Source organism: Cellulomonas sp. T2.31MG-18, from assembly GCF_964266755.1.
Lineage (GTDB): Bacteria > Actinomycetota > Actinomycetes > Actinomycetales > Cellulomonadaceae > Cellulomonas.
In genome coordinates this window covers 560,737-615,327 of record NZ_CAXWGW010000002.1, presented here as the reverse complement: position 1 = coordinate 615,327, position 54,591 = coordinate 560,737, and the positions used below count along the sequence as shown (strand labels likewise).

Here is a 54,591-nt window from a genome sequence, read left to right as displayed (position 1 = left end):
ACCTGGCTCGCGCGGTGGACGCCGCCGCGATCGTCGTCGGCACGCGCGCCCCCGGTCGCGGTGCGCGGGTGCGGGAGTTCCTCGAGGGCTCGGTCGCCGTGCAGCTGTCCCACCACCAGCACCGGCCCGTGCTCGTCGTCCCGCTGGGCGTCGTCGACTGGAAGACGCCGCTGTGGCGGTGACGCCGCCCGCGCACGTGGGGCCGGCGTACCGCCGGCCCGGTCTGCTGGGACTGGTGGTGCTGGGCGGGGCGGTCGGCACCGCCGCACGGTGGGAGCTGGGCCGTCTGCACCCCGTCGCCACCGGGACGTTCCCCTGGACGACCTTCTGGATCAACGTCACCGGCTCCCTGCTGCTGGGCCTGCTGCTCGAGTCGCTGGCCCGAAGCGGTCCGGACCACGGCTGGCGTCGGGCCCTGCGGCTCGGCATCGGCACCGGGGTGATGGGCGGGTACACCACCTACAGCACCTTCATGGTGGAGTCGGACCTGCTGATCCGGGCCGGCCGCGTCGGGCTGGCGACGGCGTACGTCGCAGGCAGCGTCGCCGCCGGGGTGCTCGCGGCTCTGGTCGGCATCCTCGCCGCGCGGGCGCTGGTGCGGAGGCCGGCATGATCCCCGTGCTGCTGGCGCTGGCGGGCGGCCTGGGTGCCGCGACGCGCTTCGTCGTGGACGGTGTGGTGGCCCGCCACAACCGCCTGCCCTTCCCGCTCGGCACCGTCGTGATCAACGTGTCCGGTGCGCTGCTGCTCGGCGCCCTGACGGGCCTCGCGATGCGGTACCCGGGCCTGTCGGACGAGAAGGTGGTGCTCGGCACCGGCTTCCTGGGCGGCTACACCACGTTCAGCACGGCCAGCGTCGAGGCGGTCCGGCTGGCCACCGGGTCACGCCCGGCGGTCGAGGCGGTGCTGCACGCCGTCGGCATGGCTCTGCTCGGGCTCGCCGCCGCCGGCCTCGGCCTCTGGATCACCCTCCCCTGACCCGGGGCTCAGGACATGGCAGTGAGGCACTCGAACCCGGTGGCACCCTCGAGGTAGCCGGGCGAGGGCTTCGAGCAGAGCTCGGGCCGCGCGACGACCGAGGACACGCGGTACATCGCCCGGCTGGAGGAGCAGTCGACGGAGGTCAGCCTGCCGCCGCTCCCCTCGGTCCAGCACGACCCGACCCCGTCCGTCGGTGAGGACGGACCGTGGAGCAACGCCACCAGGACGAGGAGCACCACCACCGCACCACCCACCGCGGGGCCCCACCACCCGCGCTTCAGGGCGGGCACCAGCCCGCGCGGCTGCCGTCGGGCGACCCAGAACTGCCACCCGGCGGGGGCCGCCGGCCAGGTGGGGTCCGGCAGGTGGCCCCGTCGCGGGTCGAAGCCTGCGGGCGTCAGCCACCCCGGCGGAGCGTTGAAGACGGTGTCCGCACCGCCGCCCGGAGCCGCCGTGATCACGCCAGCCCCCCGGTCCGCATCCCGGCCTCGACCTGCTCGCGGATCCCCGCCACGTGGGCGGGGCTCAGCTGCAGCTCCGCGGCGATGGCGGACACCGGCTCGCGCAACCGGTCGGTGGGCGACAGGCGGGCGCCGAGCAGCACCAGCCGCCGGACGAAGTCCTCGCGCCCGTCGATCGACATGGTGGTGGCCAGCGGTGCCACGTAGGTCAGCGCCGTCCGCCGGTCGGCGAAGGCGTTGACGTCGGCCCGCAGCCGGTGCTCGTCGTACGGCTGCGCCACGCCCGGACGGTCCCGCAGGGCGGCGCAGGCCAGCGCGACGACCTCACCGGTGGGGCTCAACCGGGACACCAGGTGCGCCACCGCCGCCCGCACCGCCAGACCCAGCGTGTGCTCGAACACGGCGACGGTCGGCGCCTCCAGGGCCACCTCCGTGAACGTGCCGTGGCACGCGTCGCACTGGACGAAGGTTCCCAACCGCTCCAGCGGGATGACGGGGATGAAGAACAGCGTGAACCACCGACGAGCGGCGAGGTGCCGGTACGTCCGGTCCCCCAGGCACCGTGGGCAGTAGAAGACGCCGGTCGCGATCAGCGCCTTGAACGCGCGCCAGCCCCAGATGATCATGCGGTCCCCCTGCGAGCACTGCCGACCTGGTGAGGGCCTCGACCCTCACTGTTGACAGCGCACAGCGTGGCACCGGCACGGTCACCGCGAGGGGCGATCGCACCACCGGCGGAGCGGATTCACTCGAACGCCCGCCGGACCGCCTGGCCGGGCTAGCGGGCCACGCGGTACTGCGCGGTGATCGGGCACTCGAACGGGTCCCGAGCGCCCAGCCCGACCCGGTTCAGGTACTGCACCACCGTGCGGTAGGACCGTGCGGCGCTGACCTCGGTGTAGTGGATGCCGTGGGCCCGGCAGAAGTCGCGCACCAGCGGCTGCACCTGGCGCAGGTTCGGCCGCGGCATGCTGGGGAACAGGTGGTGCTCGATCTGGTAGTTCAGGCCGCCCATCGCCACGTCCGTCAGCCGCCCGCCGCGGATGTTGCGGCTCATCAGCACCTGACGGCGCAGGAAGTCGATCTTGCTGTCCCGCGGCACGATCGGCATGCCCTTGTGGTTCGGCGCGAACACCATGCCCATGTACAGGCCGAACAGCGCGAGCTGCACGGCGAGGAACGCCACCGCCATCCCGAACGGCAGCAGCCAGAAGACGAGGCCGAGGTACCCGCCCAGCCGGAGCGTGATGAAGGCGATCTCGACCGGCCGCCGCTTCACGGGCCCACGGCCGAAGATCGTCTTGACGCCGGAGAGGTGCAGGTTCAGGCCTTCGAGCAGCAGCAGCGGGAAGAAGAACCACCCCTGGTGCTCACGGAACCAGCGGCGCAGCCCCGTGCGGACCGGGCGCGGCCCGTCCTCGTTGTGGAAGCGCAGCACGTCCATGTCGATGTCCGGGTCGGCGCCCACCTGGTTCGGCTTCGCGTGGTGGCGCGAGTGCTTGTGCTGCCACCAGCCGTAGCTCATGCCGGCGTACAGGTTGGCGATCACCAGGCTGCCCCAGTCGTTCCACCGGCCGGAGGCGAAGATCTGGCGGTGCGCGGCGTCGTGGCCGAGGAACATCGCCTGGCCCAGCAGCAGGGCGAGCAGGGCCGCGACCACCAGCTGCCACCACGAGTGCCCGACGAGGACGAACGCGGCGAACGTGGCGAGCAGGCCGACGGTCACCACCGCGAACTGCGTCCAGTACCAGCCGAGCCGGCGGCGCATCAGGCCCGACTCCTGCACGGTGCGGGCGAGCTCGGTGAACTCGCTGAGCTGACGCTCGCGCGGGCGCAGGACGGGCGGATCGGCGGTCGTGACGGTACGGGTGTCCATAGGTTCCCCTCCGGATAGGCGGGAGGGTGTCCCCCACGAGTGTGGGACTGAAGTCCCGTGTTCTTCGACTGTACGCCCCGGGGCACCGGGGCCGCTCGACGCGCCGGGCGCAGCGAGCGACACGCCGGTCAGCGCGTCTCGAGGGCGTCGAGGGCAGCGCGCAGGGCGGACCCGACCTCGGCGGCCACCTCCGTGAGCGCAGAGGTGCCCGTCAGCTCCACCATCAGCGCGGGGTCCATCGCATCGACCAGGGTCCGTCCACCGGCCCCGGCGCGGACGGTCAGCGAGCAGGGCAGCAGCAGACCGACGCGCTCCTCCGCCTGCAGCGCCCGGTAGGCGTAGGCGGGGTTGCACGCGCCGAGCAGCAACTGCCTCGGCACGTCGACGTCGAGCTTCGTCTTGAGCGTGCCCGACAGGTCCACCTCGGTGAGGATGCCGAACCCCTGGGCGGCCAGCGCCTCGCGCAGCGCGGCGACGGTGCGGTCGAAGTCGAGGTCGACGGTGGTGGAGAGGGCGAAGCTCATGGCGGTCCTCCTGGGGCGACGCGGACGAATGCTCATCATACCCCTAGGGGTATTTTCTCGTCGATCGCCCTACGCCGACGAGCCAGGCCCCCGAGCGGTGCCGCTCCTCAGGCAGACCGATGTCGTCGCTCGGTGGTCTGCTGGTGCATGACCCGAACCCCCTAGCGAGGAGTCCCGATGCCGGCACCGAACCTGTTCCTCGTCTACGTGCGCGACGCGGCGGCCGCCACGGCCTTCTACCGCGACCTGTTCGACGTCGAGCCGGTGTTCACGAGCCCGCGGTACGTGGCCTTCCCTGTGGCCCCCGGCGTCCTCTTCGCGGTGTGGACGGGACGCAGCGAGAACGCGACGCCCGCCACCCCGCGGACGTCGGAGCTCGGCCTGATGGTGCCCGGCTCGGCGGCCGCGGTCGACGAGCTCTTCGCCCGGTGGACCGCGAAGGGCGCCGCCGTGGTGGAGGAGCCGCACGACGACGTGTTCGGCCGCACCTTCGTCGTCGCCGACCCCGACGGGAACCTCATCCGCGTCTCACCCGTCGACTGAGCCGGCGCTCGCCCGGCGCGGCGCCGACGGCCCCGCGCTCACCCACGGGCACCGGACGGTGAAAGCGCACGGCGGTGCGCACCGGGAGCCGCTGTTCCCCCGGTGCGCACCGCCGCCGCGTTGCGCTCGGCTACAGAGTGCCTGCGCGCCGCTTGTTGACCAGGTCGAAGGCGACGGCGGCGAGGAGCACGAGGCCCTTGATCGCCATCTGCCAGGCGGGGTTCACCGCCATGATCGACAGGCCCATGTTGAGCACGCCCATGATCAGGGCGCCGACGATCGCGCCGGAGATCCGGCCGATGCCACCGGTGACCGCCGCGCCACCGATGAAGCAGGCGGCGATCGCGTCGAGCTCGTAGTTGCTGCCTGCGGCGGCCACGGCCGCACCGGCCCGCGAGGAGGTGACGATGGCCGCGACACCCGTGAGCGCGCCGATGTTGACGAAGATCGAGAAGTCGATCGCCTTGGTGTTGACACCGGACAGGATCGCCGCCGGACGGTTGCCGCCGATGGCGTAGATGCGCCGGCCGAACACCGTGTTCCCCATCACGAACGAGTACGCGATCACCAGCACGCCGACGATCACCAGCACGATCGGCGTCCCGCCCGAGCTGAGGGACAGCACGAACGTCAGGGCGCCGATGGCCACGGCGACCAGCGCGTTCTTGCTGACGAACGCGAGCAGCGACTCCACGTGCAGACCGTGCTTGCGCTTGGCCAGCCGGGACCGCAGCTGCGTGACCACCACCGCGGCGATGCCGACCACGCCGAGCAGCAACGTCAGGGCGTCGAGGTTCCCGGCGAAGCCGAGCACGTTGGGCAGCGACCCGTTGGAGATGCGGACGTAGCCGTTGGGCAGGCCCGCGATGGTCTCGCCGACCAGGACGATCGCGAGGCCGCGGAACAGCAGCATGCCGGCGAGGGTGACGATGAAGGCCGGGATCCCGACGTAGGCGATCCAGAACCCTTGCCACGCCCCCGCGAGGGCGCCGACCAGGATGCCCACCAGCACGGCGAGCAGCCACGGCAGGTGCATGTCCCGCATCGAGATGGCCACCACGCCGCCGATGAACGCCACCATCGAGCCGACCGACAGGTCGATGTGCCCGGCGACGATCACCATCAGCATGCCGATGGCCAGGATCATCACGTAGGCGTTCTGCTGGAACAGGCTCGCGACGTTGTTCGCCAGCAGCAGCTTGCCGTGCGTGAGGACCTGGAACAGCAGCAGCAGGACGACGAGCGCACCGAAGATCCCGTACTGCCGGACGCTGCTGCCCAGTGCCGAGCCCCGGGTCGCCTCACCCTCGACCGCGCCCGTCAGGGGCGTCGTTTCCGTGCTCATCGCGTAGTCCCGTTCTTGTCCATGGTCATGAGGTGCATGAGGTGCTCCTGGGTGGCGTCCGCCCTGACGACCTCGCCCGTGACGCTGCCCTGGCTGAGCGTGTAGATGCGGTCGCAGACCCCGATGAGCTCCGGCAGCTCGGAGGAGATGAGGATGACGGCCTTGCCCTCGTCCGCCAGCCGGTTCACGATCGTGTAGATCTCGTACTTGGCGCCGATGTCGATGCCGCGGGTGGGCTCGTCCAGGATCAGCACGTCCGGGTCGGCGAAGATCCACTTGGACAGGACGACCTTCTGCTGGTTGCCGCCCGAGAGCTTGCCGACCAGGGCCGCCACCGTGGGCGACTTGACCGCCAGCTCCTTGCGGAACCGCTCCGCCGTGGCGAGCTCCACGTTCTTGTCGACGACGCCCCAGCGAGCGACCTTGCCCAGCGCCGACGCGCTGACGTTGTGCTGGATGGTGTCGATGAGGTTGAGGCCGTACCGCTTGCGGTCCTCGGTGGCGTACGCGATGCCGGCCCGGATGGCGGCCTGCACCGTGGAGGTGTCGACCTCCTCGCCGTTCTTGTAGACCCGACCCGAGATGCCGGTGCCGTACCGGCGGCCGAACACGCTCATCGCGAGCTCGGTGCGGCCGGCACCCATCAGCCCGGCGAGCCCGACGATCTCGCCGCGCCGCACGTTCACCGACGCGTTGCGCACCACGACGCGCTGCCGGTCGATCGGGTGGTGGACCGTCCAGTCCTCGATGCGGAGCACCTCCTCGCCGATCGTCGGCGTGTGCTCCGGGAACCGGTGGTCGAGCGCGCGGCCGACCATGCCCCGGATCAGGCGGTCCTGGGTCACCGGCTCCGCACCGTGCATGTCGAGCGTCTCGATGGTGCGCCCGTCCCGGATCACCGTCGTGGAGTCCGCGATCGCCTCGAGCTCGTTGAGCTTGTGGCTGATGATGATCGAGGTGATGCCGTCGTCCCGCAGGCCGCGGATCAGGTCGAGCAGGTGGTCGCTGTCCTCGTCGTTCAGCGCGGCCGTCGGCTCGTCGAGGATGAGGAGCTTGACCTCCTTGGACAGCGCCTTGGCGATCTCCACCAGCTGCTGCTTGCCCACGCCGATGTCGGTGACGCGGGTGTCCGGGGGCTCGGTGAGCCCGACGCGCCGCAGGAGCCGGGCCGCCTCGGAGTTCGTCCTGTTCCAGTCGACGACGCCGCGCCGGCTGCGCTCGTTGCCGAGGAAGATGTTCTCGGCGAGCGACAGGTACGGGCTGAGCGCGAGCTCCTGGTGGATGATGACGATGCCCTTGCGCTCGGAGTCGCGGATGCCGCGGAACTCCACCGGCTCGCCGTCGAAGACGATCTCGCCCTCGTAGCTGCCGTGCGGGTAGACCCCTGACAGGACCTTCATCAGGGTCGACTTGCCCGCACCGTTCTCACCGCAGATCGCGTGCACCTCGCCGCGGGTGACCGCGAGGTTGACGTCGTTCAGCGCGATGACACCCGGGAAGCGCTTGGTGATGCCGCGCATCTCGAGGATGGTGCTCTGCTCCATGAGTTCCTCACTCCGGTAGGGCTGCCGGGACGGACGGGCGCCGCCGGCCCGCGTGATGCGGACCGGCGGCGCGCGACGTCACAGACCGAGGTCGGAGGCGGAGTAGAACCCGGAGTCCACCAGCGACTTCTTCACGGTGTCCTTGGTGACCACCTGCGGCGCGAGCAGGTAGGTCGGGACGACCTTCTTGCCGTTGTCGTACGTCTTGGTGTCGTTGACGTCAACGGTCTGGCCCTTGACCACCTGGTCGACCATCTTGGCGACCTCGTCACCGAGCGCCCGGGTGTCCTTCCAGACCGTCATGGACTGCTTGCCCTGGAGCATGTTCAGGACGTTCGCCTTGTCGGCGTCCTGGCCGGTCAGCACGGGCCAGTCGGCACCCGGCTTGTAGCCGGCCGCGTCGAGGGCCTGGGCGATGCCCAGCGCGAGGGAGTCGTTCGGGGACAGGACGACCTGGATCTTCTTGCCGCCCGCGTAGAACGAGTTGATGCGGTTCTGCATCTCGGACTGAGCCGTCTCGGACTTCCACTCCTGGATGCCGATCGAGGTCCAGTCGGCGTCCGTCTTCGGGGCCTTGCCGGAGGGCACGACGAGCTTGCCGGACTGGACGTAGGGGTTCAGCACGTCCCAGGCGCCGGAGAAGAAGAACTTGGCGTTGTTGTCGTCGGGCGAACCAGCGAAGGGCTCGAGGTTGAACGGACCCTTGCCGTCCTTCAGACCGAGGGCCGTCTCGATGAACTGGCCCTGCAGCTGGCCGACCTTGTAGTTGTCGAACGTGGCGTAGTAGTCGACGTTCGGGGACTCGTTGATCAGGCGGTCGTACGCGATCACCTTCGCGCCCTTGTCCGCAGCCTGCTGCAGCACCGGGCCGAGCGCCTTGCCGTCGATGGAGGCGATGACCAGGACCTTGGCGCCCTGGTTGATCATGTTCTGCAGCTGCGTGACCTGCTGGTCCACCTTGTTGTCGGCGTACTGCAGGCTGGTCTGGTAGCCCGCCTTCTTCAGCAGGTCCTCCAGGTGGGCACCGTCACGGTTCCACCGCTCGAGGCTCTTGGTCGGCATCGCGATGCCGACCAGGGTGCCCGCCGCGTTCGCCGAGGTGGCGCCCCCGGCGGGAGTGTTGTTGGTGCGGGTGCTGCTGCATCCGGCGACCGAGGCGAGCGCGAGAGCCGCGCCCATCACGACCGCGACCAGCTTGGTCCGTGTCAACGTCATCGTCGTCCTGACCTCTCACAACACCGACCGGACCCCCCGGTCGGGTGCACGGCGCCGCTCCGTCGCGGGCCGCCGTCGTGGGGGCTCGGCGGCGCGTGCCGGCCGGAACCCCTTTTTGTTGTCGGGCAGAACTAAACCATCGTCGGACAGGGTCGGACAACGCTTCGACGGCTCGGCAAGGTCACAATGCGGCAACGGTGGTCGCGACGGGGTCAGGCGACCCAGGCCTCGGCGTCGTCCACGACGCCCCGCAGGACGGTCAGCGCGCCGCCCGCCATGGCAGGCAGCTCCCCGGCGCGGGCGCGGGTCACGGCCGGTGTGGACCAGGGGGCGAAGATCACCATCTGCTGCAGGCAGTCCTCGACCTGGCCGTGCAGGTGGTCGAACAGCTGACCGAAGCTGCCGCCCAGCACCACCTCGCCGATGTCGAGGATGTTCGCCGCCGCCGCGAGCGCGGTGCCGAGCATCCGACCGGCGTCCCGGACCGCCGCCAGCGGCTGGGCCTCGCCGCGCTCCGCAGCTGCCGCGAGGTCGGCGATCGTCGCTCCGCCCGGCATGCCGGCCGCCCGCAGCATCAGCGCCTGGCCGGCGAGCGCCTCGAGGCCACCCCGCTCGGCACCGAGGGCGGGTTCGACCACCACGTGCCCGATCTCACCGCTCCACCCGTGCCGGCCCGCGAAGATCTCGCCCTCGAGGACGATCGCACCACCGATGCCGAGCTCGCCGGAGACGTAGAAGAACGACGGCGCCACCCGGCCCCGACGTGCCCACGCCTCGGCCCGGGCAGCCAGGTTCGCCTCGTTCGCCAGGCTGGGCGGGAAGGCGGCCAGCACCGGGTGCCGGGACATCAGCCGCACGACGTCGACGTCGCGCCAGCCCAGGTTGGGCGCGTACCGCAGCGGACCGGTGACCCGGTTGACCAGGCCGGGCAGCGCCAGCGCCGTCCCCGCGACGCGCAGCCCCGCCTCCTGCAGGTCCAGGATCACCCGGCCGGCCAGGTCGGCGAGGCGACCCAGGGCGACCTCCGGGTCGCTGCCCCGCAGGTCCTCGTCGACCACGTGCTCGAACAGCACACGCCCGGCGAGGTCCACCGCGCGCAGGCCGTAGTAGTCGACGTTCACCTCCATGCCGAGGGCGGCCACCGTGCCGAGCGCCCCGGCCAGCGGTACCGCCGGCCGGCCGGCACGACCGACCAGCACCGGGTCGAGCTCGCGGACCAGCCCGGCGGACAGCAGCTGGTCGGCGATGCCGGAGACGGTGCCGCGGGACAGCCCGAGCGAGGCGGCGATCTGGGCGCGGGAGACGGGCTCACGGGCCTGCAGCACGGCGCCGAGCACGGCCGACAGCGGGGAGAGGCGCGCCGGGCGCGCGGCGCCGCGGCTGGCGGGGGCGTCCCCGTCGACGCCGTCGGGCTGCATGGCGCACACCCTAGCGGCGGGCGCGCTCACGCCCGTCGCTGCGCGCTCAGCGGCCGCGCAGCTCGACCCGGCGGATCTTGCCCGAGATCGTCTTGGGCAGGACGTCGACGAACTCGACGACGCGCGGGTACTTGTACGGTGCCGTGCGGGACTTCACGAACTGCTGGATCTCGTGCGCCAGGTCGGTGGACGCCGTGTACGGCTCCGCCAGGACGATGGTCGCCTTGACCACCACGCCGCGGATCTCGTCCGGGACGCCGGTGATCGCGCACTCCCGGACGGCGGGGTGGTCGTGCACGATCGACTCGACCTCGAAGGGTCCGACGCGGTAGCCGGAGGTCTTGATCATGTCGTCGGTGCGGCCGACGTACCAGAGGTAGCCGTCGGCGTCCGCCGTCGCCAGGTCGTGCGTGTGGTAGTACCCGTCGTGCCAGGCGGCATCGGTGATCGCGTCGTCGTCGGCGTAGCCGAGGAACAGGCCCAGCGGGCGGGCGTCGCGGTCGGCCCGGACGCAGATCTCGCCCTCCTCGCCCGGTGCCGCGACGGTGCCGTCCTCGCGGAGCAGCACCACGTCGTAGGCGGGCGACGGGGTGCCCATCGAGCCCGGGCGCGCGGGCTGCCAGTAGGCGGTGAACGCTGCGAGCGTCATCTCCGTCTGGCCGTAGCCCTCCTTGAGCTCCAGGCCGGTCAGGCCGCGGAACTTCTCGGCCACCACGGGGTTCATCGCCTCGCCGGCGGTGGTCGCGTGGCGCAGGTTCGACAGGTCGTAGCCGGACAGGTCCTCCGCGACCAGGAACCGGTAGATGGTGGGCGGGGCGCAGAAGGTCGTCACCTGCGCGTCGTGCAGGTGCTGGAGCATCTTCTTGGGGTCGAACCGGTCGAAGTCGTAGACGTCGACGGCGGCCTCCATCAGCCACTGCCCGTAGAGCTTGCCCCACACCGACTTGGCCCAGCCGGTCTCGGAGACCGTCAGGTGCAGGCCGTCCGGGTCGACGTGCTGCCAGTACTTGGCCGTGGGGATGTGCGCGACCGGGTAGCTGTGGTCGTGCAGCACCATCTTCGGCTCGGCGGTGGTGCCGGACGTGAAGTAGAGCAGCAGCGGGTCCGTGGCGACGGGGCGGTCGGGGCCCGTCGGGGCGACGAACGGCGGCGCGGCGGCGACGCCCGCGTCGAAGTCGTCCCAACCGTCGCGGGCCCCGTGGACCGCCGACCGGATCAGGCCGATGCCCAGGTCGGCGGCGGCCTCGTCGACCGCCGCGGCGACGTCGCCCTCCTGGGTGCAGACGACCGCGCGGATCTCGGCCTTGCGCAGGCGGTAGTGCAGGTCGTGGGTCTTCAGCTGGTTGGTGGCCGGCACCGCCACCGCGCCGATCTTGTGCAGACCGACGATCGCCCACCAGAACTGGGGGTGGCGCTTGAGGATCAGCAGCACCCGGTCGCCCTTGCGGACCCCGGCCTGCTGGAAGTACGACGCGGCCTGGTCCGACAGCCGCGCGATGTCGGCGAACGTGTACTCGGCCACCGCGCCCGAGTCGTCCGTCCAGCGCAGCGCTCGCTTGTCCGGGCTGCGCCGCGCCAGCTCGTCGACGACGTCGTACCCGAAGCTGAAGTCCGGCGGGCAGGTCAGCGAGAAGGCGGTGGGGTGGCCCTCGGCGCCCACGGTCTCGGAGAGGTAGCGCTGGTGCAGGGCAGGCATGTGACGGTCCTTGCGGGTGACGAGGAGGGGGTCACGACGAGCGTCCTGCGGGGGCGGCACGACGGCGACCCCGGCAGCCGTGCCTCGCGACGCTACTCCCCCGTACCGACCAGGACGTGGGCCGTCTCGCCCTCGGCCTGCGTCCTCAGTCCTCCCGCACCGCACGGTGCCGCAGGTGAGCTGTCGTGAGGGCCGCGAGCTGGATCGCGCGTTCCTCGGTGGAGCGTGCCCAGACGTCTGCCACGACCTCGCCATGCCCACCGACGATCGTCACGAGCATCTGGGAAGCCAGACGTCCCGCAACGAAGAGCCTCAGCTGGTCCGGCGTTTCGATGGCCCATCGCACGGGCTGTGCGCCCATCCGGACACCACCGTTGGTCGGAACCCACTCGACGGTCCCGGGTGAGAATCGCAGAGTTCCGGGCAACGTGACGTTCGGATTGCTCGTCTTGATCCGGGACGCCGCCGTCATCGCCGCCCAGGTGGGAAGCAGGGCCGGACAGCTGTCGCCAGTCGGGCGGCCAGCCCGGACCCGGATTGCGAGCACGAGTGCGGCGAACATGATCAGCCCGATCGTCGCCACGAGGAGCGTGGGCACAAGGCCCGCCACAACAGCTTGTCGTACGAGCAGAAGGACCACGAGGGCGCCGCCCACCGCGATCTGCGTCCTCCTGCCCTTCATCCGCTCGCTGGCATAGCCGTCGGGAATCGCACTTCCAGGTCGATCGCCTTGCACGCGCGGGCCCCCTCTCGCAACCGGCTGCTCCAGCCGGCTGTGCGACGGTACCCGGGCAGGACGCCCCCGACGGGGCCTCTCAGGTGCCCCGCTCGGGCGCCAGGCGGTGGGAGGCCACGAGCGCCAGCAGGTGGAAGGCCTGGGCCTCCGCGGAGCGGCCCGCATAGTCGAAGTGCGGGGCACCGCACACCGGCTCGACGAAGCCCTCCGGGGACACGTGCGCGACGGCGGTGGCGAGCAGCGAGCGGGCGGTGGCGGTGTACGAGTCCGGCGGCAGCCAGCCGTCCGCCACACCCGTGAACAGGGCGTACGCCAGCATCTGCGCGACGTCGAGCTCGGTGAAGGTGGAGTCGTCGTCGAGCACGTCGTGGAACGTGCCGTCCGGTTCGCGGTGCGCGAGGCAGGCGTCGATGACGGTGCGGGCGTGGGCGGTGGCGACGGCGTGCAGCTCGTGGGAGGGGTCCGCCAGCAGGTGGACAGCCCGGGCGAGGCCGGCGACCACCCAGCCGTTGCCGGTGCCCCAGTGCGCGGCGCGCAGCAGCGTGCCGGAGTCCTCGTCGTACTGGTGGGCGTACAGGCCGGACGACGGGTCGAACAGCCGGTCGGCGTGCCCGCGCAGCTGACGCAGCGCCTCGTCCGGACGGCCGGCGAGCACCAGCACCGGGAGCAGCATGTAGACCGAGTCGACCCACACCTGGTGCGTGCCTTCGAGGTGGAACAGCGTGCCGTCGCCGGCCCGCGGACAGGTGTCGAGCAGCCAGCGCACCTGCCGGTCGAACGCTGCCGCGCACTCCGCCGACCCGGTCCGGGTCGCGACGCGGTGCACCACCTCGCCGAGCGCGCCGCAGTTGACCAGGCCGGAGTCACCCAGCTCGCCGAGCCGCCCGTCCGCCGTCTGCCGCGTCACGGCGTCGAGCGCGAGCGGCACCGCCAGGTCGTCGCGGCCGAGGTCGAGCAGCGCGTGCGAGGCGACGCCCTGCTCCCACGAGTGCCGCTGCATCGCCAGCAGGGCGCGCAGCACGGGCGTGAGGGTCACGTCGTCGTCCACCCGCCGATCATGCGTCAGCGCACGTGGACGGGCCGGTCGGCGGTGGGTTCCCTACGCTGGCGCCAGGCCCAGGGCGAGGAGGTCGGTGTCGGTGACGTCGCGTGAGCAGGGCCCGTCGAGGCGGTTCGACGCGGAGCCGGGCACCGATCCGGAGCACTGGTTCCTCTCCGCGACGGACCGCGGCAACCCGGACACCGTGCTGGACAGCCGGCACGCCGACGGTCTCGCGTGGACCCTCGGCAACGAGGTGACGCCCCTGGTGCACGGCTCGGCGTACTTCGCGGCGCTGCTCGCGGCCGTCCAGGCGATGGACGACGGGGACCTGCTGCTGTTCACCGACTGGCGCGGCGACCCCGACGAGCGGCTCGGTGGACCGGGCACCGAGGTGGGGCCGGTGTTCGCGGCGGCCGCCGCACGTGGCGTGGACGTGCGCGGGCTGGTGTGGCGGTCCCACTGGGACCGGTTCCGGTTCAGCGCGGCGCAGAACCGGCACCTCGGCGAGGAGATCGAGGCGGCCGGCGGGCAGTGCCTGCTGGACATGCGGGTGCGCCCGCTGGGGTCCCACCACCAGAAGCTGGTGGTGCTGCGGCACCGCGACCGGCCGCAGGACGACGTGGCCTTCATCGGCGGCATCGACCTGTGCCACAGCCGGCACGACGACGAGGCCCACCACGGGGACCCCCAGCCGGTGGAGATGGCGCCGGTCTACGGGCCGACCCCGCCGTGGCACGACGTGCAGCTGCAGATCCAGGGTCCGGCGGTCGGCGACGCCGAGGCGGTGTTCCGCGAGCGCTGGCAGGACGGGACGCCGCTGACGCTGAACCCGTTGCGCCGGCTCGAGGACCGGCTGCGCGGCACCCGCACCCGGGTGCGACCGCTGCCGCCGCAGCACCCCGACCCGGAACCGTGCGGCACCGCCGCCGTGCAGCTGCTGCGCACCTATCCCCCGCGGCTCCCGGCGTACCCGTTCGCACGCCGGGGCGAGCGCTCGGTGGCGCGGGGGTACATCGCGGCGCTGCGCCGCGCGCAGCGGCTGGTGTACCTGGAGGACCAGTACCTGTGGTCGGCGGACGTGGCAGCCGCGTTCGCCGGGGCGCTGCGGCGCTCGCCGGACCTGCGGCTGGTGGTGGTGGTGCCCCTGCACGCCGACCAGGGCGGACGCGACGCCGAGGTGCCCACCGAGCTGGGGCGGCTGCACGCGCTGCGGCTGCTGCGGCGGGCCGGCGGCCGGCGGGTGGGCATCTACGGCGTGGAGAACGAGGCCGGGACGCCGATCTACGTGCACGCCAAGGTGTGCGTGGTGGACGACGCGTGGGCGTGCATCGGGTCGGACAACGCAAACCGGCGGTCGTGGACGCACGACAGCGAGCTGAGCGCGGCGTTCGTCGAGGGGACGACCACCGGCACGGCCCGGTCGTTGCGCGTCGAGCTGGCCGCCGAGCACCTCGGGGCGGCGGCGCCCGACGACCTGGACGACCCGGTCGGGTGGTTCGAGGCGTACCGCTCCGCGGCGGCGGCGCTCGACGCGTGGTACGCGGGTGGACGACGAGGGCCGCGACCGCCGGGACACGTGCGCGCGTACCGGCCGGGGCACATCGGCGTGCTCGACCGGCTGTGGGCCGAGCCGTTCTACCGGTGGGTGTACGACCCGGACGGCCGGACGCCGGCGGACCGGCTCGCGCGGCGGTTCTGACCTGCCACCGAGCGACCTCAGCCGAGGTCGTTGCGGAACCGCCCGGTGACGTCGTCCACCGCCGCCCCCACGGTCGGCGCGAACCGGTCCGGGCCGAACCGCTCGTCGAGGCCCAGCCGGTGCAGGCGGTCCCGCACCGGGTCCTTCATCTCGGCGATCACCAGCCGGATGCCGCGGGAGGCGAGGTGGTCGTCGAGCTCCACGAGCTCGTCCACCGCGGTGGCGTCCACGTCCGTGATCGGCTCCGCGGCGAGGATCACCGTGCTGACCGGGTCGGCGGCGGCGTCGACCACCGCACGCACGTAGTCGTCGAAGATCCGGCCGTTGGCGAAGAACAGCGGCGCGTCGAACCGGACGATCACCAGCCCGGGGATCCGCTCGGCGGCGGGGTTGCGGCTCAGGTCGTGGTAGCCGCGGACGCCCGGCACCAGCCCGAGCTCAGCGCGGTACGGCCGCCACGCCTGCTGCACGAAGGCGAGGAACGACAGCACGACGGCGACGACGATGCCGCGCAGCACGCCGACCAGGACGATCCCGCCGAGGGCCGCCACCGACAGCAGCCCCTCCACCGGGCTGGTCCGCAGCAGCCGCACGAACCCCGGCACGTCCACCAGGCCGGCCGCGGCGACGATCACCACCGCGGCGAGCGTCGCGGACGGCAGGTACGCGGTCACGCCGGGCGCGGCGAGCACGAAGGCCGCCACCAGCAGCGCACCGACCACCCCGACCAGCTGCGTGCGGCCGCCGGCCTGCTCCGCGACGGCGCTGCGCGACGACGACGCCGACACGGGGAACCCACCGGTGAACCCGCCGACCAGGTTGGCCACCCCGATCGCACCCATCTCGTGGCTGCCGTCCACCGAGTCGCCGCGCCGGGCGGCCAGCGTGCGGGACAGCACGCCGGTGTCGGCGAACGCGATCAGCGCGATGCCGAGCGCGGGGCCGGCGAGGGCCGCGACGTCGTGCCACGTGATGCCGGTCAGCGCCGCTGCGGGCAGACCGGCCGGCAGCGCCCCGACCACCGGCAGCCGAGCGCGCCAGCCGAGGGCGGCCACCAGCGCCGTCGAGACGACGACGGCGACCAGCACGCCGGGGATCCGGCCGACCACCCGGCGCCCGGCGAGCAGCCGCAGGCCGAGGATCACCGCAAGGGACCCGAGACCGAACGTGAGCGCCGTGACGGTGGTGCGGCCGTCGGCGATCCCGCGGGCCGTCTCCGCCACCTGCTGCAGCGGCGAGTCCGTGCCGATCGAGAAGCCGAGCAGCTTGGGCAGCTGGCCGACCACCACCACCAGCGCGATGCCGTTGAGGTAGCCGATGCGGATCGGCTTGGACAGCAGGTCGGTCACCAGGCCCAGCCGCAGCACGCCGCCGAGCAGCAGCACCGCGCCGACCAGCAGCGCGAGCACGCCGCCGAGGGCGATCGCGCGGCGGTCGTCGCCGAGCGCCAGGGGGACCACCGCGGCCGCGATGATCGGCGCGAGCGAGGAGTCCGGGCCCAGCACCAGGACGCGCGACGGGCCGACCAGCGCGTACACCAGCAGCGGCACGACGGTCGCGTACAGCCCGGCCTGCGGCGGGAGCCCGGCGGCCTGCGCGTACCCCATGCCGGCCGGGATCAGCAGGGCGGTGACGACGACGCCGGCGGTGAGGTCCTCGCGCAGCCACGCGCGCCGGTAGCCCCGCGCGACTCCCACCCCGGGCAGCAGGTGCACGAGCCGGTGGCCCATGCACCGACCCTAGTGAGCGGCCCGCCGCATCGGTCCTGGTGCGGTGCGTGCTCCGCGTGCCGCGGCGAGCCGTGGACGGAGGTGCGGATCACGGCAGATGCCGCGAAGGTGTGCGATGTGACAGCGGCCTCTGCGCTCGGCGCGACGACTGCCGTCGTCGTCCTCGCCCTGGTGCTCGGGTTCGCGGTCAGCCGCCCGCGCGGGCTGCCGGAGGCGGTGGCCGCCGTGCCGGCGGCGGTGCTGGTGCTGGTGGTCGGGCTGGTCCCCTGGCGTGCGGCGTGGGACGAGATCTCCGGGCTCGCGCCGACCGTCGGGTTCCTCGCCGCGATCCTGGCGCTGGCGGAGCAGGCCCGCGCGCACGGCGTGTTCACGTGGGCCGGTGAACGGATGGCGCGGGCGTCGAACGGCTCGGCGCCGCGGCTGCTCGGCGCCGTGTTCGTGGTGGCCGCGGCGACCACCGCGGTGCTGAGCCTGGACGCCACCGTGGTGCTGCTGACGCCCGTCGTGCTGGCCGCCACCACCGCCATCCGCGCACGGCCGCGTCCCGGCGTCTACGCCTCCACCCACCTGGCGAACTCCGCCTCGACGCTGCTGCCGGTGTCGAACCTGACCAACCTGCTGGCGTTCGGTGCCGCCGGGCTGTCGTTCGCGGGGTTCAGCGCGTTGATGGCGCTGCCGTGGTTGGTGACGGTGGCCGCGGAGTACGTCGTCTTCCGACTGTTCTTCCGCTCCGACCTGCGCACGCCCGTGCACACGACGCCGGTGGAGGTCGGTCCGGCGCCGGTGTTCGCCCTGGTGGTGCTGGGTGCGGCACTGGTCGGCTTCGCCGCCGCCGAGCCGATCGGCGTGCCCCCGGCGCTGGTCGCGGTGGTCGCCGTCGTCGTGCTGGCGGCGCGGAACCTGCGGCACGCGCCCGTGCCGACGCTGCGCCGGCTGGTGCACGCGGCCAACCCGGTGTTCCTGCTGTTCGTGCTGGCCCTCGGCGTGGTGGTGCTGGGCGTGCGGCTCGGGCCGCTCGGCAGCGGGCTGGCGCACCTGGTGCCGACGCGTGCCGACCTGCCGGGGCTGCTGCTGGCCGCCGGGCTCGCGGCGGTGGCGGCGAACGTGCTGAACAACCTGCCGGCGACCCTGGTGCTGGTGCCGGTGGTGGCGCACTCCCCGGCGCTGGTGCTGGCGACGTTGCTGGGCCTGAACATCGGCCCGAACCTGACCTACGTGGGGTCGCTGGCCACGCTGCTGTGGCGGCAGGTGCTGCACGGCCACGGCAAGGCGCCGTCCACGTCGGTGTTCGTGCGGCTGGGGCTGGCGACGGTGCCGGTGACGCTGGTGCTGGCGGTGGTGGCGCTTTGGGTGTCGGTGCGGATCGGAGGCGTGCGATGAGGGCGGTCGTCTGGTTGGTGGAGGGCACCTGGGAGGCGTGCGTCGACGCTGCGGCGGGGCTCGGGCTCACCGACGTGCGCCTGGTGCACGTGCTCGACGAGGAGACCGAGGCCGGGTGGGAGGGCGGCCCGCTGGGGCTGATGGGCCGCGGACGACGACGGCCCGACGAGCGGCTCGGGCGCACCGGCAACCCGCTCGACGAGGCGGGGAGCCACCTGCTGACCGCGGCGGCGGCCCGGCTCGGCGGCCGGTCCGGCGGCGCCGGCAACCCCGGCGCAGGCCCGGAGGTGCTCCAGCTGCGCGGCCGCACCGAGACCGCGGTGCTGGACGCCTGCGTCGGCGCGGACCTGCTGATCTGCGCGCGCGACGGCGTCCGCACCGAACGGGGTCCGCACAGCCTGAGCAAGGTGACCCGCTACGTGGTGGACCACGCGCCGTGCGCGGTGCTGCTGGTCTGGCCCGAGGAGGTGCCGGCCGGCGTCGACCTGCCGCCGGCACCCCGTCACTAGGCACTAGCCGGCCGAGGCGAGCACTTTGCAGCGAGGTGAGCAGAACGAACTGCTCGTCTCGATGCGAGCTGCTCACCTCGGGCGCATGCGCACGTCGGTCACGCCGGGAGGGCCGCAGACTCCAGCTCCTGGGCCTGGTCGACGACGGCGTCGACCACCGTTCCGTGGGCCGCGAGGTCGGGGGCGAGCAGACCGAGGACACGGGCCGCCGCGTCCCGCAGCGTGCCGCCGACCAGGGGCGACAGCTCCTCGAGCCGGGCGTCCGTCACCGCCGCACCGTGCCCGCGCAGGTGGCACACCCAGGCGGCGAGCGGTCGGACGGCACCGACCGGCAGCCGGCCCGCGGCCAGCTCGAGGCGCAGCACGGGCAGCGTGCGGATGGGCAGCTTCTGGGAACCGTCGAACGCGATCTGGTCGAGCCGGTGCGCCATCCGCGGGTTGGCGAACCGGTCGGTCAGCGCCGTCCGGTACGCGGCGACGTCGGCGGCGGGGAGGGTCAGGTGCGGGGAGGCGGCGTCCCACCACTCCTCGATCCACGCGCGGCACACCTCGTCGCGCATCGCGTCGGCGACGGTGACGTGCCCGCGGAGCGAGGCCGCATAGGCCAGCATCGAGTGGGCCCCGTTCAGCAGCCACAGCTTGCGCTGCTCGAACGGCGCCACGTCGGTGGTGAACGTCGCGCCCGCGTCCTGCCAGGCGGGACGGCCGGCGGCGAACCGGCCGCTGAGCACCCACTCGGTGAACGGTTCGGTGACCACGGGGGCGCGGTCCTGCACGCCGGTGCCGGCTGCCACGGCGGCCAGGTCGGCGGCTGTGGGCTCGGGCGTGATGCGGTCGACCATCGTCGTCGCGAACCCGACCGACTCCTCGATCCACGACCGCAGTGCGGGGTCCACCTGCTCGGCGAGGCCGCGCAGCACGCGAGCGACCGCGGCACCGTTGTCCGGCAGGTTGTCGCACGGCACCACGGTCAGCGGTCCGGCGTCCGCCCGACGACGAGCCAGCAGCCCCGCGACCAGGCGCGCCGGTGCGGTGCGCACCAGCGCGGTCGGGTCGAGGCGCAGCGTCTCGAGGTCCGCGGCCAGCTCGGGCCGGCCGACGGCGGGATCGCCGGCGGCGTCGCGCACGTACCCCGCCTCGGTGACCGTCGTCGTCACCACCTGCACCGTCGGGTCGGCGAGGTAGCCGAGCCAGGCCTCGTGCTCGTCCGCCGCATGTGCCCGCGCCACGGCGGGCACCACCTCGAACTCGTCGCGCTCCGGCCCACGCGTCACCAGGGTGTACAGGCCGTCCTGCGCCGCCATGGCCCGCGCCAGGTCCGGCGACCGCCCCGTGAACGCCGCGATCCCCCACTCGCCACCGTCGCTCGCGTGCGCGGTGTACCAGGCCTGATGGGCGCGGAAGAAGTTGCCGAGCCCCAGGTGCACGTGCCGCACCGGCGGTGCCAAGGTGCTGCGGACGAGCTCGCTCACAGCTTGAACACCTCGCGCGCGCGGCCGGCGACCAGGTCGATCGCGGTGTCCATCGCCTCGTCCTCCTCGAGCCGGTGCTCCGCGACCAGCTGCGCCAGGAACCCGGCGTCCAGCCGCCGCGACATGTCGTGCCGCGCGGGGATCGAGCAGAACGCCCGCGTGTCGTCGATGAACCCGGCGGTACGCGAGAAGCCGATCGTCTCGGTGATCGCCGACCGCCACCGGCGGATCGAGTCGGGGGCGTCGAGGAACCACCACGGCGCCCCCACGTACACCGCCGGGTAGAACCCGGCGAGCGGCGCCAGCTCACGGGAGAACACCGTCTCGTCCAGCGTGAACAGCACGAGGTTGAGGTTGGGGTGCGTGCCGAACCGCTCGAGCAGGGGACGCAGGGGCTCGGTGAAGTCGCCGCGCAGCGGGATGTCGTGCCCGGTGTCCGGCCCGAACCGCAGCTTGGACGGGGTGTGGTGGCCGCGCAGCACGCCGGTGTGCAGCGTCATCGTCAGCCCGTCGTCGCAGGCCATCCGGGCCATCTCCAGCAGCATGTGCCGGCGCAGCGCGACGGACTCGTCCGACGTCGCCGTGCCCGCGAGCGCCGCGGCGTAGATCCGCTCGGCCTCGATGGGCTGCAGCGGGTACGTGCCGGCGTCGACGTGCGCGTGGTCGGCGGAGCGCGCGCCGTGCTCGACGAAGTACCGCCGCCGGGCCTCCATCGCGGTGACCCACCCGGCGTACGTCCCGGTGTCGACGTCCGCCACCTCGCCGAGCCGGCGCACGGCCTCCGCCCACCCGGGCTCGGCCGACTCCAGGTACCGGTCCGGCCGGAAGGTCGGGATGACGCGACCGCCGAACGTCGGGTCGGCCGCGAGCGCGTCGTGCACGGCGAGGTCGTCGCAGGGGTCGTCCGTGGTGGCCAGCACGTCGAGCCGGAACCGGTCGAACAGGGCCCGCGGGCGGTACTCGGGCGTGGCCAGCCGCGCGGCGAGCTGGTCGTAGATGGCGTCGGCCGTCTCGGCGGAGGGCCGCAGCGTCACGTCGAACAGCTCGGACAGCTCCGACTCGAGCCAGTACCGCACCGGCGTGCCGCGGAACACCGACCAGTGCGTGCACAGCAGCCGCCATGCGTTCCGCGCGGCGGCCTCGTCCAAGGGTCCCTGGCCCACACCGAGGTCCTCGAGCGGGACGCCCGACGCGTGCAGCAGGCGCGTCACGTAGTGGTCCGGGGTGACGAACAGCGCCGCCGGGTCGGCGAACGGCACGTCGTCGAGCAGCATCCGGGGGTCGACGTGGCCGTGCGGGGACACGAGCGGGAGGTCGCGCACCGCCTCGTACAGCGTCCGGGCGAGACCGCGGACGGACGGGTCGACGGGCAGCAGGCGGTCGGGGTGGACGACCAGGCCGGCGGTGGGGGTGGGCATCGGTGCGGCCTTTCGCACGGGAGGGCTGGTGGGGTGCTGCGAGGCGCCGACGACGGGCCGACGACGTGGCGAGGTGAGGGTCAGGTGACGGTGCCCAGCTGCCAGGGCACGAACTCCTCCTGCCCGAGGTCGAGGCCTTCGCTGACCGTCTCCTGCCCGGAGGCGACGGCGATGATCCGCTCGAAGATCTCGTCGCCCACCTGCTCCAGCGTGGCGGTGCCGTCGACGATGCGGCCGCAGTTGACGTCCATGTCGTCGGACATCCGCTCGAACATCTCGGTGTTGGTGGCGAGCTTGATGGACGGCGCCGGGCGGCAGCCGAACACCGACCCGCGGCCGGTGGTGAAGCACACGACGGTGGCGCCGCCGGCGACGATGCCGGTGACGGAGACCGGGTCGTACCCCGGGGTGTCCATGAACACGAGCCCGCGGCTGGTGATCGGCTCGGCGTACTCGACCACTGCCGACAGGTCGGCCTGGCCGCCCTTCGCCACGGCGCCGAGCGACTTCTCGAGGATCGTCGTCAGACCGCCCGCCTTGTTGCCCGGCGACGGGTTGTTGTCCAGCGTGCCGCCGCCGGCCGCCGCGTACCCCTGCCACCAGTCCAGCCGGTCGAGCAGCTTGCGCCCGACCTGCTCGGACACCGCGCGCCGGGTCAGCAGGTGCTCGGCGCCGAACACCTCCGGCGTCTCGGCCAGCACCGACGTCCCGCCAGCGGCCACCAGCAGGTCGGAGGCCCGGCCCAGCGCGGGGTTCGCGGTGATGCCGGAGTAGCCGTCCGAGCCGCCGCAGTTCAGGCCCAGCACCAGCTCGCTGATGGGGATCGGCTCCCGACGGCGTTCGTCGAGCACCGGCAGCATCGCCATGATCTGCGCCACGCCCTCACGCACGGTGGCTCGCACGCCGCCCGTGTCCTGGATGGTCAGCGTGTGCACCAGCGTGTCCGACGGCAGGCCCAGCCCGTCGACCAGCGACTGGACCGGCACCATCTCGCACCCGAGTCCGAGCACCAGCACGCCGCCGACGTTGGGGTGCCGCGCGTACCCCCGCAGCGTGCGCACCAGGGCGTTCGCCCCCTCGCTGCCGGGCACCAGGCCGCAGCCGCTGCCGTGGGTCAGCGCGATCACGCCGTCGACGTGGGGGTAGGCCGCCAGGGCGGCGGGGCCGCGGAACTGGTCGGCGATCATCTTGGCCGTCGACGCCGAGCAGTTGACCGACGTGACGATCGCGACGTAGTTGCGGGTGCCCGCGCGGCCGTCGGCCCGGCGGTAGCCGTCGAACGTCCGACCCTCCGGCGGGGTGGGGAGCGTGGCGTGCACGGTGCCGAACTCGTGGGCGCGGACGGTCTCGTCCATGCCGAGGTTGTGGGTGTGCACGTGGTCGCCGGGCGCGATGTCGGCCGTCGCCCGGCCGATGGACTGCCCGTACTTGTGCACGACGCCCCCCGCCGGCACGGCGCGCAGCGCCAGCTTGTGGCTGCGCGGCACGTCGCCGGGCAGCACCAGCGTGGTGTCCCCGACCGTGAGGCGGGTCCCCGCCGGCAGGTCGGCGGTGGCGATCGCGACGTCGTCGTCCGGACGCAGGACCAGGAGTCGATCCGCTGCCATGGCGTCTCCTCGTTGAAACACGATGCGCATGTTGTGCAACAGCGGCGAAGGTAGCACCGGATGAGCCAACCGCGACGATATTGGTGTCTGACCTGGGGCTTCGTGAGAGCGGACGCGGTGAGGTCACGTTTCGGGCATCACTGGCAGATCACCTCTTGACGTGACGATGAACACGTTTGCATACTCGGCGCAGCCACACCCGTGGCGGGAGGCACCAACGGAGGTGAGCCTGTGGCGGTCAGCGCGCGGGACGTGGCCCGGGTGGCCGGTGTGTCCGTCTCCACCGTGTCGCGTGCCCTCTCCCGGCCCGACGACCTCGCCCCCGAGACGTTGGCGAAGGTGCTCGAGACGGCCCGCATGCTCGGCTACCGGCCCAACCCGGCGGCCCGGGGCCTGATCACCGGCCGCACCGGCACGATCGGGCTGATCGTCCCCGACCTGGAGAACCCGTTCTTCTCCTCGGTGACCAAGGGCGTGCAGGCGCGGGCCCGTGCGGCCGGCTACGGCGTCGTGATCGCCGACTCGGACGAGGACCCGTCGCAGGAGGCCGACCTGGTGCGGGAGATGTCCCGCCAGGTCGACGGCGTGGTGATGTGCTCGCCGCGCTCCCCCGACGACGTGCTGGCCGCGCTCGCCACCGAGACCACGCTGGTGCTGGTCAACCGGCGCTGCGGCTCGTTGCCCGCCGTGCTGATCGACAACCTCGAGGGCGTCCGGCTGGCCCTGGAGCACCTGCGGGCCCTCGGCCACCGCACCATCGCGTATGTCGGCGGACCGGCCACCTCGTGGTCCAACCGGGCGCGGCTGACCGCGGCCCGCGCCATCGTCTCGGAGCACCCGGACACCGAGCTGGTGGACCTGGGCTCGTTCCAGCCCTACGTCTCCGGCGGCATCGCCGCCGGTGACCTCCTCATCGCCTCCGGCGCCAGCGCCGCGCTGGCGTACAACGACCTGGTCGCCTTCGGCCTGCTGGACCGGCTGAAGCAGCGCGGCGTGCAGGTGCCGGACGACATCTCGGTGGTCGGCGTCGACAACATCCCGATGTCCGCCCTGAGCTCGCCGGCGCTGACCAGCGTCGGCATCCCGCTGGTCAACTGCGGGCGCGCCGGAGCTGACGTGCTCGTCTCCCTGCTGCGGCACCCCGACCAGCCGCCCACCCACCACCACGACCTGTCGTTCCAGCTGGTCGTGCGTGACTCCACGGCTCCTCGCCGTAGCAGCGAGAGCCTGCGCGACACCGCCTGACCGCTCGACCGCTCGTTCCACACCGACGGCAGCATCCGGGCGACGAGGCCCGGTCTACTCCAGAGAGAAGGCTGTCCATGAGAAAGCACACCTCTGCCCGGCTCGGTGCCGGGCTCCTGGTCCTAGGGCTCGCACTCACCGCCTGTGCCGCCCCGAAGACCGGGTCGTCCTCGGCAGGGACCGGGGCGGCGGCGGCCACGGCCGGCGGCGTGCCGGCCAAGCCGTCCGCCCCGGTGACGCTCGACATCCTCGACGTCGCCGGCAACCAGAAGCTGACCGGCCCGATGGTCGACGCCTTCGTCAAGGCGCACCCGGACATCATCAGCTCGGTCAAGTGGGAGAGCGCCGGCGCTCCTGACCTCGTCGGCACCATCAAGCCGCAGGTCGACAGCAAGAACCTCAAGGTCGACCTGGTGATGACCGGGACGGACGGGCTGTCCGCCGGCATCGGGCAGAACCTGTGGATCCCCATCGCCAAGGACTACGCGTCGCAGCTGTCCAACATGAAGAACTACCTCGACCCGGCCGCCAAGATGCAGGACCTGGCGCAGGGCTTCGGCGTGGTCACCACGTACTACCCGTCGGGCCCGCTGCTGCAGTACGACCCCGCCGTCGTCACCGACGTCCCGAAGACGCCGGAGGCGCTGCTCGCGTGGGCCAAGGCGCACCCCGGCAAGTTCGGCTACGCCCGCCCCGCGAACTCCGGCCCGGGCCGCACCTTCCTGATGGGCCTGCCGTACATGCTCGGTGACAAGGACCCGTCGGACCCGGTCAACGGCTGGGACAAGACGTGGGCCTACCTGAAGGACCTCGGCTCGACGATCAGCACCTACCCGACGGGCACCGGCCAGGTGATCTCCAACATGGCCGACGGCACGTGGGCGATGGTGCCCACCACCACGGGCTGGGACATCAACCCCCGCGCGCTCGGCCAGGAGCCGAAGACGATCGCCGCGGCGCCGTTCGACAGCTTCACGTGGGTGACGGACGCGCACTACGCCGTGATCCCCAAGGGCCAGAGCGCCGACAAGGTGTCCGCGATCCTCAACCTGCTGCAGTACATGCTGACGCCCGAGGTCAACGCGATGGCCTACGACACCGGGTACTTCTACCCCGGGCCCGCCGTGAAGGGCGCCACGCTCGACAAGGCCCCCGCCAAGAGCCAGCAGACCATCAAGGACTTCGGCCGTGACTGGTACGACGCCCTGATCGACAAGATGCCCAAGGCCGTGCCGCTCACCCCGGACCAGATGGTCAAGGCGTTCGACATCTGGGACCGCGAGGTCGGCTCCGGGAAGTTCAAGGCGAAGTAACCATGACGATCACTGCCAGCAAGTTCCAGTCCCTCGAGCTCCGAGGTGTCGGTCGCAGCTTCGGTGGCGTGGACGCGCTGGTGGGCCTCGACCTGACGGTCCGGGCGGGCGAGTTCATCGCCCTGCTCGGGCCGTCAGGCTGCGGGAAGTCCACGGCGCTGAACTGCCTCGCGGGGCTGCTCCCGCTCACTCACGGCCAGATCCTGGTGGACGGCACGCGGGTGGACACCGTCGCCGCGGAGAGCCGGGACTTCGGCATGGTGTTCCAGAACTACGCGCTGTTCCCGCACCTGACGGTGGAGAAGAACATCGCCTTCGGGCTGCAGATGCGCAAGGTGCCCAAGGCGGAGCTGAAGCGCCGCGTGGCCGAGGCGATCGCCCTGGTGAAGCTCGAGCAGCACGCCACCAAGCTGCCCGGTCAGCTGTCCGGCGGTCAGCAGCAGCGGGTGGCGATCGCCCGTGCGGTGGTGATGGAGCCGCGGCTGGTGCTGATGGACGAGCCGCTGTCCAACCTCGACGCCAAGCTGCGGCTGGAGATGCGCACCGAGATCCGCCGGCTGCACCAGTCGCTGGGGCTGACGACGATCTACGTCACGCACGACCAGGAGGAGGCCCTGTCGATGGCCGACCGGCTGGTGGTGCTGCGGGAGGGGCGCGTGCAGCAGATCGGCACGCCCGAGGAGATGCACAACCTCCCGGCGAACTGGCACGTGGCCGACTTCATGGGCTACCGGAACCTGGTCGACCTCGACGTGGTGTCGGTGGACGGTCCGAACGTGACCGTGGCCGGCAACGGGGTCGTGCTGCACGGCACGGCCGTGGGCGCCGTCGCAGCCGGCACCGCGGTGCGGGCGGCGATCCGGCCCGAGGACCTCGTGGTGGTGTCACCGTCGCTGCCCGTTCGGGGTGGCAACAGCGCCAAGGCGACCGTCTCCGTGGTCGAGTACCACGGCCGGGAGTTCGCCGTGGGGGTCACCACGCCCGGCGGGCAGCTGCTGCACGTGCGGTCCGACCACGCCCCGGCGGTCGGCAGCACCGTCGAGCTCACCGCGGACCCGGCGCGCGTGCTCGTCTACCCGCTGGCGCTGCAGGGCGCCGGCGGGCCCTCCGAGGAGGAGAGCGAGCTGCTCGAGGTGCGCCGATGAGCTCCGCGACCGTGGGACGGCCCCACGGGCGCACCCGGTCGACGGCCAGCCTGCGGCACCGGCTCGCCGAGCGCGGCATCGACGTGTCGCTGCTGATGCTGCTGCCGGCGCTGGTGATCGCGATCGGGCTGTTCGTCTACCCGTTCTCCTACGGCATCGGCCTGACGTTCCAGCCGACGCCGGCCACGCAGCAGCAGTGGGGCGGCGGGGTGCTGGCCAACTACCTCGCCTTCTTCAAGGACCCGTTCGTCTTCAACTCCGTGTGGCTGACGATGCGGCTGGCGCTGCCCGCGGCGCTGTTCAACGTGCTGGCCTCGGTGCCGATGGCGTTCAAGCTGCGCAAGCGGTTCCGCGGCAAGAAGCTGCTGACCACGCTGCTGGTGCTGCCGATCACGCTGGGCACGGTGCTGACCGCCCAGGGCCTGCTGATCTTCGCCGGCCGGCAGGGGTGGCTCAACCGGTTCCTCATCCAGATCGGAGTCATCCACGACCCGTTGCACCTGGTGAACAACTACGTCGGCGTGTTCCTGTCGCTGGTGATCTCGGGGTTCCCGTTCGCGTTCCTGCTGATCTCGTCGTACCTGTCCGGCATCGACCCGTCGATCGAGGCGGCGGCGAAGACGATGGGCGCCGGGTGGGGTCAGCGGTTCCGGCGCGTGGTGCTACCGCTGCTGGCTCCGGGGCTCGCGACGACGTTCATCCTCACGTTCGTCCTCGCGTTCAGCGTGTTCCCGTCGGCTCGCCTGGTCGGTGACGCCAGCGGTGCCACCCGCGTGATGGCGCTGATGGCCTACCGCGCGTTCGGTGAGCAGACGGACTACCCGATGGCCTCGACGATCGCCCTGATGATGGGCGTGGTCGAGCTGCTGGTGATCGCGCTGGTGCTGCTGTGGAGGTCGTTCCTCTACAAGGGCTCGACCGGAGGGAAGGGCTGATGGCCGCCGAGACCGTCGTCACGCCGGGCCTCGACCCGGCACCGACCAAGAAGGTCAAGCCGCGGGACGCCGCGCGGGTCCCCGGCGAGCGGTCGCTGGTCGCCTCCCCCACCACGTGGGTGGTGTGGGCCGCCACGGCGGCGTTCTTCGTGCTGCTGATCGGCATCCTGGTCAGCGTCGTCGTCGACTCGTTCGGCAAGTCGTGGTTCCGCGGCTGGCTGCCGGAGAGCTGGAGCAGCAGCTGGTACAAGGGCGCCTGGGACCAGTACGGGATGACGCAGATCATCGGCGTGACGCTCGGCGTCGCCGCCGCGGTGATCGTCGTCTCCGTGGTGGTCGGCGTGCCGGCCGCCTACCTGCTGGCGCGGCGCAACTTCCCGTTCAAGCGCGCCGTCACCCTGCTGTTCCTGCTGCCGGTGCTGATGCCGCCGATCACCTACGGCATCCCGCTGGCGACCGTGATGTACAACCTGGACCTGTCCCGGACGCTGACCGCGGTGATCCTGGTCAACCTGGTGCCGTCCGTGCCGTTCGTGATCATGACCATGACGCCGTTCATCGAGCAGATCAACCCGAGCATCGAGGCGGCGGCCCGGATGTCCGGCGCCCGCATGCGGCAGGTGTTCACCAAGATCCTGTTCCCGCTGCTGGTGCCCGGCGTGCTCGCGTCGTCGATCCTGGTGCTGGTCCGGACGGTCGGCATGTTCGACCTGACGTTCCTGGTGTCCGGTCCGGGGACGGACACGCTGGTGGTCGCGATCTACCGCGCCATGACCGCCGCGGGTGGCGGTGAGGCGCGGCAGCTGATCTCCGCGATGGCCGTCGTCTACACCGCGACGATGATGGTCATCCTGGTCGTGGCGCTGCGGTTCGTCAGCCCGACGCAGCTGGTCGCCCGGGTGCGGGAGTCCCGCGAGGACTAGCGTGCGGGAGTCCCGCGAGCACTGAGGCGTCACGCACGGTCCAGCGCGAGCATCGCGGCGGCGACCTCGGCTGCGGCCGCGTCGGGCATCGCGGTCGCGGCCTGCTCCAGCACCAGCAGCCGCGCACCGGGGATCTCGCGCGCGAGCGCCTCGCCGTTGCCCACCGGGAAGAACCGGTCGCGGCGCCCGTGCACCACGAGCGCCGGGATCGCGAGCTCCGGGAGCCGTTCGCGCCAGCGCGGCCGGCAGTCCAACCGGGAGAAGACCGTTCCGAGCTGGTTGGCCAGCTGGACGGCAGGCGCCGCGCTGGCCGCCCGGTCGAAGATCCGTCCGGCGGTCGCCCGTGCGGCGGCGGGGTCGTCGCCCAGGAGCCCCGCACGGGCGGCGGCGAAGTCGGCGACGGCCGCCCGGTCCGACCAGTCGGGCATGGGGAGCGCGAACCGTCGCGTCGCCGTCGCGGGGTCGTGGTCCGGCAGGTCGTCGTCGGGCTTGCCCGGCGCGACCGGTCGCGTCCCGACCAGCGTCAGGGCACGGAAGGCGCCGGGGTGGTCGAGAGCGGCGACCTGCGCGACCATCCCGCCGACGCCGATGCCGGCGAGATGGGCCGGGCGGTCGTCGAGCTCACGGGCGAGCGCGGCGGCGTCGGCGGCGAGGTCGCGCAGCGTGTACGCCGGCGCCTCCGGGTCGACGCTGGTCGACGCGCCGGCGTCGCGCAGGTCGTAGCGCACCACGTGGCGGCCGCCGCGAGCGAGAGCCTCGCACAGGGCGTCCGGCCACGAGAGCATCGTCGGGCCGCCCGCCAGCAGCACCAGCGGCGCTGCCGGGTCCCCGAGCTGCTCGACGCCGAGCGTGACGCCGTCCCGCGTCCGTACCGAGCCGACCGTCGACGGCATCGCCCCTCCTACGTCGGGTGGGACGGTGCCGTCTGCACCGCCCACCCGACGTAGACCCGAGGAAGCGGGCCGGCTCATCGCCGCTCGGCCGGTCAGGTGTGCTCAGGCCGGGCGGACAACCACGTCCCGGGCGGGCACGCGCACGATGCCGCTGGTCAGCGGCACGTCGACCGCCTCTCCGGTGTGGTTGAGCACGAACAGCAGGCCGCCTCGCACCACCGCCTCCACACCGTCGACCGGCTCGGTCAGCAGCGCGGGCACGCCCGCCTCGTCGAGCCAGCGCGCCGCCAGCCCGTCCAGCAGCGCCTCGGAGGGCTGGGTGCCGACGTACCAGCCGACGCCGGCGCCGTGCTCGTTGCGCGTCACCGCGGGGTCACCGGCGGCGAACCCGTCGGCGTAGGCGGCCACCACCCGCGCGGTGGACAGCTCGACGGCGTCGTTCCACTCCCCCGCGGCACCGGCGACGTCACCGACGAGCGCGACGGCGCTCCCGGCCGGCGCGATCTCGGTCACCCGCACGCCGAGCGTCTCGCGCAGCGCCCCGAGGTACCCGCCCAGCCGGGCGTGCAGGTCCGGGTCCAGCACGGCCGACAGGTAGGTGACCACCAGGTGGCCGCCACCGCGGACGTACGCGTCGAGCGCCGCGAGGTCGTCGTCCGCCGCGACGTGCAGCGCAGGGACGACCACCAGGTCGTACGCCGCCAACCGTGCCGTGTCGGCGTCGTGCGGCAGCAGGTCCACCGTCACGCCGCGCCGCAGGAAGGGCGCGTACCAGGACAGGAACGTGTCGACGTAGTCGATCGTCGCGGGCACCGCCGGCTGGGACAGCGCGTGCCAGGAGTCCCAGTCGAACACCATCGCCACCCGCGCCGGCACCCGCGTGCCGACCACGTCGTCAGACAGTGCGGCGAGCTCGGCACCGAGCGCCACCGACTCGCGGAACAACCGCGAGTCCGGGCCGGCGTGCGGCACCAGCGCCGAGTGGAACTTCTCGGCACCGGCCTCCGCCTGACGCCACTGGAAGTGCAGCACGCCGTCCGCGCCGCGCGCGACGGCCTGCAGCGAGTGCACACGGTGCAGGCCCGGCGCCTTCGGCAGGTTCCGTCCGCGCCAGTTCACGGCCGACGGGGCGGACTCCATCAGCAGCCACGGCTGGCCGGCACGCAGCGAGCGCACCAGGTCGCGCTGCGCGGCGAGGCGGACGTGGGCACGCGGGTCGGCCGGGTCCGGGTAGGCGTCGTCGGACACGACGTCGACGTGCGGCGCCCAGGCCCAGTAGTCGGTGTGCGGGAAGAACCCCATGAAGTTGGTGGTCACCGGCAGGTCCGGGGTGACCCGGCGCAGCACCTCGAGCTCGGCGCGGTGCAGCGCCAGCAGCGTGTCCGAGCCGAACCGGTCCCAGTCGAGCAACTGGGTGGGGTTGCGGAACGTCGGTGCGGCGCGCGGCGGCTCCACCTGGTCGAACGACGTGTACAGCTGCGACCAGAACGCGGTGCCCCACGCCCGGTTCAGCTCCTCGACGGTCCCGTACCGGGCCTGCAACCAGGTGCGGAACGCCGCCGCCGACTCCTCGTCGTACGAGTACGGCACGTGGCAGCCGTACTCGTTGTTCACGTGCCAGCCCTCGACCGCCGGGTGCTCGCCGTACCGCTGCGCCAGCATCTCGACCAGCCGCAGCGCGTGCTCGCGGTACGTGGCCGACGCGGGGCTGTACTGCTGCCGCGAGCCGAACTCGAGCCGCACCCCGTTCTCGGAGACGGGCAGCGTGTCCGGGAAGTCCCGCGCCAGCCACACCGGCGGGGACGCGGTCGCGGTGGCCAGCAGCACGCGCACCCCGCCGGCGTGCAGCCGGTCGAGCACGTCGTCCAGCCACGCGGTGTCGTACAGGCCCGGGTACGGCTCGAGGCGCGCCCACGCGAACACCGCGACCGTGGCGGTGGTGACACCGGCCTGCTTCATCAGCGTGACGTCCTCGTCCCAGACGTCGGACGGCCACTGCTCCGGGTTGTAGTCGCCGCCGAACCGCAGGCGGCGGGGGGTGAGCTCCATGCGTGTGTCTCCTCGTGCGTGGTTCAGGTCGGTGGGCCCGCGGGGCCGGGGAAGGGTGGGGTCAGGCCTCCGTGTGGCCCAGGTCAGGACGGGCGACGAACCGCGCGACCGGCGCTGCGATCCCGAGCTCCAGCACCACCAGGTCGTTGCGGCCGGCACGGGTGGCCGGCGCCGGGACGTAGAGGGTGTGCTGCGGTCCGCGGCTCCAGTACCGGCCGAGCGGCCAGCCGTTGACCCAGGCCATGCCCTTGCCCCAGCCGGTGGTGCCGAGGAAGAGGTCGGCCGGCTCGTCGAGCGTGAACGCGGCGTGGGCCAGCACGGGGCCGGCCAGGTCGGCCGCCACCGTCGTGCCGTCAGCCACCGCTGTGCCGTTAGCCACCGTCGTGCCGCCAGCCACCGTCTCGTCGTCACCCGCTGCCTGCGCCGCCACCGTCGCGGCGAGCGCATCGTGCTCCACCACCAGCGACTGCCAGCCGCGTACCGGAACGCCGCCGACCGTCACAGGCCCCAGCACGCCCTTGACCTCGCCGAGCCGCGGCCCGTAGCCGACGCGCCCCTGGTCCTCGACCAGCAGCAGCAGCTCGCCGCCGCCCGCGGGCAGCACCAGCGTCCGGTCGTGGTGGTCGCGAGCCAGCACGCCGACGGGCCGGCCGTCCAACCACACCTGCACGCGGTCGCGCACCTCGCCGACCGCCAGCACGCGCTCGGTTGCGGCCGTCGGCAGCCACGCGCGCTGGAACGCGAGGCCGCGCCAGTGGCGCAGCTCGTCGAACGTCGGCGGTGCGTCCCGGTCCGCGTCGACCACCAGCCACGGGCCGACGGCCTCCGCGGCGGTCCGCAGCGGGGACACCGGGCGGAGCGGCACGGTCACGTCGGGTGCCGGGACGGCCGTCGCAGGCACGTCGTCGGGCACCGGCGCGTACCGCGCGATCACCTCGCGGAAGGCCCAGAACTTCGCAGTGGGGTTCCCCGCCTCGTCGAGCGGGGCGTCGTAGTCGTAGCTGGTGACGGTCGGCTGGTAGACGCCCTTGTCGTTGGCGCCGGAGGTCAGCCCGAAGCTGGTGCCGCCGTGCACCATGTAGACGTTGACGGAGGCCCCGGCGGACAGGATCGTGTCCAGCTCGGCGGCGGAGGCGTCCGGCGGCGCGGTGTGGTGCCGGTCGCCCCAGTGGTCGAACCAGCCGCACCAGAACTCGCTGCACATCAGCGGACCGGTCGGCTGGTGCTGGCGCAGCGTGGCCAGGCGCTCGGCCGCGCGGCCGCCGAACGAGCCGGTGCGGTGCAGCGTGGGCAGCGAGCCGTTCTGCAGCATCTCCGGCTCGGGCTGGTCGACGGTGATCAGCGGGACGGTGATCCCGGCGTCGCGGGTGACGTCCACGAGCGCCTGCAGGTAGGCCGCGTCGTCCCCGTAGGCGCCGTACTCGTTCTCCACCTGCACCAGCACCACCGGGCCGCCGCGGTCCACCTGCAGCGGCGCGACCAGGTCGTACACCCGGCGCAGGTACTCGGTGACGGCCTTCAGGTAGTGCGGCTCGGACCGGCGCAGGCCCACCTGCGGGTCCGACGTCAGCCACGCCGGCAGGCCGCCGTTGTCCCACTCGGCGCAGGCGTACGGCCCCGGCCGGACGATCGCGTGCATGCCCTCGTCGGCGACCAGCTGCAGGAACCGCACCAGGTCGAGGCGGCCGGAGGTGTCGAACATGTCCGGCTCGGGGCTGTGCTCGTTCCAGAAGACGTAGGTCTCGATGGTGTTCAGCCCCAGCTGACGGGCCTTGACGATGCGGTCCCGCCACTGCCCCGGGTGGATCCGGGGGTAGTGCAGCGCGCCGGACAGCAGCCGGACGGGGCTGCCGTCGAGCAGGAAGTCGGCGTCGCCGATGGTGAACGTGGGCACGGGTGCTCCGTCGCTGGAGGGGAGTTGATCGAGGACGGGCGCGGGGGTGGGCCGAGAAGCCGGCCCACCCCCGCCGGTCGGACTCGGGTCAGCCGGCCGTCACCGTGAAGCCCTGCGCCTTGCCGTAGGTCACGTTCTGGTCCTGCCAGGCCTTGAGGCCCTCGTTGATGTCGGACTTGTTGAGGAACGCCTTGCCGACGGTGTCGCTGAAGATGCTGTTCGCGTACGACTGCCACGGCAGGTACTGCCAGCCGGTGCCGACGTTCTTCGACGAGTCGACGATCACCTTGTTGACCTGCTGGCCGCCGAAGTAGTCGTCCGCCTTGCCCTGGAAGTCGGCCGACTCGAGGTCCGCCGTGGTGGCCGGGAAGCCGCCGGAGGCGAGGAACACCTTCACCGAGGCCGGGTCGGAGTTCAGCCAGCGCAGGAACGCCGCGGCGAGCTCAGGGTTCTTGGACTGCTTGACCACGACCTCCGTCGAGCCGCCGTTCTCCGCGGTCGCGGTGTCGCTGCCGAACGTCGGCATCGGCGCCACCCGCCACTGGCCCTTGCCGGCCGGGACGCTGGCCTCGAACACACCGGGCATCCAGCCGCCGGTGACCAGCGTGGCGATGGTGCCGTCGCCCAGGGCCTTGAACCACTGGTCGCTCCAGCCGGGGATGTTGCCCAGCAGGCCACCCTCGTTGAGCTGGTTCCACATGTCCGCGAACTTCTTGCTGCCCGGGTCCTGCAGGTTGATGGAGACCTTCTCGCCGTCCGACTTGAACGGACGGCCACCGGCCTGCCAGATCAGCGACGTGGTCATGCCCGCGTCACCGGTGTCGTTGACGAAGAACTTGGTCGGGTCCGCCGCGTGCAGCTTCTTCGCCTCGGCGATGTAGTCGTCCCACGTCTTCGGCACGGTCAGGCCGTACTTGTCGAACACCGTCTTGTTGTAGAAGAGGGCCATCGGTCCGGAGTCCTGGGGCAGGCCCCAGATGCCGTTGGCGCCGGTGACCGCGCCCCACGTCGACGCCGAGTACTTGCTCTTCAGGTCCCCGAAGCCGTACTTGGTCAGGTCCACCAGGTCCTTGGGCAGCACGAACTGCAGCAGCGACTGGTACTCGACCTGCACCACGTCCGGCGCACCGGAACCGGCCTTGATCGCGTTCTGCAGCTTGGTGTTGTTGTCGCCGGCACCGCCGGTGTCCACCAGGTTCACCTTGACGTTCGGGTACGCCTGCTCGAACGCCGCGACCTGGGCCTTGGCGGACGGCGTCCACGTCCAGTAGGTGAGCTCGCCACCCTTGGAGAGGGCGGCGTCCAGCGCGGCCGAGCCGCCGGCGGCGCCGCCGGCGGACGTGCTGCCGCCGGACGAACCACCGGAGGAGGAGCAGGCGGCCAGTGCGAGGCCGACCACGACACCAGCCGCGAGGACGGCTGCGCCGCGCAGGCGGCGACGGGGGTGCAGGGACATGACACTTCCTTTCACATCGTCGTGCGAGGGGACGTGCGGGACTTGCGGAGGGGGTTGCGGGGAGGGGGTTGTGGGAGATGCGGCCGCGCGGGGACCGGGGGTCGGGCACCGAGCGGCCGCGACGGGGTTCGCGAGAGGTCAGGCCTTGACGCTCCCGGCGGCCAGACCCGACTGCCAGTAGCGCTGCAGGGACAGGAAGATGGCGACGACCGGGACGATGGCCAGCAGCGACCCCGCGATCACCAGGTTGTAGATCGGCGTCGCGTTCACGCCGGTGGCCCGCAGGTTCCACTGCTGCAGGCCGATGGTCAGCGGGAACAGGTTCGGGTCGTTGAGCATGATCAGCGGCAGGAAGTAGTTGTTCCAGGTGGCCACCACCGCGAACAGCGCGACGGTCACCACACCCGGCGTCAGCAGCCGCAGCCCGATCGTCAGGAACGTGCGCAGCTCGCCGGAACCGTCGATCCGGGCGGCCTCGAGGATCTCGGTCGGCACGGCGTCGAGCGCGTAGACCCACACCAGGTAGAGCCCGAACGGCGAGACCAGCGACGGGACGATCACCGCCCAGATCGTGTTGGTCAGGTGCAGCTGGCTGAACATGAGGAACGTCGGCACCGCGAGCGCGGTCCCGGGGATCGCGATGGCGCCGAGCACCGTGGCGAACACCGCGCGCTTGCCGGGGAAGTCGTACTTGGCCAGCCCGTACCCGGCCAGCGTCGCCAGCACCGTCGCGCCGCCGGCCCCGACCACCACGTACAGGATCGTGTTGGCGAGCCACCGCACGTAGATGCCGCCGTCGTACGTCAGCACCTGGTGCAGGTTGTCCAGCAGCGCGAACCTGCCGGAGAACCACAGGCCGAACGAGTCGAACATCGCCTGCTGCGTCTTGCTGGCGTTGATCACCAGCCAGGCCAGCGGCGCCAGCGCGTAGAGCGCGAACAGCACCATCACCAGGGTCAGCCGGACGGACGGACCGCCGAAGGGGCCCGCCGCGCGGGACCGGCGGGCGCGCCGCGCGCGGGCCGAGCCGGCGTCGGTGCCGGCCGTCCGGGGTGCCGTGGGGTCGATCGTCGTGGTGGCCATCAGCGGTTCGCCTCCCGGGAGCCGCGCAGCTGGACCACGTAGGCGATCACCGCGGTGACCACCCCCATGACGATCGCGAGGGTCGCCGCGTACGCGTACTGCTGCCCCGCGAAGGACAGGTTGTACGCGTACATGTTCGGCGTGAAGTAGGTCGCGATCACCGACGGGATCAGCGTGCGCAGGATGTTGGGCTCGTTGAACAGCTGGAACGAGCCGATGATCGAGAAGATCGTCGCGATGACGATCGCCTGCCGGAGCGCCGGCAGCTTGATGCTGAACACGACGCGCCAGGCGCCGGCGCCGTCGATCGCCGCGGCCTCGTAGAGGTCGGACGGCACAGAGCGCAGCGCCGAGTAGAAGATCAGCATGTTGTAGCCCACGAACTCCCAGGTCACGATGTTGCCGATCGCGACGAGGATCCACTGCGGGCTCAGCGGGGTGAGCAGCTCGTGGCCCACCAGCTTGTTGATGTTCCCGGCCAGACCGAACTGGTCGCCGTACATGAAGCCCCACATGAGCACGGCGACGACGCCGGGCACCGCGTACGGCAGGAACACGGACATGCGGAAGAACGGCGCCCCGTGCAGCCGGCCGGAGTCGATCGCCAGCGCGGCGACCAGGGCCAGGCCCAGCATCACCGGCACCTGCACCGCGAGGAACAGCGCCACCCGGCCGAGGCCGTCCCAGAACTTCGGGTCGGAGAACAGCTGCGAGTAGTTGGCGAGCCCGACGAAGCTCCGGCCGCCGATGAGCTTGTCCTGGAACACGGACAGGTACAGCGAGTAGAGCACCGGCACCACGAGCACGAACAGGAACACCGCGAGGAACGGGACCACGAACCACAGCCCCGCGAGGGAGCGCCGCCTGCGGGGCAGGGACGTCGCGGGGCCCACGTCCGTGAGGACGACAGCTGCTGACACCTTTGTCTCCGGTCTGCCGGTCACCGACATTGGTGACGTTACCAAGCGAGGTCGAACCTAGATGGTCACGTTGTCATCTGCAAGCCCCTGCGGTCACGGTGCGATAACAGCTTCGTCGGACTCACCCTCCCCGGAACGGCGATGCGCACGTCACCATGGCTATGCTCCCGGCATGGCCGCAGGTCCTCAGGGGGCATCCGGCGCACCGCAGCCGCCGCGGGCGTCGATCGGCGACGTCGCGCGCCTCGCCGGCGTCGCCCCGATCACCGTCTCGCGCGTCGCCAACGGGTCGGACGCCGTGCGCCCCGCGACCCGCGAACGCGTGCAGTCCGCCATGGCCATGCTCGGCTACGCGCCCAACACCGCGGCCCGGGCGCTCCGCAACGGCAGCTTCGAGACGATCGGCCTGGTCGCGCACCGGTTCGCCCGCACCGGCGAGTCGCGGACCATCGAGGGTGTCGTCGAGGCCGCCCGCGCCGAGGGCTACACGGTCGCCCTGGTCGACGTGGTCTCCCCCGCCGACGTGTCGGAGGCCGCGACACGGCTGCGGCACCAGGCGGTCGACGGTCTGATCGTCATCCGGGCGGAGGTGGCGACCCCGACCGACCTCGCCCTGCCGCCGGGCATGCCGGTGGTCGTCTCCGACTCGCGGTTCGTCGGGCACCACGCCGCCGTCGGGTCGGACCAGATCGGCGGCTCGCGCTCGGCGGTCGAGCACCTGCTCGGCCTGGGCCACCCGACGGTGCACCACATCGCCGGACCGGCGGACTCCGCGCCCGCCGTGCAGCGCGAGGAGACCTGGCAGGAGACGCTGCGCCGCGCCGGCCGGCCGGTGCCGCCCGTGCTCCGCGGTGACTGGACGCCGCAGTCGGGCTACGCCCTCGGCGCGCAGATCGCCGACGACCCGTCCGTCACCGCCGTCTACAGCGCGAACGACGAGATGGCCGCAGGCCTGATGCGGGCGCTGCACGAGCGTGGCGTGCGCGTGCCCGAGGACGTCTCGGTGGTCGGGTTCGACGACGCGGCACTGACCGAGTTCCTCTGGCCGCCGCTGACCACGGTGCGCCAGGACTTCCGCACCATCGGGTCGGAGCTCGTGCGCCTGCTGCTGGCGCAGGTGCGCGACCACGTCGACGTGTCGCGCGAGCACGTGGTGGTCGGCACCACCCTGCAGGTCCGGGCCAGCACCGGCCCGTACCGCCCGCGCGGCTGACCGGCGCGGCGTCGCGGGCGGGCCGTCCCCCGCTGGCAGGCACTCCACCGCCGACCTACCGTCGAGGCTCACCAGCGGACGGGAGCCTGTCGTGCCGGAGACCACCGCGGACCTCGCCCCGCCCGCCGGGACGGCCGTCGGCCTCGCCGGATCGCGCCGCGAGCTGGACGACGCCGTGCACACGGTGCTCGGACCCGATGCGCGGCTGCGGCCCGAGCAGCGGGACGCCCTGCGGCGGCTGGACGACGGCGACGTGCTGCTGGTGGCCCGGACCGGGGCCGGCAAGACGGCGGTGTACGCGATCGCGACCCTGCTGATCGGTCGGCCCGCGGTGGTGGTCAGCCCGCTGCTGGCGCTGCAGCGCGACCAGGTGGCGGCGCTCCACGAGGCCGGGCTGCGGGCGGCGGCGGCGTCCTCCGCCGGGGGCGCGGCCCGCCACCGCGCCGCGCTCGAGGGGTTCGCCGCCGGGGACCTCGACGTCCTGCTGCTCGCGCCGGAACAGCTGGCCCGGCCCGACGTCGTCGCCGCGGTGGAGCGGGCGCAACCCGGCCTGGCGGTGGTGGACGAGGCGCACTGCGTCAGCGAGTGGGGCCACGACTTCCGGCCGGACTACCGGCACGTGACCGGCCTGGTCGAGCGGCTGGGGCACCCTCGGGTGCTCGCCATGACGGCCACGGCGTCCGCCGACGTCCGACGGCAGATCCTCGAGGGCCTCGGCATGCGGGACCCGGCCGTGGTGGTGCACGACGCCGACCGACCGGGCATCTGGCTCGGCGTGCACCACGCCGCGACCGAGCGCGAGCGCGATGCGCTGGTGATCGACCTGGCTGCCGAGGAGCCGGGCGCCGTCATCGTGTACGCCCGCACCAAGCGCCACGTCGAGAGCCTCGCCGAGGCGCTGGACGCCGCGGGCCGTCCGGCGCTCCGGTACCACGCCGGGCTGCCGCCCAAGGAGCGGCAGCGGGTGGAGCGGACCTTCCTCGACGGGCACGCCGACCTGGTGGTGGCCACCAGCGCGTTCGGCATGGGCGTCGACCGCGCCGACGTGCGGCTGGTGGTGCACGCAGGGGCGCCGCCGTCGCTCGAGCAGTACTGGCAGGAGGTGGGACGCGCGGGTCGCGACGACGAGCCGGCGCGTGCGGTGCTGGTGGCCCGTGCCGAGGACGTCGCGCTCAACCGCTACCTGCGCGGCTCCGCCGGGCCGCGGCGCGAGACGTTGGCCGCCGTGCTGAGGTGCCTCGGGGACGAGCCGATGGACCGTCCGGCGCTCGCCTCGGCCACCGCGTTGGCCACCCGCACGCTGGCCCGCGCGCTGGCCGAGCTGGTGGACGTCGACGCGGTGCGGCGGGTCGGCGACCGGTTCCTCGGCACCGGGACGTCGGTGCGCGACGCCGCCGAGGCCGTGGCCCAGCGGCACGAGCACCGCGCCACCCTCGACCGGTCCCGAGTCGAGCTGATGCGCACCTACGCCGACACCACGGACTGCCGACGGCGGGTTCTGCTGGAGCTGCTCGGCGAGGAGCACCCGCACGTCTGCGGACGCTGCGACTCGTGCGACGCCGGCACGTCGGTGGAGGTGCACGCCGGCCCGCTGCGGCCGGGCCAGCACGTGCGGCACCAGGCCTGGGGCGGCGGGGTGGTCAGCGTCGTCGAGGCGGACCGCGTCACCGTGCTGTTCGAGTCCCGCGGGTACGTGGCGCTCGACACCGCGGTGGCGCTGGACTCCGGCGTGCTGACGCCCGACGAGCCGCGTGCGGAGTCGGCGTGAGCTCGTCGGGCGGGCGGCCGACGCGGTACGCGCCCCTCAGGCGGACGCGGCGCGTCGCATCTCGAATCCGCCGGGCTCCGCGGGCGGGCTGCCTGACACGTCCGTGAGCAGCTGCGCGGCCAGCCTCGCGAGCGGCACACCGCTGCGCTGCGACGCGCGCCGCAGCCGCTCCATCGCCTGGTCCGCACCGCAGCAGTGGTGCGCCATGACCACACCGACCGCCTGGTCGATCACGGCGCGGGAGCGGAGCACCGCGTCCGCGTCCTGGGCGGACAGCACCGCCTCCTCCAGGCCGACGGCCAGGCCCAGCACCGCCCGCAGGTCGTCGACCGCGGCCCGCGCCACCGTGCCCAGGCCGTGGTCCCAGTCCACCGGTGAGGTGCCGAGCAGCATCACCAGCAGCGCACCGCCGCCGACCACCGGCCCGCCCAGGACCGCACCCGAGGGGTAGCCGGGCGGTGCGAGCGCCGCCGCACCACCCAGGGCCTCGTCGACCAGCCAGCCCGGGTGCGGCGCCAGCTCGGTTCCCACCCTCGAGCCGTCTCCGCCGCGCTCGTCCGCCGACCGCCGCTCGTCACCGCCGCTGCTCACCTGCACCACGCGCCCGTCGCGACACGTCAGCCGCAGCCGCACCTCCATCCGGACCCCGAGGAAGCCCGGCACCGCGGCGGCCCACGCCTGCAGCGCCGGCTCCACCGCGGCGCGCTCGTGCAGCGCGGCGCTCAGCGCGGCCAACGGCTGGCAGCGGCTGTCGTCGGCGTCGGCGAGCGGCGGCATCGCACCACAGTGCGGCCCACCGGCCCGGCCCGCCACCGCGGCGCCCCCGTCCACGGGCCGGCGGCGGACCCGTCTCGCCGCGCCCCGTTCCGGTGGCGGGCTGCAGGTGCCCGTGCCTACCGTGAAACGACCAGCCGGCGTCCCCGCCGGGGGTGCGGGCGTCGGCGCAGGAAAGCCGTCGACGGCCCGGTGGTTCACGGACACGGCGCGCCGCCGAGCGCGCGGACGCCTCCGTCGAGCCCCTCCACGACCGATCGAGGGCACCGCCGTACCTACGGCGCGCCCTCGCCCACCTGCGAGGAGATGTCATGACCTACGACTACGGGACCACCTCCCCCGGCACGGGAGCGTCCTCCGGCGGCAGCTGGCCCGCCGACGACCAGCCCACCACCCAGCTGCCATCCGTCGCCTCTTCCGGCGAGACGGGCAGCGCCGGCGGCGAGACGGCGGCCGTCGCGAAGGACGAGGCGCTGGGCGTCGCGAGCTCGGTGAAGGAGAAGGGCAGCAACCTGGTCGGCGAGGGCGTGGACCAGGCGAAGTCGGTGGCCGGCGAGGCCACCCGGCAGGCGCGCGACCTGATGGACGAGGCGCGCGTGGAGCTGACGGCGCAGGCGTACGAGCAGCAGCAGCGCCTGGCCGGCGGGCTGCGCAGCTTCGGGCACGAGCTCGGCTCGATGGCCGACAGCTCCACCGAGGGCGGCCTGGCCTCCGACGTGGCGCGGCAGGTCGCGTCGCGCACCAACGACCTGGCGCAGTGGTTCGAGGACCGCGAGCCGGGCAGCGTGCTCGACGAGGTCAAGGAGTTCGCCCGTCGTCGTCCCGGCGCCTTCCTGGCCATCGCGGCCGGCGCCGGCGTGCTCGCGGGTCGGCTGACGCGCGGTCTGAAGGACGCGGACGAGCCCGGCGGCGGCACCACGAGCGGCTCGACAGGCCGCACGTCCCCCGGCCACCGCGCGGCCGGTGTGCCGGAGCGGGTCACCGCCTGGCCGCCCACCGGCGTGGAGCAGCCGGGCGCCGGCTACGGGCAGGGCGCCGGGTACGGGCAGGGCGCCGGGTACGCGGCGGGCTACGGGTCGGGCGTCACCGACCTGGGGACGACGGCGTACGAGACCGCACCGGCGGCGACCGGCGGCCAGCTCGGCGCGGCGGGTTATGACGAGTCGGGCTACCAGCGCACCACCTACGACCAGGGCGGCTACGACGAGGCCGGCTACGGCACGGGCGCCGAGGAGACGGCCGACCCGCTCGACGCGCCGCTGCGCCCGGACCGGGCGACCGACCCCACCGTCGACCCGGCGGCTGCGCCCCGGAACGAGGAGGACTGGCGATGAACCTGGACGAGGCCGCGGCGCAGGCTCAGGCCGAGGCCGCCCAGGCCCGTGCCGAGGCCGAGGCGACCGCAGCCCCGTCGCTCGGCGACCTGCTGTCGGACATCACCCGGGACGTCTCCACGCTGATGCGCCAGGAGGTGGCCCTCGCCCGCGCCGAGCTGCAGCAGTCGGCGAAGAACGCGGGCAAGGGCGCGGGCATGTTCGCCGGTGCCGGCGTCGCCGGGCACATGGTGCTGCTGTTCCTGTCGATCGCCCTGTGGTGGGGCCTCGGCTCCGCGATGGGCCTCGGCTGGGCCGCCGTGGTGGTCGCCGTCATCTGGGCGGTGATCGGCGCGGTGCTCGCGGCCCGCGGCCGCGCCGAGCTGCGCCGAATGTCGGGTCTGCAGCAGACCACCGACACGGCCAAGAAGATCCCGAACGCTCTCGCCGGACACGAGGAGAAGAACCGATGACCACCAACGACCCGGACCGCATCCGTGCGGACATCGAGCGCACCCGCGCCGAGCTCAGCTACGACGTCGACGCGCTCGGCGACAAGGTGAGCCCCGGCAGCATCGCGCACCGGCAGGCCACCAAGGTGCGTGCCGGCGCCACCTCCCTGAAGTCCCGCGTGATGGGGACCGCTCGCGACGCCGCCCACAAGGTGAGCGACACCGCCGGGGACGTGTCCTCGTCGTCCGGCGACGCGCTCTCGTCGGCCGGCGACGCCGTCACCGGCCTGCCGCACACGGTGGCCCGGCAGACGGAGGGCAACCCGCTGGCCGCCGGGCTGATCGCCTTCGGCGTCGGCTGGCTCGCGTCCTCCCTGGTGCCCGCGACCAAGCCGGAGCAGCGCGCGGCGCTCGCCGTCAAGGAGCAGGCCGCAGACCTGACCGAGGAGGCCAAGGCCACGGCGAGCGAGGTGGCACAGCACCTCAAGGACCCCGCGCTCGAGGCCGGTCAGGCCGTCAAGGACGCGGCGACGCAGGCGGCCGAACAGCTGAAGGAGCACGGCAGCCAGGCGGCGTCCGACCTGAAGGACGAGGCCGTGCAGGCCAAGGAGAACGTCCAGGAGACCCGCCAGTAGCAGCTGGCCACACGACGCGGCGCCCGGTACCGAGCTTCTCGGTACCGGGCGCCGTCACGTCAGGGCTGCTGTCAGCGCCGGGTCACATGTCCCGGTAGCGCTTGGCGGCGGCCAGGTCCGCGCGCAGCTGCTCGGCGTCGCGCCGCATGCCGTAGCCGGGGGTGTCGCGCTGGATGCGCCAGCCCTCGGCGAGCGAGTCGAGCTCGACGGCGTCGAAGCCGAACTCGTCGAGCAGGTCGATCACCCGCCGCCGCGCGGCCTCGTCGTCGCCGGCGACCACCAGGGCACGCCGGCCGGGGGTGCCCGCGGGCGAGCCGTCGGTGGTCAGCTCCGAGGCGAGGATGTGGTTGAAGGCCTTCACCACGTGGGACCGGGGCAGGTGCCGGGCCAGCAGCTCCGAGACGGTGGTGGACTCGTCGTCCAGCTCCGGGATCTGCCCGTCGCGCTGCGGGTAGTAGTTGTTGGTGTCGATGACCACCTTGCCGGCCAGCGGCTCCACCGGGACGGTGTCGAGCGCGTGCAGCGGGATGGTCACCACGACGAGGTCGCCGGCGGCCGCCGCCTCGTCCGGGGTGGCGGCGCGCGCCCGTGGGCCGAGCTCCTGCACCAGCCCGGCCAGCGAGGCCGGGCCGCGGGAGTTGCTGAGCACCACGTCGTAGCCGTGCTGCACGGCGAGGCGGGCGAGCTGGGAACCGATGTGGCCGGAGCCGATGAGTCCGAGAGTTGTCACGACTCGCGCCAACCGGCCCGACTGCGGGTGCATTCCCGCAGGTCGACGATGCACGGCAAGCGCCCGCCTGGCGTTCGCTCAGAGCAGCGGCAGCCGGCCGACGATGCGGTCCACCCGGTTCCGTGGCCCGACCAGCCCCACCGCGGCGTACGCGATGTCCTCCGGCGCCTGGCCGGCGACCGCCTCGAGGTACTCGTCGTACACCCGGGTCAGCTGGGCGCTCACCGGCATGTCGGCCACGAAGACCTCCGGCGACGCGGCCGCTCGCTCGCGGATGCGGACCAGCGCTGCGCCGTCGGCGGCCAGCACGGAGCACCCCGCCCAGGGCAGCCCGACGTGCTCGGAGCCTGCCGCGTCCACCGCGGGACCGCCGAGCAGCCCGGTGACCGCCGGCGAGGTGGCCGCTGCGACACAGGCGGCGGCGTTCACCGCGCGCCCGGCCGGGAGGGTCCCGTCCACCACGATCACCCACTTGAGGCGGGCCGCCCTCGTGGGGGCCGCGGTGTCGATCTCCTCGGGTCGGAAGCCGACCGTGGCGGCGACCTGACCATCCGTTGCATCTGCGCTCATAGCGTCGGAGCGTATGCAGATGTACGTGTGGCAAGCCAGCGATCCGTACTAATCTCGGTCTCATGACCGCACTGCCGCACCTGGACGAACTTGATACGGCGATCCTGGCCGCCCTGCAGTCGGATGCACGGCGCACCAACCGGGAGGTCGCCGCCATGGTCGGCGTCGCCCCGACCACGGCGCTGGACCGCACCCGGGCGCTGCGCGAGCGCGGCGTGATCCGTGGCGCGACGCTCGACGTGGACCTCGCCGCGATCGGCCGCGGCGTGCAGGCGCTGATCGCCGTCCGGATCCGGCCGCCGTCGCGCCGCAACATCGAGGCGTTCCGGGACTGGGTGAGCCGCCTGCCGGACACCCTGGGCGTGTTCGTCACCACCGGCACCGAGGACTTCATCGTGCACGTGGCCGTGCCGGACAACGAGAGCCTGTACGCCTTCGTCATCGACCGGCTGACCGAGCGACCCGAGGTGGCCGACGTGCGCACGTCGGTGGTCTACGAGCACCTGCAGAACACGGCGATCGCGCCGCTTCCGCGGCCGGGGCGGGCCGGGCGCTGAGGTCAGGCCGGGGCGGGCCGGGCGCTGAGGCTGGGCCGGGGCGGGCCGGGCGCTGAGATCGGGCCGTGTCGGTGGTCGCGGGCATGCTGCCGGGATGGCGAGCTGGAGCGAGATCGAGAAGCAGGCGCCGGCCCTGGCGGCCCGCGCGCGGGCGGCGCTGGACACGGCGGCGGGCGCGCGCCGGCACAAGACGATCGCGACGCTGCGGGCCGACGGGTCCCCACGGATCAGCGGCATCGAGTGCTGGTTCGAGGGCGGTGAGCTGCGGTTCGGCTCGATGCCGGGCTCTCTGAAGAGCGCCGACCTCCGACGCGACCCCCGCTTCGCGCTGCACAGCCCCACGATCGACCCACCGGGTGAGAGTCCGGCGGGCTGGGTGGGCGAGGCGAAGATCGCGGGACGGGCGGTGTACGTGGGTCCGCTGCCCGACGACGGGCTGCCCGGCGACCTGTTCCGCGCGGACGTGCTCGAGGTCGTCTGGACGGGGATGGACCAGACGGGGACGCGGCTGGCCGTCGAGTCGTGGCACCCCGGTCGGGGCGTGACGCGGCTCGAGCGCGACTGACGCCGGGCTGCGCGCCACGGCAGGTACGGGAGACTGGTCCCGAGCCGTCGAGGTTCTGAGCCGTCGAGGCGTCGACCGGACCGGTCGCCATCCTGAGGAGAGCCCTATGTCAGCGCTGCGCGTCCTGTTCGTCGGCGGCACCGGCGTCATCAGCTCCGCCTGCACCGAGCTGGCGGTCGCGCGCGGCGTCGAGCTGGCGGTGCTGAACCGCGGGACGGGTCGGCGTCCCCTACCGGACGGCGTGGAGTCGGTGGTGGCGGACATCCGCGACCCGCAGTCGGTGCGCGACGCGCTCGGCGACCGGCAGTTCGACGCGGTTGTCGACTGGGTGGCCTTCACGCCGGAGCACGTCCGCACCGACATCGACCTGTTCGAGGGCCGCACCGGTCAGTACGTCTTCATCAGCTCGGCGTCGGCCTACCAGACGCCGGCCCTGCGCCTACCGATCCGGGAGTCCACACCGCTGCGCAACCCGCACTGGGAGTACAGCCGCAACAAGATCGCGTGCGAGGACGTGCTGACGCAGGCCTACCGGGACCGCGGCTTCCCCGTGACGGTGATCCGCCCGTCGCACACGTACGACCGCACGCTGGTGCCGATGGACGGTGGCTGGACGTTCGTCGAGCGCATGCGCCGGGGCCAGGAGGTGGTGGTGCACGGCGACGGCTCGTCGCTGTGGACGCTCACGCACCACACCGACTTCGCCCGCGGGTTCGTGCCGCTGCTCGGGAACACCCGCACGCTCGGTGAGGCGTTCACCATCACCGGTGACGACGTGCTGACCTGGGACCAGATCGCGCAGGCGCTCGCGACGGCCGCCGGCACGGAGGCCCGGATCGTGCACGTGCCGTCGGACCAGATCGCCGCCCTCGACCCCGAGTGGGGCGACTCGCTGCTGGGCGACAAGACGTGGTCGTCGGTGTTCGACACGTCCAAGCTGCGGTCGCTGGTGCCGGACTTCGTCACCACGGTGCCGTTCGAGCAGGGCGCTCGCGAGATCGTCGCCTGGCACGACGAGGACCCGGCGCGCCGGGTGGTCGACCCTCGGGTGGATGCTCTGATGGACCGGCTGGTCGAGCGGTTCCGCGTGGGCTGAGGCCGGCGGGTCGAGGCCGGGGCTCAGGCCGACCGGTTCAGGCGGGCGACCTCAGGTCGACGGGTTCAGTCCTGGGCGTCGGCGCTCGGCTCCCCGGCGCGTCGCCCCTGCGGGTGGAGCGTCTCGCCGCGGGCGAGCATCGCGACGAACTCACCGATCCGGCGCTCCCGCGTCTCGGCACGCTTGACCGTGCCCAGCCGGTACAGGATCGCGAACCGGTTCTGGCTGCTCAGCCCGGCGAAGGTGCGTGCGGCGTCCGGGTCGGCCGCCAGCGCGGCCGCCAGGTCCGGCGGGACCTCGCTCGTAGCCGGGCCCGCGTAGGCGGCGTCCCACCGTCCGTCGGCCCGCGCGCGCTCGACCTCCGCGAGACCGCGCGGCTGCATCCGGCCCTCCTCGAGCAGGCGCGCGACGAGCGTCGTGTTGCGCCGGGACCACGGGCTGCGGGCCACGCGCGCGGTGAACCGCTGCAGGTACGTCGTGGCGTCCCGCCGCTTGAGCTGGCCGTCGATCCAGCCCTGGCAGAGCGCCTCGTCGAGCGCCTGGTCGTAGGTGAGGCTCGTCGGCTCGGTGGTGCCCTTCTTCGCGAGCACCAGCCAGACGCCCCGCCCGTCGTCCGCGTGCTCGGCGAGCCACGCGTGCCACGCCTGCTGGTCGGCGACCACCAGCTCCGGAAGCTCGTCAGCCATGCGCGCACGGTAACGATCGCCGCCCACGCTCACCCGCAGGCGGCTGCGAGCGCCCCTCGGGATCACCCCGGCGATGCCGGTGGTGACGCGGCTCGTGCCGCCGCGCCACCACCCGCCGGCCCTACAGCGTGCGGGACTGCTCCCCCGCCTTCTGCGCGTAGGAGAGCGCGCCGTCGTGCACGGCGTTCAGCGCCGCCTCGGAGCGCAGCCCGGACCAGACGGACGCCGACAGCTCCAGCCCCAGCGCGACGCCGAGGTTGTAGACCAGCCACGGGTGCGGGTCGGGGTCCTGCGTGATCGGCGGGTACGGCCACGGGATGGGGACGTGCGGCGGGGTGCCGCACCAGTCGTCGGGGTCGGCGTCGAACGCCACCCCGAGCTGGTGCGCCGTGGATGCCAGCCGGACCAGCTCGGCGGCGGCGCGTACGCCCGTGACCAGGGCCTCCGGCGGTCCCGGAGGCAGCGGCTGGGGGTTCAGCGCGACCTGGTCGAAACGGGAGCGGTAGCGGCCGACCGCGGCGGTCGGCGTGCCGAGGATGTCGAAGATCTCGGGGTGCAGCCGCCCGATGATCGAGATGGCCTGCATGGACAGGGGCATGGGAACCGTCCTCCGCGACGGTGCCGGCGCGACCGGCACGCCTCCTGGCAGCGGATGTCCAGGTGCTCGGAAGGAGCCGGCCGGTGCGGGCGTGGATACGCGGGCGGCCGAGACGAGCCGACTTGAAGATTCTTTGTTCTGCTAACGTGCGCGAGTCGTCGAGCAGTCGCCCGATCGAGGAGGTGCCGTGAGCGAGCTCTACAAGGTCAAGGCCGAGCTGTTCCGCACCCTCGGGCACCCCGCACGGATCCGCGTGCTGGAGCTGCTGGCCGAGCACGACCGCCCCGTGCACGAGCTGCTGGCCAGCATCGACATCGAGCAGTCCAACCTGTCGCAGCAGCTCGCGGTGCTGCGCAGGGCGGGGCTGGTCAGCCAGCGGCGCGAGGGTGGCGAGGTGGTCTACGCCGCCAGCCTGCCGGCGGTGTCGGAGCTGCTGCGCATCGCCCGGCGGCTGCTGGCGGACCTGCTGACCGAGCAGCAGAACCTCAAGGCAGAGCTCGAGGACGGCGCGGCACCGGCGACCGACCAGGGGTCCGTGCGCGCATGAGCCTGGTGGACCTGGCCCGGCTGATCCGGCGCACCGGCCGCATCGCCGAGCCGGCGCCGGCCGCCCCCTCGGAGCAGCCGTCGGCGCAGGGGGCCGACGGCTCTCCGACCGCGTCGGCGGACGACCTCCCCGCTCGCGACCTCCCCCGCGAGCTGCGCGGCAGCGTCCAGGTGCGGCACGTGGACGCCGGCTCGTGCAACGGCTGCGAGATCGAGCTGGCCGCCGCCTTCGGCCCCGTCTACGACGCCGAGCGCTACGGCGCCCGCCTGGTCGCCTCGCCGCGGCATGCCGACGCGGTGCTGGTCACCGGCGTGGTGACCCGGAACATGGCCGAGCCGCTGCGGCTGACCGTCGAGGCGACGCCGCAGCCCCGCGTGGTGCTGGCCGTCGGGGACTGCGCCCGCGACTGCGGGATGTTCCGCGGCGCCTACGGCGTGGTCGGGGCCGCATCCGACGTGGTCCCCGTCGACCTGTCGGTGCCGGGCTGCCCTCCGGCCCCGGCGGACATCGTCGCGGCACTGCGGCAGGTCACCGGCCGATGAACGTCGTGGCGTGGGGTCTGCTGGCGCAGGTGGTGCTGGCGGCGTGCGCCGTCGTGGCGGCGATCGGCACGCGCGGGCAGGTTCGCAACGTGCTGGCGGGTGTCCTGTGCGCGGCCCTGGGAGCCGCCGGCGTGGTGACGGGTGCGCTGGTGCTCGGCGGCCGCACGGTCACGGTGCACGTCGCCACCGCACTCCCCCTGCCGCCGATGGTGCTGGCGCCCGACCGGTTGGGCGCGCTGCTGATGGTGCTGGTCGGCGCCGTCGGGATGGTCGCCTCCGTCTATGCGATCGGGTACGTGCACGGCGCCTCGGCATCCCGCACGCAGTGGGCCGCGCTCGCGCTGTTCCTGCTCGGCATGCAGCTGGTGCCGGCTGCGGGCGACGTCGTCGGCTTCCTGCTCGCCTGGGAGCTGATGGCCGCGGCGTCGACCGTCCTGGTGCTCGCCGAGCACGCCCACCGCGCCACCGTGCGCGACGCGGCCGTCTGGTACGCCGTGATGACGCACCTCAGCCTCGTGCTGATCCTGGCCGGGTTCGCCGCGCTCTCCGCCGCAGCCGGGTCGACGCAGTTCGCCGCGATGGCGGCCGCGCGGCCGACGGGTGCCGCGGCGACCGCCGCGTTCGTCCTGCTCGTCGTCGGCTTCGCCGCGAAGGCGGGCCTGGTGCCGCTGCACGTCTGGCTGCCGCGCGCGCACCCGGAGGCACCGAGCCACGCGTCCGCCCTGATGAGCGCCGCGATGGTGTCGCTGGGTGCGTACGGCCTGCTGCTGGTCGGCGTGCGGCTGCTGCCCGACGGCCCGACGTGGTGGGGCGTGCTGCTGATCGGCCTGGGTGCCGTCTCGGCGGTGTACGGCATCCTGCAGGCCGGGGTCGCCACCGACCTCAAGCGGCTGCTCGCCTACTCGACGTCGGAGAACCTCGGCCTGGTCACCGTCGCCCTCGGCACCGCGATGCTGCTGACCACCCACCACGTGCCCGGTGCCGCGAGCGCCGCGCTGCTGGCTGCCCTGCTGCTGCTGGTCAGCCACGCCGCGTTCAAGGCGACGCTGTTCCTCGGTGCCGGTGCGGTGCTGCGCGCCACCGGTGAACGAGACCTGGACCGGCTCGGCGGCCTGGTGCACGCGATGCCGTGGACGGCGGCGACGTTCGGCATCGGCTCGCTCGGCGCGGCGGCGCTGCCGGTGACCGGCGGGTTCGTCGCCGAGTGGACGCTGCTGCAGGCACTGATCCACTCGGCTCGACCGGCGGACCGCGTGGTGGCGGTGGCGATCCCGCTGGCGCTCGCCGCGCTCGCGCTGACCGCGGGCCTGGCGCTGGTCACCTTCGTCAAGGCGTTCGGCATCGGGTTCCTGGCTCGCGCCCGGTCGGTGGCGGTGCTCGGCGCGCAGGAGGGGCCGTGGAGCATGCGGGTCGCGATGCTGGCCGGCGCGGTCGGCGTCGTCGGCCTCGGGGTGCTGCCGGGGCCGCTGGCACGGGTGCTCGCGGCTGCCGCGGGCGTGGACGGTGACGTGCGGACGTCAGGCCTGGGCGGCGTGGAGCTGCTCGGCGTGAGCGCGGTGCTGAGCCCGGTGGCCCTGCTGGGGCTCGGTGCTGGTGTCGCGATCCCCGCGCTGGTGGTCACTCTCGTGCTGGCCCGGCGGCGGCCGGCCACCACCGACGTGCTCGGCTGGGGCTGCGGTGGCGTCCGCACCAGCCCGCGGATGCAGTACAACGCCACGTCCTACGCCGAGCCGGTGATGCGCATCTTCGACGACGCACTGCAGCCCTCCCGGGACGTCGTCGTCACGCACGTCGCGGAGTCCGCGTACCTGGCGGAGCGCGTCCGCTTCGCCCAGCGCGTGGACGACGTGGTGGAGGCCCGCCTGTACCGGCCCCTGGTCCGCGCGGCGGACACCCTGGCCGACCGCGCCCGCCGGGTGCAGAACGGGTCGATCCACCGGTACCTCGCGTTCTCCTTCACCGCCCTCGTCGCGGTGCTGCTGGTGGTGGTCGTATGAGCGGCCCCGCGCTGCTGCTCGCCCTGGTGCAGGTGCTGGTCGCCGTCGCGTTCGCACCCCTGGTCATCGGCGTGACGCGCCAGACGAGGGCTCGGCTCGAGGGCCGCGCCGGCCCCGGCGTGCTCCAGCCGTGGCGCGACCTGCGCAAGCTGCTGACCAAGACGCCGCTGCGCGCCGCAGGGACCAGCGTCGTCACGGTGGCCGCCCCGCTGGTGCTGCTCGTCTCGAGCCTGCTGCTGGCCGCGCTGGTGCCGTCGGTCGGCGCCGTGCCGGTCGCACTGGTTCCGGGCGACCTGTTCGTGGTGGTGTCGGTGCTGCTGCTCGGCACGGTGGCGATCGCGCTGCTGGGGCTGGACGCCGGCTCGGCGTTCGGCGGCATGGGGTCCAGCCGGCACATGACCATCGCGGCACTGGTGGAGCCGACCGTGCTGGTCTCCGTCTACGCCCTGTCCATCCCGGTGGGCAGCTCGGCGCTGGCGTTGATCGTCGCTGCGCGCCGCGACCACCCGGCCGGCATCATCTCCCCCGCCGGCGTGCTGGCCGTGGTGGCGCTAGGCATCGTGGTGCTCGCCGAGACGGGACGGCTGCCGATCGACAACCCGTCCACCCACCTCGAGCTGACGATGATCCACGAGGCGATGGTGCTGGAGCAGTCCGGCCGTGACCTGGCCTGGGTGGACCTCGCGTCGTGGCTGCGGCTGTCCGTGCTGCTGGGGCTGGTCGGCAACCTGCTGCTGCCGTGGGGCGTCGCGGCGACGGTCGGCGCCGGACCACTGCTGCTCGGCACGCTGGCGCTGGCCGGCAAGCTCGCGCTGCTCGCCGCCCTGCTGGCCACCGCCGAGGTGGGCATGGCGAAGCTGCGCCTGTTCCGGGTGCCGGAGCTGCTGGCCGGCTCCTTCGTGCTGGCGTTCCTCGCCGTCACCGCGTCGTACCTGGTCGCGTGAGGCCCGCCGCATGAGCACCGCCGCCATGAACGCCGTCCGAGAGGTCGCCATGTCCCCGTCCGGGTCGGTCGCCACGCAGCTGGTCGCGCTGACCGCCGGTGCCCTGCTGGTCACCTCGGTGCTGCTGGTCTGGCGGCGCGACCTGTCGGCACAGGTGCGCCTGCTGATGCTGCAGGGCGTCGCGCTGGCGGCCCTCGCGACCACCATCGGCCTGTCCGGAGGACCCGGCACGTCCCGCGCCGAGCTGCTGCTGGTCGCCGTCCTGGTGCTGGCGCTGCGCGGCTGGCTGCTGCCGTGGGTGCTCGGCCGCCGGCTGCGCGCCGGGATCGAGGCCGGCGACGCGGCCCGGGAGGACGGTCCGCGTCTCAACCCGACGGCCGGCCTGGTGCTGGTCGCGCTGCTCACCACGGTGGCGTACCTGGTCAGCCGGCCGATCTCGGAGGGTGTCGCGGAGCACGCCGGTGCGCCGAGCCCCGCGGGCACCGCCGGCCCGGCCGCCTTCGCCGTGCCGGTCGGCATCGCGATGGTGCTGATCGGCTTCCTGCTGCTGGTCGGCCGGCGCCGCGCGATGTCGCAGCTGGTCGGTTTCCTGGTGCTGGACAACGGCATCGCGACCGTCGCGTTCCTGACGGCGGCGGGCGTGCCGTTCGCGGTGGAGCTCGGCATCTCGTCCGACGTGCTGCTGGTGGTGCTGATCCTCGCGGTGCTGTCCCGACGCATCCACGCCCAGATCGGGTCCACCACGCTCGACTCGATGACGGAGCTGAGGGACTGATGGGTCTGCTCCTGCTGCTGCCGCCGGTTGCGGCCCTCCTCGCGGGGCTCGCGGCCGCCGCGCCGCGACCGGCCGTGCCGGGCCCCGCTGGGCCGCGACCCCTCGCCGCGTTGTCCGCGGCGACCACCCGCCTGTCGGGCGTCCTGGTCAGCGCGATCCTGCTCGCGACCGGCGTCGCGCTGCTGGTGCACCGCGGTGCCGTCCCGACGCTCGGCGACGACCTGCTGCGCGCCGACGCGCTGTCCGCCCTGATGCTCACGGTGGTCGGCGCCGTGGGCCTGACCGCCACCTGGGCGGGACTGGAGCCGCGGACGTCCCGCGCCACGTCCGCACCGGCGTCGGGAGCCACCCGGAGCGAGCGCCGCTACGCCGCCCTGGTGTGCGTGTTCCTCGGTGCGATGGCGATCGCGGTCACCACGGACAACCTCGGGGTGCTGTGGGTGGCCGTCGAGGCGACCACCATCGCCACCGCCTTCCTGGTGGGCCACCGCGGCGGCGCCCGCTCCCTCGAGGCGGCCTGGAAGTACGTGGTGCTCGGCTCGGTCGGCATCGCGATCGCCCTGCTCGGCACCGTGCTGCTGTACGCCGCGAGCCGCAGCGCCGGCGAGCCGACCCTGTCCTGGACCCGGCTGGTCAGCGGTGAGCTGCCGCTGGACCCCGCGCTGGTGAAGGTGGCCGCCGGGCTGGCGGTGCTGGGGTTCGCGACCAAGGCGGGGCTGGCGCCGATGCACTCGTGGCTGCCGGACGCCCACAGCCAGGCGCCGGCGCCGGTGTCGGGGCTGATGTCCGGCGTCCTGCTCGCGGTGGCGTTCTACGCGATCCTGCGCGTGCGCGCGATCGCCGCCGTGGTGATCGGGCCGGGACTGGTGCGGGGACTGCTGCTGACGGCCGGTCTCGGTTCGCTCGCCGTCGCCGGTGCGCTGATCCTGCGGCAGCGGGACCACAAGCGGATGCTCGCGTACTCGAGCATCGAGCACATGGGCGTCCTCGCGGTGGGGGCCGCCGTGGGTGGTCCGGTGGCGCTGGCCGCGGTGCTGCTGCACCTGATCGGGCACGGGCTGGCCAAGGCGAGCCTGTTCGTGGTGGCGGGGCGGATGCTCGCCTCCGAGGGCACGACGACGATCGCCGAGGTCCGCGGCCTGCTGAGCCGCCGTGCCGACCTGGCGGCGCCGCTGGTCGTCGGGATGGCGGCACTGCTCGGCTTCCCGCCGTTCGCGCTGTTCTTCTCCGAGGTCGCGATCGTGCTGGCCGGCTGGCGGGCGGGGCTCGGCTGGGCGATGGCCCTGGTCGTCGCGCTGCTGCTGGTGGTGGTCGCGGGCCTGGTCCGGGCGACGGCGGCGATGACCCTGGGCCCGGCCGATCAGCCACATGCGGTTCACGACGAGCGCACGACGGCGACCACCACCTCCGCACCCGACGGGTCGGCGCCGGTCGCCGTCGCCACGCTGGCCCCGCCGCCGGCCCCACCACAGGCCCATGGCGCCGACCGCGGGCCCGTGCTGCCGCTGTTTCTGGCACTGGGCACCACGGCGGTGATCGGGTTCGTCGCCACGCCGGTCGGTGACGTGCTGGCGCGGGCGGCCGCCGTCCTGGGGTTGTCATGACCGCGCCTCGTCCGACGAGCCCGGTGGGGTCGTCCTCCCCCGGCGCACCCGACCCCACCGCACCCGACCCCGCCGCCCCGGCGGCCGACGCCCACGCCGTGACCCGCGCGGAGCTGCCCGCGCAGGTCGAGGCCCACCTCGCCGCCGGCCACCGCCTCGCCCTGGTCGCCGCG

Annotated in this window: 53 protein-coding genes (2 of these 53 cut by a window edge); 27 read left to right on the top strand and 26 right to left on the bottom strand. The window is 73.2% G+C overall.

Annotated features, from left to right (window positions below; all coding sequences use genetic code 11):
- The 3 genes in view from ACFQTY_RS10750 to ACFQTY_RS10740 are tightly spaced (each overlapping or abutting the next) and all read left to right on the top strand, a layout consistent with a single transcriptional unit that may run on beyond the window.
- Nucleotides 1–182 carry the 3' end of a universal stress protein gene (locus ACFQTY_RS10750; RefSeq protein WP_291763580.1) on the top strand. The gene continues 361 nt to the left of window position 1, outside the view, so 182 of the gene's 543 nt are visible here — the last part of the coding sequence; its start codon lies beyond the left edge, outside the window; the stop codon is at nt 180–182.
- Entirely contained in the window at nt 179–613 is a 435-nt protein-coding gene (locus ACFQTY_RS10745; protein WP_378100207.1) for a fluoride efflux transporter FluC, read from the top strand. The genes ACFQTY_RS10750 and ACFQTY_RS10745 overlap by 4 nt, the downstream gene beginning before the upstream one ends.
- On the top strand, nt 610–978 hold the full coding sequence (locus ACFQTY_RS10740; RefSeq protein ID WP_378100205.1) for a fluoride efflux transporter FluC: 369 nt from the start codon (nt 610–612) through the stop codon (nt 976–978). The genes ACFQTY_RS10745 and ACFQTY_RS10740 overlap by 4 nt, the downstream gene beginning before the upstream one ends.
- Nucleotides 979–986: 8 nt before the next feature.
- On the opposite strand, the gene ACFQTY_RS10735 is transcribed toward ACFQTY_RS10740, so the two are convergent.
- From ACFQTY_RS10735 to ACFQTY_RS10720, 4 genes are all read right to left on the bottom strand, one after another.
- Complete coding sequence (locus ACFQTY_RS10735; protein ID WP_378100203.1) at nt 987–1,442, bottom strand: hypothetical protein; 456 nt, start codon at nt 1,440–1,442, stop codon at nt 987–989.
- Entirely contained in the window at nt 1,439–2,068 is a 630-nt protein-coding gene (locus tag ACFQTY_RS10730; RefSeq protein ID WP_378100201.1) for a zinc-ribbon domain-containing protein, read from the bottom strand. The genes ACFQTY_RS10735 and ACFQTY_RS10730 overlap by 4 nt, the downstream gene beginning before the upstream one ends.
- Before the next feature lie 152 nt (nt 2,069–2,220).
- Entirely contained in the window at nt 2,221–3,318 is a 1,098-nt protein-coding gene (locus ACFQTY_RS10725) for a fatty acid desaturase family protein (RefSeq protein ID WP_378100199.1), read from the bottom strand.
- Nucleotides 3,319–3,446: 128 nt separating this feature from the next.
- Nucleotides 3,447–3,842 (bottom strand): DUF302 domain-containing protein, encoded by a 396-nt coding sequence (locus tag ACFQTY_RS10720; protein ID WP_378100197.1) that lies wholly within the window; start codon nt 3,840–3,842, stop codon nt 3,447–3,449.
- A gap of 177 nt (nt 3,843–4,019) precedes the next feature.
- On the opposite strand from ACFQTY_RS10720, the gene ACFQTY_RS10715 reads away from it, so the two are divergent.
- On the top strand, nt 4,020–4,385 hold the full coding sequence (locus ACFQTY_RS10715; RefSeq protein WP_337974739.1) for a VOC family protein: 366 nt from the start codon (nt 4,020–4,022) through the stop codon (nt 4,383–4,385).
- Between the two features lie 130 nt (nt 4,386–4,515).
- Here the strand turns inward: ACFQTY_RS10715 and mmsB are convergent, their stop codons facing one another.
- The 7 genes from mmsB to ACFQTY_RS10680 form a co-directional block, all read right to left on the bottom strand.
- Complete coding sequence (gene mmsB / locus ACFQTY_RS10710) at nt 4,516–5,730, bottom strand: multiple monosaccharide ABC transporter permease (protein ID WP_378100195.1); 1,215 nt, start codon at nt 5,728–5,730, stop codon at nt 4,516–4,518.
- Nucleotides 5,727–7,274 carry a multiple monosaccharide ABC transporter ATP-binding protein gene (gene mmsA, locus ACFQTY_RS10705; RefSeq protein ID WP_378100193.1) on the bottom strand — a complete coding sequence of 516 codons (1,548 nt, stop codon included), beginning with the start codon at nt 7,272–7,274 and terminating at the stop codon, nt 5,727–5,729. Before mmsA ends, mmsB begins: the two co-directional genes overlap by 4 nt.
- Before the next feature lie 78 nt (nt 7,275–7,352).
- Nucleotides 7,353–8,489, bottom strand: a complete 1,137-nt coding sequence (gene chvE, locus ACFQTY_RS10700; protein WP_291763598.1) for a multiple monosaccharide ABC transporter substrate-binding protein — start codon at nt 8,487–8,489, stop codon at nt 7,353–7,355.
- 212 nt (nt 8,490–8,701) lie between these two features.
- Nucleotides 8,702–9,907 (bottom strand): ROK family protein, encoded by a 1,206-nt coding sequence (locus tag ACFQTY_RS10695; RefSeq protein WP_378100191.1) that lies wholly within the window; start codon nt 9,905–9,907, stop codon nt 8,702–8,704.
- Between the two features lie 46 nt (nt 9,908–9,953).
- Nucleotides 9,954–11,603: an AMP-binding protein gene (locus ACFQTY_RS10690; protein WP_378100189.1), complete on the bottom strand. Its 1,650-nt coding sequence runs from the start codon at nt 11,601–11,603 to the stop codon at nt 9,954–9,956.
- A gap of 145 nt (nt 11,604–11,748) precedes the next feature.
- Complete coding sequence (locus ACFQTY_RS10685; protein ID WP_378100187.1) at nt 11,749–12,339, bottom strand: hypothetical protein; 591 nt, start codon at nt 12,337–12,339, stop codon at nt 11,749–11,751.
- Between the two features lie 79 nt (nt 12,340–12,418).
- Nucleotides 12,419–13,387, bottom strand: coding sequence for a glycoside hydrolase family 88 protein (locus ACFQTY_RS10680; RefSeq protein WP_378100185.1), 969 nt, complete (start codon nt 13,385–13,387; stop codon nt 12,419–12,421).
- 91 nt (nt 13,388–13,478) lie between these two features.
- Here ACFQTY_RS10680 and ACFQTY_RS10675 point away from each other — a divergent pair, with 91 nt between their 5' ends.
- The gene (locus ACFQTY_RS10675) at nt 13,479–15,080 is read left to right on the top strand and encodes a phosphatidylserine/phosphatidylglycerophosphate/cardiolipin synthase family protein (protein WP_378100183.1); all 1,602 of its coding nucleotides are present in this window, start codon (nt 13,479–13,481) and stop codon (nt 15,078–15,080) included.
- 17 nt (nt 15,081–15,097) lie between these two features.
- Here ACFQTY_RS10675 and ACFQTY_RS10670 read toward each other — a convergent pair whose 3' ends face one another.
- Nucleotides 15,098–16,810 (bottom strand): SulP family inorganic anion transporter, encoded by a 1,713-nt coding sequence (locus ACFQTY_RS10670; RefSeq protein ID WP_378100181.1) that lies wholly within the window; start codon nt 16,808–16,810, stop codon nt 15,098–15,100.
- 117 nt (nt 16,811–16,927) lie between these two features.
- On the opposite strand from ACFQTY_RS10670, the gene ACFQTY_RS10665 reads away from it, so the two are divergent.
- Both ACFQTY_RS10665 and ACFQTY_RS10660 read left to right on the top strand, forming a co-directional pair.
- Nucleotides 16,928–18,190 carry an ArsB/NhaD family transporter gene (locus tag ACFQTY_RS10665; RefSeq protein ID WP_378100179.1) on the top strand — a complete coding sequence of 421 codons (1,263 nt, stop codon included), beginning with the start codon at nt 16,928–16,930 and terminating at the stop codon, nt 18,188–18,190.
- A complete protein-coding gene (locus tag ACFQTY_RS10660) occupies nt 18,187–18,699 on the top strand; it encodes a hypothetical protein (protein ID WP_378100177.1) in 513 nt (170 codons plus the stop codon). Before ACFQTY_RS10665 ends, ACFQTY_RS10660 begins: the two co-directional genes overlap by 4 nt.
- 98 nt (nt 18,700–18,797) lie before the next feature.
- On the opposite strand, the gene ACFQTY_RS10655 is transcribed toward ACFQTY_RS10660, so the two are convergent.
- The 3 genes from ACFQTY_RS10655 to ACFQTY_RS10645 all read right to left on the bottom strand — a co-directional run bounded on the left by ACFQTY_RS10655 (nt 18,798) and on the right by ACFQTY_RS10645 (nt 23,196).
- Nucleotides 18,798–20,171 (bottom strand): mannitol dehydrogenase family protein, encoded by a 1,374-nt coding sequence (locus tag ACFQTY_RS10655; RefSeq protein WP_378100175.1) that lies wholly within the window; start codon nt 20,169–20,171, stop codon nt 18,798–18,800.
- Nucleotides 20,168–21,589, bottom strand: a complete 1,422-nt coding sequence (gene uxaC / locus ACFQTY_RS10650) for a glucuronate isomerase (RefSeq protein WP_378100173.1) — start codon at nt 21,587–21,589, stop codon at nt 20,168–20,170. The genes ACFQTY_RS10655 and uxaC overlap by 4 nt, the downstream gene beginning before the upstream one ends.
- 80 nt (nt 21,590–21,669) lie before the next feature.
- Nucleotides 21,670–23,196, bottom strand: a complete 1,527-nt coding sequence (locus ACFQTY_RS10645; protein ID WP_378100171.1) for a UxaA family hydrolase — start codon at nt 23,194–23,196, stop codon at nt 21,670–21,672.
- Between the two features lie 231 nt (nt 23,197–23,427).
- Between ACFQTY_RS10645 and ACFQTY_RS10640 the strand changes: the two genes are divergently transcribed.
- The 5 genes from ACFQTY_RS10640 (at nt 23,428) to ACFQTY_RS10620 (ending at nt 28,757) form a co-directional block, all read left to right on the top strand.
- The gene (locus tag ACFQTY_RS10640) at nt 23,428–24,441 is read left to right on the top strand and encodes a LacI family DNA-binding transcriptional regulator (RefSeq protein ID WP_378100169.1); all 1,014 of its coding nucleotides are present in this window, start codon (nt 23,428–23,430) and stop codon (nt 24,439–24,441) included.
- 77 nt (nt 24,442–24,518) lie between these two features.
- A complete protein-coding gene (locus ACFQTY_RS10635) occupies nt 24,519–25,754 on the top strand; it encodes an extracellular solute-binding protein (protein WP_378100167.1) in 1,236 nt (411 codons plus the stop codon).
- 2 nt (nt 25,755–25,756) lie between these two features.
- Nucleotides 25,757–26,899 (top strand): ABC transporter ATP-binding protein, encoded by a 1,143-nt coding sequence (locus ACFQTY_RS10630; protein ID WP_378100165.1) that lies wholly within the window; start codon nt 25,757–25,759, stop codon nt 26,897–26,899.
- The gene (locus ACFQTY_RS10625) at nt 26,896–27,834 is read left to right on the top strand and encodes an ABC transporter permease (RefSeq protein ID WP_378100163.1); all 939 of its coding nucleotides are present in this window, start codon (nt 26,896–26,898) and stop codon (nt 27,832–27,834) included. Before ACFQTY_RS10630 ends, ACFQTY_RS10625 begins: the two co-directional genes overlap by 4 nt.
- Entirely contained in the window at nt 27,834–28,757 is a 924-nt protein-coding gene (locus tag ACFQTY_RS10620) for an ABC transporter permease (RefSeq protein WP_378100160.1), read from the top strand. The genes ACFQTY_RS10625 and ACFQTY_RS10620 overlap by 1 nt, the downstream gene beginning before the upstream one ends.
- 29 nt (nt 28,758–28,786) lie before the next feature.
- Here the strand turns inward: ACFQTY_RS10620 and ACFQTY_RS10615 are convergent, their stop codons facing one another.
- From ACFQTY_RS10615 to ACFQTY_RS10590, 6 genes are all read right to left on the bottom strand, one after another.
- Complete coding sequence (locus tag ACFQTY_RS10615; protein WP_378100158.1) at nt 28,787–29,650, bottom strand: alpha/beta fold hydrolase; 864 nt, start codon at nt 29,648–29,650, stop codon at nt 28,787–28,789.
- A 102-nt stretch (nt 29,651–29,752) separates the two neighbouring features.
- Entirely contained in the window at nt 29,753–31,699 is a 1,947-nt protein-coding gene (locus ACFQTY_RS10610; RefSeq protein ID WP_378100156.1) for a beta-galactosidase, read from the bottom strand.
- A 61-nt stretch (nt 31,700–31,760) separates the two neighbouring features.
- A complete protein-coding gene (locus ACFQTY_RS10605) occupies nt 31,761–33,593 on the bottom strand; it encodes a beta-galactosidase family protein (protein ID WP_378100154.1) in 1,833 nt (610 codons plus the stop codon).
- 88 nt (nt 33,594–33,681) lie between these two features.
- Nucleotides 33,682–35,049: an ABC transporter substrate-binding protein gene (locus tag ACFQTY_RS10600; protein ID WP_378100152.1), complete on the bottom strand. Its 1,368-nt coding sequence runs from the start codon at nt 35,047–35,049 to the stop codon at nt 33,682–33,684.
- Between the two features lie 138 nt (nt 35,050–35,187).
- The gene (locus ACFQTY_RS10595; protein ID WP_378100150.1) at nt 35,188–36,132 is read right to left on the bottom strand and encodes a carbohydrate ABC transporter permease; all 945 of its coding nucleotides are present in this window, start codon (nt 36,130–36,132) and stop codon (nt 35,188–35,190) included.
- Nucleotides 36,132–37,082: a carbohydrate ABC transporter permease gene (locus ACFQTY_RS10590; RefSeq protein WP_378100147.1), complete on the bottom strand. Its 951-nt coding sequence runs from the start codon at nt 37,080–37,082 to the stop codon at nt 36,132–36,134. The genes ACFQTY_RS10595 and ACFQTY_RS10590 overlap by 1 nt, the downstream gene beginning before the upstream one ends.
- Nucleotides 37,083–37,224: 142 nt before the next feature.
- Here ACFQTY_RS10590 and ACFQTY_RS10585 point away from each other — a divergent pair, with 142 nt between their 5' ends.
- Both ACFQTY_RS10585 and ACFQTY_RS10580 read left to right on the top strand, forming a co-directional pair.
- Entirely contained in the window at nt 37,225–38,265 is a 1,041-nt protein-coding gene (locus tag ACFQTY_RS10585) for a LacI family DNA-binding transcriptional regulator (protein ID WP_378100145.1), read from the top strand.
- Between the two features lie 91 nt (nt 38,266–38,356).
- Entirely contained in the window at nt 38,357–40,033 is a 1,677-nt protein-coding gene (locus ACFQTY_RS10580; RefSeq protein WP_378100143.1) for a RecQ family ATP-dependent DNA helicase, read from the top strand.
- Nucleotides 40,034–40,069: 36 nt separating this feature from the next.
- On the opposite strand, the gene ACFQTY_RS10575 is transcribed toward ACFQTY_RS10580, so the two are convergent.
- On the bottom strand, nt 40,070–40,810 hold the full coding sequence (locus tag ACFQTY_RS10575) for an ANTAR domain-containing protein (protein WP_378100141.1): 741 nt from the start codon (nt 40,808–40,810) through the stop codon (nt 40,070–40,072).
- Between the two features lie 308 nt (nt 40,811–41,118).
- Here ACFQTY_RS10575 and ACFQTY_RS10570 point away from each other — a divergent pair, with 308 nt between their 5' ends.
- The 3 genes from ACFQTY_RS10570 to ACFQTY_RS10560 are packed head-to-tail and all read left to right on the top strand — an operon-like array spanning nt 41,119 to nt 43,207.
- Complete coding sequence (locus ACFQTY_RS10570) at nt 41,119–42,141, top strand: hypothetical protein (RefSeq protein WP_378100139.1); 1,023 nt, start codon at nt 41,119–41,121, stop codon at nt 42,139–42,141.
- Nucleotides 42,138–42,593 (top strand): phage holin family protein, encoded by a 456-nt coding sequence (locus ACFQTY_RS10565; protein WP_378100137.1) that lies wholly within the window; start codon nt 42,138–42,140, stop codon nt 42,591–42,593. Before ACFQTY_RS10570 ends, ACFQTY_RS10565 begins: the two co-directional genes overlap by 4 nt.
- Nucleotides 42,590–43,207, top strand: coding sequence for a DUF3618 domain-containing protein (locus ACFQTY_RS10560; protein ID WP_378100135.1), 618 nt, complete (start codon nt 42,590–42,592; stop codon nt 43,205–43,207). Before ACFQTY_RS10565 ends, ACFQTY_RS10560 begins: the two co-directional genes overlap by 4 nt.
- A gap of 82 nt (nt 43,208–43,289) precedes the next feature.
- Here ACFQTY_RS10560 and ACFQTY_RS10555 read toward each other — a convergent pair whose 3' ends face one another.
- Both ACFQTY_RS10555 and ACFQTY_RS10550 read right to left on the bottom strand, forming a co-directional pair.
- Nucleotides 43,290–43,937, bottom strand: coding sequence for an NADPH-dependent F420 reductase (locus ACFQTY_RS10555; protein WP_378100133.1), 648 nt, complete (start codon nt 43,935–43,937; stop codon nt 43,290–43,292).
- Between the two features lie 78 nt (nt 43,938–44,015).
- A complete protein-coding gene (locus ACFQTY_RS10550) occupies nt 44,016–44,507 on the bottom strand; it encodes a DUF2000 domain-containing protein (RefSeq protein ID WP_378100131.1) in 492 nt (163 codons plus the stop codon).
- Between the two features lie 62 nt (nt 44,508–44,569).
- On the opposite strand from ACFQTY_RS10550, the gene ACFQTY_RS10545 reads away from it, so the two are divergent.
- From ACFQTY_RS10545 to ACFQTY_RS10535, 3 genes are all read left to right on the top strand, one after another.
- Nucleotides 44,570–45,064 carry an Lrp/AsnC family transcriptional regulator gene (locus tag ACFQTY_RS10545; protein ID WP_378100129.1) on the top strand — a complete coding sequence of 165 codons (495 nt, stop codon included), beginning with the start codon at nt 44,570–44,572 and terminating at the stop codon, nt 45,062–45,064.
- 94 nt (nt 45,065–45,158) lie between these two features.
- Entirely contained in the window at nt 45,159–45,629 is a 471-nt protein-coding gene (locus tag ACFQTY_RS10540) for a pyridoxamine 5-phosphate oxidase (RefSeq protein ID WP_378100127.1), read from the top strand.
- A gap of 106 nt (nt 45,630–45,735) precedes the next feature.
- Nucleotides 45,736–46,725, top strand: a complete 990-nt coding sequence (locus ACFQTY_RS10535; protein WP_378100125.1) for an SDR family oxidoreductase — start codon at nt 45,736–45,738, stop codon at nt 46,723–46,725.
- A 65-nt stretch (nt 46,726–46,790) separates the two neighbouring features.
- Here the strand turns inward: ACFQTY_RS10535 and ACFQTY_RS10530 are convergent, their stop codons facing one another.
- Both ACFQTY_RS10530 and ACFQTY_RS10525 read right to left on the bottom strand, forming a co-directional pair.
- A complete protein-coding gene (locus tag ACFQTY_RS10530) occupies nt 46,791–47,411 on the bottom strand; it encodes a YdeI family protein (protein ID WP_378100123.1) in 621 nt (206 codons plus the stop codon).
- A gap of 121 nt (nt 47,412–47,532) precedes the next feature.
- Nucleotides 47,533–48,009: a hypothetical protein gene (locus ACFQTY_RS10525; protein ID WP_337974706.1), complete on the bottom strand. Its 477-nt coding sequence runs from the start codon at nt 48,007–48,009 to the stop codon at nt 47,533–47,535.
- Between the two features lie 187 nt (nt 48,010–48,196).
- Here ACFQTY_RS10525 and ACFQTY_RS10520 point away from each other — a divergent pair, with 187 nt between their 5' ends.
- The 7 genes in view from ACFQTY_RS10520 to ACFQTY_RS10490 are tightly spaced (at most 10 nt apart) and all read left to right on the top strand, a layout consistent with a single transcriptional unit that may run on beyond the window.
- The gene (locus ACFQTY_RS10520) at nt 48,197–48,556 is read left to right on the top strand and encodes an ArsR/SmtB family transcription factor (protein ID WP_378100121.1); all 360 of its coding nucleotides are present in this window, start codon (nt 48,197–48,199) and stop codon (nt 48,554–48,556) included.
- Complete coding sequence (locus ACFQTY_RS10515; RefSeq protein WP_378100119.1) at nt 48,553–49,098, top strand: NADH-quinone oxidoreductase subunit B family protein; 546 nt, start codon at nt 48,553–48,555, stop codon at nt 49,096–49,098. Before ACFQTY_RS10520 ends, ACFQTY_RS10515 begins: the two co-directional genes overlap by 4 nt.
- The gene (locus ACFQTY_RS10510) at nt 49,095–51,095 is read left to right on the top strand and encodes a proton-conducting transporter membrane subunit (protein ID WP_378100117.1); all 2,001 of its coding nucleotides are present in this window, start codon (nt 49,095–49,097) and stop codon (nt 51,093–51,095) included. Before ACFQTY_RS10515 ends, ACFQTY_RS10510 begins: the two co-directional genes overlap by 4 nt.
- Nucleotides 51,092–52,039, top strand: coding sequence for a respiratory chain complex I subunit 1 family protein (locus tag ACFQTY_RS10505; RefSeq protein ID WP_378100115.1), 948 nt, complete (start codon nt 51,092–51,094; stop codon nt 52,037–52,039). The genes ACFQTY_RS10510 and ACFQTY_RS10505 overlap by 4 nt, the downstream gene beginning before the upstream one ends.
- A gap of 10 nt (nt 52,040–52,049) precedes the next feature.
- Nucleotides 52,050–52,814, top strand: coding sequence for a hypothetical protein (locus ACFQTY_RS10500; protein WP_378100113.1), 765 nt, complete (start codon nt 52,050–52,052; stop codon nt 52,812–52,814).
- A complete protein-coding gene (locus ACFQTY_RS10495) occupies nt 52,814–54,418 on the top strand; it encodes a proton-conducting transporter membrane subunit (protein ID WP_378100111.1) in 1,605 nt (534 codons plus the stop codon). Before ACFQTY_RS10500 ends, ACFQTY_RS10495 begins: the two co-directional genes overlap by 1 nt.
- On the top strand, nt 54,415–54,591 hold the 5' end (the start) of the coding sequence (locus ACFQTY_RS10490) for an NADH-quinone oxidoreductase subunit C (RefSeq protein ID WP_378100109.1). Its footprint extends 1,443 nt past the window's final position; the window shows 177 of its 1,620 coding nt (coding positions 1–177); it begins with the start codon at nt 54,415–54,417; its stop codon lies beyond the right edge, outside the window. Before ACFQTY_RS10495 ends, ACFQTY_RS10490 begins: the two co-directional genes overlap by 4 nt.

Excerpts from the sequence above, each read along its gene's own strand:
- ACFQTY_RS10565 (WP_378100137.1), top strand. The coding sequence starts at position 42,138 with ATGAACCTGGACGAGGCCGCGGCGCAGGCTCAGGCCGAGGCCGCCCAG.
- ACFQTY_RS10635 (WP_378100167.1), top strand. The coding sequence starts at position 24,519 with ATGAGAAAGCACACCTCTGCCCGGCTCGGTGCCGGGCTCCTGGTCCTA.
- ACFQTY_RS10720 (WP_378100197.1), bottom strand. The coding sequence starts at position 3,842 with ATGAGCTTCGCCCTCTCCACCACCGTCGACCTCGACTTCGACCGCACC.
- ACFQTY_RS10620 (WP_378100160.1), top strand. The coding sequence starts at position 27,834 with ATGGCCGCCGAGACCGTCGTCACGCCGGGCCTCGACCCGGCACCGACC.
- mmsA (WP_378100193.1), bottom strand. The coding sequence starts at position 7,274 with ATGGAGCAGAGCACCATCCTCGAGATGCGCGGCATCACCAAGCGCTTC.
- ACFQTY_RS10505 (WP_378100115.1), top strand. The coding sequence starts at position 51,092 with ATGAGCGGCCCCGCGCTGCTGCTCGCCCTGGTGCAGGTGCTGGTCGCC.
- ACFQTY_RS10540 (WP_378100127.1), top strand. The coding sequence starts at position 45,159 with ATGGCGAGCTGGAGCGAGATCGAGAAGCAGGCGCCGGCCCTGGCGGCC.
- uxaC (WP_378100173.1), bottom strand. The coding sequence starts at position 21,589 with ATGCCCACCCCCACCGCCGGCCTGGTCGTCCACCCCGACCGCCTGCTG.
- ACFQTY_RS10615 (WP_378100158.1), bottom strand. The coding sequence starts at position 29,650 with ATGCCGTCGACGGTCGGCTCGGTACGGACGCGGGACGGCGTCACGCTC.
- ACFQTY_RS10525 (WP_337974706.1), bottom strand. The coding sequence starts at position 48,009 with ATGCCCCTGTCCATGCAGGCCATCTCGATCATCGGGCGGCTGCACCCC.
- ACFQTY_RS10570 (WP_378100139.1), top strand. The coding sequence starts at position 41,119 with ATGACCTACGACTACGGGACCACCTCCCCCGGCACGGGAGCGTCCTCC.
- ACFQTY_RS10535 (WP_378100125.1), top strand. The coding sequence starts at position 45,736 with ATGTCAGCGCTGCGCGTCCTGTTCGTCGGCGGCACCGGCGTCATCAGC.
- ACFQTY_RS10730 (WP_378100201.1), bottom strand. The coding sequence starts at position 2,068 with ATGATCATCTGGGGCTGGCGCGCGTTCAAGGCGCTGATCGCGACCGGC.
- ACFQTY_RS10645 (WP_378100171.1), bottom strand. The coding sequence starts at position 23,196 with ATGGCAGCGGATCGACTCCTGGTCCTGCGTCCGGACGACGACGTCGCG.
- ACFQTY_RS10500 (WP_378100113.1), top strand. The coding sequence starts at position 52,050 with ATGAGCACCGCCGCCATGAACGCCGTCCGAGAGGTCGCCATGTCCCCG.
- ACFQTY_RS10545 (WP_378100129.1), top strand. The coding sequence starts at position 44,570 with ATGACCGCACTGCCGCACCTGGACGAACTTGATACGGCGATCCTGGCC.
- ACFQTY_RS10550 (WP_378100131.1), bottom strand. The coding sequence starts at position 44,507 with ATGAGCGCAGATGCAACGGATGGTCAGGTCGCCGCCACGGTCGGCTTC.
- ACFQTY_RS10630 (WP_378100165.1), top strand. The coding sequence starts at position 25,757 with ATGACGATCACTGCCAGCAAGTTCCAGTCCCTCGAGCTCCGAGGTGTC.
- ACFQTY_RS10575 (WP_378100141.1), bottom strand. The coding sequence starts at position 40,810 with ATGCCGCCGCTCGCCGACGCCGACGACAGCCGCTGCCAGCCGTTGGCC.
- ACFQTY_RS10670 (WP_378100181.1), bottom strand. The coding sequence starts at position 16,810 with ATGGGCCACCGGCTCGTGCACCTGCTGCCCGGGGTGGGAGTCGCGCGG.
- ACFQTY_RS10625 (WP_378100163.1), top strand. The coding sequence starts at position 26,896 with ATGAGCTCCGCGACCGTGGGACGGCCCCACGGGCGCACCCGGTCGACG.
- ACFQTY_RS10595 (WP_378100150.1), bottom strand. The coding sequence starts at position 36,132 with ATGGCCACCACGACGATCGACCCCACGGCACCCCGGACGGCCGGCACC.
- ACFQTY_RS10660 (WP_378100177.1), top strand. The coding sequence starts at position 18,187 with ATGAGGGCGGTCGTCTGGTTGGTGGAGGGCACCTGGGAGGCGTGCGTC.
- ACFQTY_RS10560 (WP_378100135.1), top strand. The coding sequence starts at position 42,590 with ATGACCACCAACGACCCGGACCGCATCCGTGCGGACATCGAGCGCACC.
- ACFQTY_RS10530 (WP_378100123.1), bottom strand. The coding sequence starts at position 47,411 with ATGGCTGACGAGCTTCCGGAGCTGGTGGTCGCCGACCAGCAGGCGTGG.
- chvE (WP_291763598.1), bottom strand. The coding sequence starts at position 8,489 with ATGACGTTGACACGGACCAAGCTGGTCGCGGTCGTGATGGGCGCGGCT.
- ACFQTY_RS10725 (WP_378100199.1), bottom strand. The coding sequence starts at position 3,318 with ATGGACACCCGTACCGTCACGACCGCCGATCCGCCCGTCCTGCGCCCG.
- ACFQTY_RS10695 (WP_378100191.1), bottom strand. The coding sequence starts at position 9,907 with ATGCAGCCCGACGGCGTCGACGGGGACGCCCCCGCCAGCCGCGGCGCC.
- ACFQTY_RS10515 (WP_378100119.1), top strand. The coding sequence starts at position 48,553 with ATGAGCCTGGTGGACCTGGCCCGGCTGATCCGGCGCACCGGCCGCATC.
- ACFQTY_RS10510 (WP_378100117.1), top strand. The coding sequence starts at position 49,095 with ATGAACGTCGTGGCGTGGGGTCTGCTGGCGCAGGTGGTGCTGGCGGCG.
- ACFQTY_RS10495 (WP_378100111.1), top strand. The coding sequence starts at position 52,814 with ATGGGTCTGCTCCTGCTGCTGCCGCCGGTTGCGGCCCTCCTCGCGGGG.
- mmsB (WP_378100195.1), bottom strand. The coding sequence starts at position 5,730 with ATGAGCACGGAAACGACGCCCCTGACGGGCGCGGTCGAGGGTGAGGCG.
- ACFQTY_RS10715 (WP_337974739.1), top strand. The coding sequence starts at position 4,020 with ATGCCGGCACCGAACCTGTTCCTCGTCTACGTGCGCGACGCGGCGGCC.
- ACFQTY_RS10690 (WP_378100189.1), bottom strand. The coding sequence starts at position 11,603 with ATGCCTGCCCTGCACCAGCGCTACCTCTCCGAGACCGTGGGCGCCGAG.
- ACFQTY_RS10585 (WP_378100145.1), top strand. The coding sequence starts at position 37,225 with ATGGCCGCAGGTCCTCAGGGGGCATCCGGCGCACCGCAGCCGCCGCGG.
- ACFQTY_RS10740 (WP_378100205.1), top strand. The coding sequence starts at position 610 with ATGATCCCCGTGCTGCTGGCGCTGGCGGGCGGCCTGGGTGCCGCGACG.
- ACFQTY_RS10610 (WP_378100156.1), bottom strand. The coding sequence starts at position 31,699 with ATGGAGCTCACCCCCCGCCGCCTGCGGTTCGGCGGCGACTACAACCCG.
- ACFQTY_RS10590 (WP_378100147.1), bottom strand. The coding sequence starts at position 37,082 with ATGTCGGTGACCGGCAGACCGGAGACAAAGGTGTCAGCAGCTGTCGTC.
- ACFQTY_RS10600 (WP_378100152.1), bottom strand. The coding sequence starts at position 35,049 with ATGTCCCTGCACCCCCGTCGCCGCCTGCGCGGCGCAGCCGTCCTCGCG.